Source organism: Pedobacter terrae, from assembly GCF_900100705.1.
Classification (GTDB): Bacteria; Bacteroidota; Bacteroidia; order Sphingobacteriales; family Sphingobacteriaceae; genus Pedobacter; species Pedobacter terrae.
The window spans coordinates 1-57,671 of the sequence record NZ_FNCH01000025.1 but is presented as its reverse complement, the minus strand read 5'-3'; the positions used below and the strand labels follow the sequence as shown (position 1 = coordinate 57,671).

The following is a 57,671-nucleotide window of genomic DNA, read 5'->3' as shown; positions in this document are numbered from 1 at the left end:
TGTCGTTCTTGATGTTTCCCACATACCATTCTGTGTTTTCATAAATGGGGGTGTAGGGCAGTTCATAACAGGGATAAATATTTCCGAAAGCATCAAATACCTCGGAATTTTTCTCCTGAACCATACAGGCTACATTGCTTCTCTCAGGTATAAAACTATTCATATTAAATCCAAGCTCGATGAGCTTTAGCATCCAGCCAATCTCTGTGTCGGCAAATTCTTGAATAGTTAAGCTTTCTTTGGAGGCTCCATTCTGTCCCCAATCTACGATTTCAGCAAATTGAACGATAACTTTGTTCAGGATTCCGCGGCTATGGAGGTATTCAAGGAATTCATCTACATCAGCATGATTGCTTTTGTCAATATTGATTCGTACTCCGATGGTTACATTATATTGCTGAACAAGGGGGCTATTTACGCATTTAACGATATTATCCATAATAATATCAAATGTTGGCTCCTCACTTTTGGTAATCCGTCTGCGATCATGGTGCTCTCGCGTGCCGTCGACAGTAATTTGAAATGACCGTATTCCCAACTCAGAAACTAATTCTTCAAAAATTTTTTCTTTCAAACTTAGTCCGTTGGTTATAATATCGGCGTAGTATTTCATGCCGTGACGATGAGCGACCTCTTTCAGCAAATAGGTGAGATCACGCATCTGCCTTAAAGCCATCAATGGTTCACCTCCATACCAAGTAAAGGCGAGTGTGTTGTACTCGAATTCCCCACTTAGTATTTTACCTTCAATTCTGTTTATCACTTTTTCATAAAGTGACGGATCTAGAAAGTTTTTGGTATGTTGTTGGCCGCAGTAATGACAGCCTAACTGACAGTTCGCTCCTGGTTGTAGGACATGATACAAAACTTTTCGATCCGATAAAAAAGCCTCGTTTTCCATTTGAATGGCTGCAAATTCGTCTTCATTTTCTGGAACAAGTATGCTCTGCTCAGTAAGTGAAAAGAGTTCTGTTGAGGTGAGATCTTTCAAACGACCTTCCATAATTTTTTGATAACTTGAGTCCAGTAAGGTCATTGCTTTTGCTGTCCTAGTTGAAAAGATTATTCGTTTCTCGCTTGTGTCACCAGGATTGATGATGTCTGTGGTCACATTATAATAGGATAGTTTAAAATTGGTCATATATTTTTCAATGAGGGGCCCAAATTTGCCCGGTGAGCAATTGTCTTGGTTTGCATATCGAACCGAAATTTGGCTCTTAGCTACATATACCATATGGCCCGCTGGCCATATGGTATGATACTGGATGTTTAGCTTTCTTCCTTGATGGTAAAGTTTTGCTGACATTTGATTTTGAAACGCCCTTCGCAGTCAATTTCAGTTGTTCCACCCTTGATCGCTCCGATCTCATCTTGGTTAAGGATTTCTAAATTGCCAGATTTATTTAGCTGTAAGCTATTGAATCTGTCTAGGATCTGTTTTAATTCTTGATTTTTCATTTAAAATTCTAATTAATGTTGAGGTAAACTTTTAGTTGAAAAACATTAGTTTGTTTCTTCAATAGTAAAAGATTGCTGGCACTTGATCTTAAACCTGTCCTTACAATCAATGTCTGCCGTTCCGCCTTTTATTGCACTGTAATTGCTAGGATTTATTATCTCCAGTGAGTCATTCTTGTTAATCTGAAGTTCATTGAACTTAATAAGGAGTTTTTTTAATTCCTGATTTTTCATAAAATTTGATTTTGAATTTTGCTACTTCTTTTATAGAGGTTTCACATGCCCTCTTATATACTGGCCATATATATCTAGTTTGCTCTTGAGCGCTCTTCATTGGCGCCCAAGTTTTTTACTTTAAAGTCCTTGTCCGTGAACTTATATTTCAAGGAGAATCTTATTCTGCTGAAGTCATAGTAGTTATTAAATTGCTGTCGGACATTATTGTTGAGCATGACCATCCTTGGGCTATTACTTTTAAAGACATCGTTTGCAGTTAAAGTAAATTGAAATCGCTTTGATTTCGTCAAGTATTTTAAACCTAGATCAAACTGAGAGTACGCACCTGAACTGGTTAAATCTAGCTTTTCGGGTAGTTGTAGCCAATAATTGGCATCCATGGAGAGACGATTTGATTTTGATAATTTAATTGTGTTAAAAGTGGATACATATGCGCCATATCCTTTTAGTTTTGGAAGTGCACTTCGGATAATTCCTGTTGAATTATTATAGTATACGTTAGCTGTATTATAGGATTCCCACACGCCCAGGCTAAATGTGTATGATTCCTGTATGCCGATCTGAGAACTATTATAGTAATTCTGTACAGAAGTGATCTGGAGTGGGTTGTCGGGGGTCAGAATGGATATTTGACCATATCCTCCGGTCGTTCTTGAAAAATAGACTGAAGAGCTTAAATTTTGGTTCAAGGTGTGTACGAATTCTAAATTGTCAATAAAAGAGGGTTGTAAAAATGGATTTCCCTCTGAGTATGAATATTGGTTGTTATACCACTTGAATGGGTTAAGGTACGAGTAAGCAGGTCGACTAATACGTCTGCCGAAACTAGCGGAAAATGTATGAATATCATTCATTTCATACATCGCATATATTGTTGGGAAAAGCTTTCCGTAATTATTTGTTGTAATTTGTTGACTAACTATTGATTCCCCTTGGGTTGAGGTAAACTCAGATCGCAAACCAGCTTTAAGTTCTAATTTGCCTATTTTTTTCTTGAGACTTAAGTATAGTCCGAGTGTTTTTTCTGAATAGAGGAAACTATCACGCTGGATGGTTGTCAATGCATTGTTCGCATTATTAATATCTGATCCTTTTGCTCCAAAGATTAACTCAAATGGTTTCAAGGGGAGTTCAAAGCCCAGTTCGGAAACAAACACACGATAATTCTGATCAGAGAGATTGTTTCCAGAAATTTTAGTATTGTTACCATTGCTACGAATAGTTTCGGTTATGAAGTTTCTATCCTTATCGGAGTTTACTGAAAAATAATCAGCATTAATAAACCATCTTTTACCAAGGGAATCTATCTTTCGCTCGTATCGAAAGTTAACAGTGTTGTACAGATTCTTTGAGCGGCTATTTGCCTGAGTTGAAAGCGTTGAATCTATAACACGATTATTATTTTTTATATTGGTATTCCCAGTTTCACTAATACCTGGCCGCGAGACACTTAATGAGTATTGAGCAGCGAAGGTTGACTTACCTTCCTTGTATTCCAGGCCCATATTAAAGTTTATGCTTCGTAACTTATCTGTTCTTGAGTTTTCGAGTTCCCAGGAATTCTGAGGATAAAAGGTAGTGTTTTTTTCAGTGGGAGCGGTGGAACCAAGGGAGCTAAATCCTGATAGTTGAATTGAAATTTTCTCTTTATTAAACCCAAGGTTAATTGCACTACTACCTAAAGATCGACCTGAACTAGTCAATGCATAAGAATTGGTTAGGTTACCTAACAAACGCTTCCCAGGATTTTTTTTTAGTACGATATTTAATATGCCGCTATTGCCCTCTGCATCAAAATTTGCAGGCGGATTAGTAATAACTTCTATTTTTTGGATATTGCCAGCGTCTATCGTTTTTAGATAATCATTTAAATCACTTCCTGACATGTAAGACAAGCGGTCATTGATCATCACTTTCACTGTTGATTTGCCAACCATTGAAATTCCTTTATCATCCACCCGAACTCCAGGAGCAAGTTTTATTGCGTCAACTGCATCACCTCCAGCAGTTAGGATCGAGTTTTCGATATTAAAAACCATTCTATCTACCTTTCTTTCAAATACTGGTTTTTTAGATGATACAGTTACCTCCTGTAGATCTTCTGAGAACTCAATAAGTTCAATAACGCCAAGATCCAGGCTTTCATTTTTTACTTCTAAATTCTTTTTTACGGTCTGAAATCCTACCGAAAAGATTTCGATCCGATATCGGCCAGTAGACCGGGGAAAAAGAGTAAATTTTCCATGCTCGTCAGTTTTAATTCCTGTAATGTATTTGCCAGAAGAATCCGCGAGCATAACAGAGGCATTAGACATCAGGCTTCCTTTTGCACGAATAGATCCACTAATCGAGATTTGGGCATAAAGAAAAGATGTCGAAAAGCCCAAGAGGATGCTGAATAAAAATTTGATCATCAAAAATGTTTTATTAAGTTGTCAGTCTATTTCAAGGTAACCATTAGTAATGCATAGAGGCTGGATACCATGGTTTTAAGGTTTACACATTATCTAGGGCAGTGCTAGATCTTATTGACTAAAGTATTCTAAAGACCTAGACCAATTAAATAATTTATGTATTAATGATTTGGTATTATATTAAAATAATATATCTGAGGAAATACTTTAATGCCCTCGGAATAACCATGTCAACCCAAAATATTAGATTCAGTTTATAATATCAGAAAGGATGAGATTGGTGCCCGCGCTTAATAGAACAAAGCGGGAAAAGAAATTGATAAATGGAATACCATGTTAGGATCCAATTTGCTGTTAATTGATGCATTGGATCCATAAGTAAATTGAAGCCGCTTTTCAATGTTTTTCAATCCACTGCTTAACGTATTGCTTACTAAACGGCCTTTAGCTAGATTTTTCGATTCAATTTCAATCCTTTTTCCCTTAACCCTTGCACTAATAGAGGCAGGATATACAGGATTTCCAAGATCGCCATGCTTAAAAATATTTTCAGTTAATGTGAGCAATACTAATGGCAAAAATTTTGCTTTTTCGAGGTCTTTTGAAAATGAGCTTTTTATATTGAGCTTATGATTTGCCCTTAACTGATAGATACTAATCAGTTTTTCGGACTGAAGTATTTCATTCCAAAACGGTATAAATTCAGATACTTCATCCAGATCTACGGCAAATCGCATCATATCAGATAATGCTAGTATAGCGTTTGCTGCATTTGACTCTTCCTCTAAGTTATGGTAAACATAATCAAGGGTGTTAAACAGGAAGTGAGGTTTAATTTGTGCCTTTAAGAAAGCATTCTGAGCACGAGATAGTGCTTTTTCCATCTTTTCTACTTTGATAATCTCTTCATAACGTCTTTTCTCCTGTAGCTCAGTATTTTTTCTCGCTTTAATAAACTGTTTTAGAAAATAATATCCTGTAGAAAATCCCAAGAAGTAGAAGCACCTGTACAGCACCCTAAGTATATATTCCTTATTAAAGTTGAGGCTGACATTATTTGCTAGTAAACCGTTTTTAGTCAACCAAATATCTGCTAAATAACCTGTAAGAATAAAGTATATAATTCCCGGTATGATTAGTACTGGAACTTTCCAAATTGACTTATTAAGATCAGTAAATGCGTTAGGGAGTGCAATACCACCACAGAAATAAAAAAAAGAAATGTTAATAAGGTAATGCAAGATATACACTAATGGATTTGCGAATGAACCGAGCACAAGTCCAGTAAGCACTGTTTCATAAAATATAAATATGATCCAAATTAATATATGAATCGACATCTCAGCTGTCCATTTCACAAGAATGTTTTTCATCAATTCTAGGTATTCTATATAAGTGGATTTTGTTTCAGTATAACTTTTTTTCTTAAGCGTACGGTTAGCAATAGTTTCAGGAAAAAAAAGATATGACCAGTCCTAAAAAAAAGCTAACAGCACAAACCATTTTTATTTTCAGTTCCAAAAAAAAAGAATATTTCTACGATACGGTACTTACTGAACCAACAAATGTCACCTTGACCATTTCCTATATTTCGATTTTGAAGATTAAAAAATTGTTTCGCATGATTAACCTCTCTTATTTGACTTTATCAGGTTCTTTGAAATAAAATCATCAAAACTTTTTTTGTAATAATTACCCACCGAGATCTTAAGTCCATTATCCATTCGAATTATATTTCCTTCAATGTTATCTATTCTAGATTTATTCACAATGAAGCTTCGCTGGAAACGGACAAGATCCGGTACCTGGTTGAGTTGTAAGTCTAGTTCTGTTAATGACATGTAGGTTTCTACGCTACCCTGGCACGTATGAATTTGGACATAGTTTAAATTGCTTTCAATGGCAATGATTTCGTTGAAAAAAACTTTGACTATTTTCATGTTATTTGCTTTACTCGTTCGCACAAAAAAAAAGCGCCTATTTTCGCTTGATTTTTCAAGTTGCTTGGGTTCGATGAAAAGCCTGTTAATCACCTGCATAAATTTAGCAAAATTATATGGTTTTAGAATATAGCCGTCTGCTTCTACTTCAAAAGCGTCGAACCCATATTTGGTATGTGATGTCGTAAAAACGAGTTTCGAAGTTTTCTTGCGAATAGCCTTTGATAATTCAATTCCGGAAATTTCAGGCATATCAACATCCATAAGTATGAGGTCCACAGATGGCCCCTCAAGTATATCTGTTAGTGCTTTCAACGGATCAGTATATGAACCGGTAATTTCAAAGTTTGGTAATCTTGAAATATAGTTTTCTAAATATTCAACAGCATGAAGTTCATCATCAATTATTACACACTTATACATAGCTAGACTTAAGTTTTTATTGTAACATAATGGCACTAAAGATATTTTACCTGAGAGCGTTTTTTGTATTCTGAAAGAATGGTTTTTTCAATATGTCTTTCTCCTAAAAAGTACTACATCAATTCAACTGCCAATTTTTTTTCACAATATTCATTAAATAATTCAATTATGAAACTATTTTTAAAATTTTTATTTATGCAGATATTAGTATCAACTTTTGCCAGTGGTCAAAGCCTTATATGTGATAATAAAAATACAGCAGACTTTGATTTTAAGCTGGACACTTCTTCCAAATACTTAACACACAAATTTATTGGAAGTCCTTCCCGAAACAGTATCAATGATAGTCAAAAAGACATTGAATTTCGCCTTTATCTTTTTCACGGTAGGCAGAACCGGAATGTCTATATATATCAGATTCAATCCGATCAGGATACGACACGTGTGTCAAAAGAATTCTTTAAAAATATTCACCTAAATTCTTCAACACCAAATTATTCCATCAGCGGTAGGTCTGCGAAATATAAAAAAACAGAAAATTCAATATTAATAAACCCTTGCAATGTGATTGAGAAGTTACGTCTAAATAAGGTATTTACGTATGATGGAATAAAACAAGCACATTCAACAAAGCACAAAATGATTGAACAGCAAGGTAATTGTTTAATTGAGGTCAAGTTGGGTAAAAAATATAGAGCTTTTAACTTTAATTATCACCATCTACAAGGATTTTTAAACGATTTCGAGGACAACGTAAATGATTTGATCTCTTTTATGGATGACTTACTGATGAGATGATGAGACTAATTCCAAATAAATCAGAGGCTTTAAATACGATCTAAATAGTAAATGGTCAAGAATAATAAATGAGGAGCATAGAATCGTATATATAGCTACAGAAGATATTATTTATATAGAATCCCTAAAAGGCCATTATTGATTATTGTAAATTATTTTTATTACTTAACTAATGTGATTTTTAGAGGTTTTTGTTTGAATATCAATACATTAATTATTTTGTGTTATAAATATTCGTCATTTTGACAGAAGACGAGAACCGAAGGCGCGAAGCAAAATCTTTAACTTTATTCTAAAGTACAGTCAAAGATTTCTCTCCCAAAGCTTCTGGACTAGGCTCTAGTCGAAAAAAACGAACTAATTATGCAAGTTACAGATCGGTTAAGCTCCATACGCAGGTTAGTTATAAACGAAAGTGCCTTTTTCGCTCTCAATAGTTACCTGTTTCTGATCGCCTTTTTCTACGCGGCCGATGATTTTGGCATCGATATTAAAACTTTTAGAAATTTCGATTAGGCTATCTGCAATTTCCTTTGGTACATAAAGCTCCATTCTGTGTCCCATGTTAAATACTTTGTACATTTCCTTCCAATCGGTACCCGATTGTTCCTGGATCAGCTTAAATAATGGTGGAACAGGGAATAAATCATCTTTTATGACATGGATATCATCGTTGATGAAGTGAAGTACTTTGGTTTGCGCACCACCGCTGCAATGTACGATACCATTAATCTGACTGCGGTGTTTCTCCAAAATCTGTTTAATTACCGGCGCATAGGTACGGGTAGGAGAAAGTACCAGTTTGCCCACGGTTATTTTACCGTGACCTTCAATTTCAATTTCATCTGTCAGTTTTTTGCCACCAGAGAAAACCAGGTCGAATGGCACGGCCGGATCAAAACTTTCAGGATAAGTATTGGCTATAGATTTTTCGAAAACATCATGACGGGCAGAAGTTAAGCCGTTTGAACCCATACCGCCGTTATATTCGGTTTCGTAAGTAGCTTGCCCCGAAGAGGCTAACGCCACAATGACGTCGCCCGGTTTAATGTTATCGTTACTAATGATTTCCTCACGCTTTAAGCGACAGGTGACTGTAGAATCGACGATGATTGTACGAACCAAATCGCCCACATCGGCTGTCTCACCACCTGTGGAGTAAATGGTAATGCCTTGCTCTCGTAAATCGGCCAGGATTTCTTCTGTGCCATTAATTACAGCAGCAATTACTTCACCAGGAATAAGATTTTTATTGCGGCCAATGGTTGATGACAAGAGGATGTTATCGGTAGCACCAACGCAGATCAGGTCGTCAATATTCATGATAATGGCATCTTGCGCAATACCTTTCCAAACCGAAATATCGCCGGTTTCTTTCCAATAAACATAAGCTAAAGATGATTTGGTGCCGGCACCGTCAGCATGCATAATATTACAGCAGGCCTCATCACCGCCTAAAATATCGGGAATGATTTTGCAGAATGCTTTTGGGAAAATTCCTTTATCGATGTTTTTGATGGCATTGTGCACATCTTCTTTTGAGGCAGAAACGCCACGTTGATTGTACCTGTTATCACTCATGTTGCCGCAAAGATAGTTTTTTAAGGTGGAAGGTAAAAGGGGAGAAGATAGAAAGTCTGAAGTCCGGAGTCAGAAGTCCAAAGTCTGTTGCAAAATAAATAATCAGAAGAGGTTTTGTAAGTGAACGTTCGTTTTCTACGGCGGCTAGCAGCCCCGAATTTCCTCCCGTCGATTTAATTTATCGGATAGGAAAATACTTAATGGATAAAACGGCATCCGTACATCCGATACCTATCGGATCGGGCTTAGGTTACCAAGTTTGTTTCTTTGTGGCGGGTTTTTTCCTTGCACTGTCTATTGTTAAATAAACCTGATCCGAAGGCTATCGGATGAATGGATGCTGTGAGAGATGGATTTTGAGACGAGGAAAGCTCTACAGCAGGAAGGAAAGCAGGACTAGCTTTGCCGATGCGCAGGGGTATTGCTTTCCAGAAAACCTTTTGCCATTTATAATTATGCGTTTTAGATCCTGAAACACCCGTCCGAATGGCCTGGCTGAAGTTCAGGATGACGATATGCAGGGGGATGCTATGAGAGATGAATTTTAAGAGGAAGAAAACTTTATAGCAGAAAGGAAAGCAGGACTATCTTAACTGAGAAGCAGTGGTTAATGCAAACCAGAAAAAAAGATAGCTGAGCACATATCAAACTTTTCGACCATTCGTTATCAGGACATGAGGACTATTAATTTTTATCATTTCCTAAATCTTTAACCACATTAAGGATTTAACGACATATAAGTTGATGGGTATATGTATAGCGATCTTTGTAAGATTGCTTCATCGTTCCTCTTCGCAATGACGAATTTTATGAAACGAAAAAGGGCGTAAAGTTAAACCTTACGCCCTATACCTTAAACCCTACGGCTTAAAATCTATTTCATGAATAATAATTCTCTGAATTTTGGTAAAGGCCAAACGCTATCGTCTACAATTTGTTCTAATTTATCGGCATGGTAGCGGATGGTATCGAAGTAAGATTTAACTTTCTCATCGTAAGCAATCGCTTTTTCGCGGGTGTCTTCGATTTTGTTGGTTACTTTACGTTCTTCTAACATCGCATCGATATTGGTTTTAACGATATCTAAGTGTTCAGATAATTTTTTAACGATATCGATAGAAACTTTACTGTTTACACCAATTTCTTTTAATCCTTTTACGTTTTCGATCAAAGAGTTTTGGTAAGCAATTGCAGCAGGAATGATCGCCGTGTTGGCTACTTCGCCCATTACACGTGCTTCGATCTGTAATTTTTTGTAGAAGTTTTCTAACATGATTTCATGACGGGCATGAATTTCACGTGAGCTGTAAATACCTGTTGTAGCAAATAAATCAGCCGATTTTTCAGTTAAGTAAGCATCTAAAGCTTTTGGTGTAGTTTTAATGTTTGATAAACCGCGTGTTGCAGCCTCATCTTCCCACTCCTGGCTATAACCATTACCTTCGAAACGGATTGATTTAGATTCTTTGATGTATTTTTTGATCACCGTTAATAAAGCGATGTCTTTTTTATCACCTTTCTTAATTAATTTATCAACCTCAGCTTTGAATTTAATTAATTGCTCGGCCATAATCGCATTTAAGATGGTCATTGGCGCAGAAGAGTTTGCAGAAGAACCTACAGCTCTTAACTCAAATTTGTTACCGGTAAAAGCGAAAGGAGAAGTACGGTTACGATCGGTATTATCTAATAAAATCTGAGGGATTTTAGGGATACCTAACCAAAGTGCATTATCTTCTTTGATTTTTTTGCTGATACGTGAGTGCTCAATTTCATCTAATACGTCGTTCAATTGAGAACCCAAAAAGATAGAGATAATTGCAGGTGGCGCCTCGTTAGCACCTAAACGGTGATCGTTACTTACTGATGCAATACTCGCACGTAATAAATCTGCATGCTCGCTAACTGCTTTAATGGTGTTCACAAAGAAAGCAAGGAACATTAAGTTATTTTTTGGCGTTTTACCCGGAGCCAATAGGTTTTTACCGGTATCGGTAATTAACGACCAGTTGTTGTGTTTACCTGATCCATTGATACCTGCGTATGGTTTTTCGTGTAATAAAACGCGGAAATGGTGACGACGGGCAACTTTTTCCATCAAATCCATCAACAATTGATTGTGATCGATTGCTAAGTTGATTTCTTCATAAATTGGAGCACATTCGAATTGAGAAGGTGCAACCTCATTATGACGGGTTTTTAAAGGAATACCTAATTTTAGGGCCTCGTTTTCGAAATCTACCATGTAGCTGAATACGCGCTCAGGAATAGAACCGAAATAGTGATCTTCTAATTGCTGACCTTTAGCAGACATGTGTCCGAATAAAGCACGGCCGGTTAACAATAAATCCGGGCGCGCGTTAAATAACGACTCATCAACCAGGAAATATTCTTGCTCAATACCTAAAGAAGCATTTACTTTAGTAATGCTTTTATCAAAGTACTGGCAAACATCAACAGCCGCTTTATCTAATGCCGCTAATGCTTTTAATAATGGTGCTTTATAATCTAATGCTTCTCCTGTATAAGATACAAAAACGGTTGGGATGCAAAGGGTTTTACCTGCTTTGCTTTCCATAATGAATGCTGGAGATGAAGGATCCCAGGCAGTATAACCACGCGCTTCGAAAGTATTACGGATACCACCGTTAGGGAAACTCGATGCATCTGGTTCTTGCTGAACTAAAGCGCTACCAGAAAATTTCTCAATTGCACCTTCACCGCTCGGCTCAAAAAACGAATCGTGTTTCTCAGCTGTAGTACCGGTTAAAGGCTGGAACCAGTGTGTATAATGGGTTGCTCCAGCAGCCATTGCCCATGATTTCATGGCCGTAGCAATCTGGTTAGCGTCATCAGCGTTAATTAACTCACCTTGGTTGATCGATGAAATTAATTTCTCATATACGTCTTTAGATAAGAAATCTCTCATTTTTTTCTTATCAAATACATTAGCGCCAAAAAAGTCAGAAATTTTAGCAGAAGGAGATTTAACTTCAGGCGAAATTCTGTTTTGAGCCTCTTTTAATGCGATGGTTCTTAAGCTTTTCATTAATTCGTTATGTTTTTTGTCAAAAATAGTATATTTTATTAATTCTGGTGAAGTAATCGTAAAATTTAAATCAATTTTATTGAAAATGAAATAAAAAAATGGTTTTCGGCTGAGAAATTTCATTTTTTGCAACAAAAATGGATTTTTTGAATATTTTATGGAATTGAGGATTTAGCTGCATCATGGTATAAAAATAAAAGCTATGTTCAACTCTTCAATTAACGTATACAAGACCGAGTGGCTCGATCTTGTATTTGCAGACCGCAACAAAAACTATGGCGCTTATGATCTAAGGTCTAAATCTTCGTCAATTATGACAAGGGTACTCCTTGTATCGGGTAGTTTGTTTGTAATCGCCTGTTTTTCCCCTTTAATTTATAACAAATTAGTGCCTAAGGAAAACGTGGTTGTCGAAAAAGCGAAGGTTATTGATTTAACTAATGTGATTCACCAAATGAAACCAAAAACGCCAGAGCCGGAGAAAAAGGTTGAACCTGCAAAAGCTGAACCGGTTAAAGTAAAAACAATTGCGTTACCATCGCAGGTAGTTGTGGTCAATAAAGTAGATCTTCCAGATCCGCCAACTATTAAAGAAATTGAAAATTCGGTGATCAGCGATAAAACGCAAGATGGTATTGTTGCGCCTAATGCAACGATTTCGGATATTAAAGGTAATGGCGATGGAACCGGAACAGCTAAAGAAGGTACTGGAACAGCGGAAGATAAAGAGATCTATTTAGGTGCTGATGAATATCCTGAGTTTAATGGTGGTGCCAAGGCATGGTCTAAATATATGGAGCGTAACTTAAGGTATCCTTCCAGAGCACAGGATGAAGGTGCATCAGGTAAGGTGTACGTGAGTTTTGTAGTAGAAAAAGATGGGTCGATTACCGATGTCTCTGTAATAAAAGGGATCGGTTTTGGCTGCGATGAAGAAGCCATGAAAGTAATTAAAAAATCGCCACTATGGAAACCTGGAAAAAATAAAGGTGTTCCTGTACGGGTGAGGTATAATATGGCTATTAATTTTCAGATTTCTAATTAAATTTACAATCTAACCCCATGAAAAAGAGCACTATAATTTGGTTGATTCTGTGTTTGCTGTCGGTACACCTAAATGCCAAACCTTTATTAATCACTGATCATATTAAAGCGGAAAGCATTAAACAAGCCAATGCCGATATTAAAAATGGTAAACTCAAACTCCTGATTCAGGGAGGGATTGTGGCTACCCGTGTTAAAGGACAGGAACGATTTGAGCGAAAATATGGTGTGGTGTATTTTGATTTGGGCTGTGTAGGACCTTCAGACATCAGGATTGAAGATTATAATAAAGTAGTCGCCTCTTTTATGGACAAGAAATATGGGAAAGCCTGGAGAAAAGAAGTGAGAAAGGATGTGCGGGGGATTTAGAGGATGGATGATGTAGGATGGGAAAGGGATGATGGTTATCTTTCCATCTTATCTATATCATCTTACATCTTTAACTATTAACACTCTTGTTTTGAGGTAGATGTAGATGAACGGTTTGGGCGGTGCTCAGGCCGTTTTTTTGTTTCGTTTCCCTGCCTAGATAATTGTGGAATAGAAGTGTGTTAGCATGATAGATTTTGGAAAGCAAATACAGTGCTTTTCAGTTCCGATTGTCCCGCCCTTTGTTTCAAATCCTCGCCCTCGTACCGCTGGCTCCGGGTTTTCCACTTCGGTCGGGTTTAGGTGGCAGGGCCGGTAATGCTGTTAAAGGTTTAAGGCGGGTGCAGAAAGAGGCAGTATGTAGATGAACAGGCTTTGGTTTAATAAACCCGACAGAGCGGTTAGCCCGCAGTGAAGTGTAACAGAACGAGGACTATAAGCGATGGCGGGTGTACAGCAGCTATGAAAAACAGAACGCTCATTTCCTGATAAAGAAATCAATTAGCATAATAAAAAAAAACGTCATTTCCACTCAAGCTTACCGGTTTAAGTAGCTGTTATTATTTATCATGGTATGCTTGCTTGTTTCAGGTTTCATCGGTTGTGAAATGCCCGCCTGTGCGGACAGGCCTGCCCGTACAGGCGGGGAGAAATCTATCTCGACTCCGTTGCACTCCGCTCGAGATGATGAAGGTGTTTAAACAAAAAATGGATGATGGTTTTAATTCCATCATCCATCTAAATTAGTTATAGAGAGTTGTCAACTTGCTTGCTATTATGCTATTAAAATTGACAACGCTGTAAGTTCTGTAAATATTATCCTTGGTTTTCAATCCACTTGCGGGCGTTTACAAAGGCTTCCATCCATGGCGAAACTTCATCTTTTCTGCCTGCCGGATAATTTGCCCAGTGCCATTGGAACAATGAACGTTCAATGTGCGGCATCATTACCAGGTGGCGTCCGGTTTCATCGCATAACATGGCGGTGTTGTAATCAGAACCGTTTGGACTGGCCGGATAGGTTTCATAAGCGTATTTGGCAACAATTTTATATTGATCTTCTGCGTACGGTAAAGAGAATCTACCTTCGCCATGCGATACCCATACCCCTAAAGTGCTGCCGGCAAGGCTTGATAACATGACCGAATTATTTTCCTGTAAAGTTAACGAAGTGAAAATACTTTCGTGTTTGCCACTTTTGTTATGCAACATTTTCGGTTTATCTGTATGGTCTTTATTAATTAAGCCCAATTCAACAAATAACTGACAGCCGTTACAAATCCCTACAGATAAAGTATCAGGGCGGGCAAAGAATTTTTCCAAAGCAATTCTTGCCTTCTCATTATATAAAAATGCACCTGCCCAGCCTTTTGCCGATCCTAAAACATCAGAGTTGGAGAAACCACCCACTGCACCAATAAACTGGATATCTTCTAAAGTTTCTCTGCCGGTAATTAAATCGGTCATGTGTACATCTTTCACATCAAAACCGGCCAGATACATCGCATTTGCCAGTTCGCGCTCAGAATTACTTCCTTTTTCGCGAATGATGGCTGCTTTTGGCCTTTGTTTGGTTTCGTCTATTACTGGTTTTTTACCATCAAAAGTTAGCGGGAAACTATAATTTAAAACGTGGTTTTTATAATTGTCGTAACGCGCTTTGGCTAAACCATTTCCGGTTTGTCTGCTATCTAATAAGTATGAGGTTTTAAACCAAACATCGCGCAAGCGATCGATATCAAAACTAAAGCTGTCAGCCGCATTTTTAACTTCAAGTGTTGGTGATGTATTTACACTACCAATTTTATGGTAAGTAACACCATTTTCAGTCAATGTGGCTTCAACAGCAGCATCGGCCTGGAAAACAACAGCAATATTCTCAGCAAAAAGCAATTTAATGCTATCCTGCTCTGCTAACGCCGATAAATCTATTTGTGCGCCTAAATCGCGGTCGGCAAAACACATTTCCAGTAGCGTTGTAATTAAACCGCCGCTACCTATATCGTGTCCGGCCTGGATTTGGCCTCCTTTGATTAATTGTTGTAAAGTGTTAAATGCATTTTTAAACTGATCTGCATGTTTAATATCAGGTGTTTCGGTACCTACCTTGTTTAAAATCTGTGCGAAAGATGAACCACCTAATTTATAGCTATCGTTAGACAGGTTGATGTAGTAAATCGCACCGCCTTCTTTTTGCAATACGGGTTCAACCACTTTGGTGATGTCGTCGCAGTTGGCACCTGCAGAAATAATTACTGTTCCGGGCGCAATCACATCGCCGTTGGCATATTTCTGTTTCATGGATAAGGAATCTTTCCCGGTTGGGATGTTGATACCTAAATCTATTGCAAAATCAGAACAAGCTTTTACTGCTGAATATAATCTGGCATCTTCACCTTCGTTTTTACAGGCCCACATCCAGTTGGCAGAAAGCGAAACGCTTTTTAAGCCATCTTTTAAAGGTGCCCAAACGATGTTCGAAAGTGATTCGGCGATGGCATTGCGGCTACCTGCAGCCGGATCAATCAGCGCTGAGATCGGAGCGTGTCCAACTGAAGTGGCAATCCCTTCTTTACCCTGAAAATCTAAAGCCATTACACCACAGTTGTTTAACGGCAATTGTAACGGACCAGCGCATTGTTGTTTCGCTACACGGCCACCCACACAACGGTCAACCTTGTTGGTTAACCAATCTTTGGAAGCTACCGCTTCTAACTGAAGTACTTGTTCTAAATAAGTGTTTAATTGGGCAGCATCATAATTAAGTGCGCTATATTTACGATCTATCGTGCTATCTTCCATTACAACTTTGGGCGAGCTGCCAAACATGTCGGCCAGCTCAAAATCCATTGGTTTTAAGCCGGTAGTGGCTGATTTAAAGGTGAAACGGTGATCGCCGGTAACTTTACCAACGGTATACATTGGTGAACGCTCGCGGTCAGCAATTTTTTGTAAGGTTTCGATATGCTCGTTGCCGATTACCAATCCCATTCTTTCCTGCGATTCGTTACCAATAATTTCTTTTGCCGAAAGGGTAGGATCGCCAACTGGCAGTTTATCCAGGTCGATTAAACCACCGGTTTCCTCAACCAGTTCTGATAAACAGTTTAAGTGACCACCTGCACCGTGATCGTGGATAGAGATGATCGGATTGTGATCGCTTTCTACCATACCACGAACGGCGTTTGCGGCGCGTTTTTGCATTTCCGGGTTCGATCTTTGGATGGCGTTTAATTCAATGCCGCTTCCGTGCTGACCGGTATCAGCAGACGAAACTGCTGCGCCACCCATGCCAATTCTATAATTTTCACCACCTAAAATTACGATATTATCGCCTTCCTGTGGTTTAAGTTTTTGCGCCTGGCTGGCTTTGCCGTAACCAATACCACCCGCAAGCATAATTACTTTATCAAAACCCAGTGTACGGTTATCTTCTTCGTGTTCGAAAGTTAAAACCGAACCGGTAATGAGTGGCTGGCCAAATTTATTTCCAAAATCGGTAGCGCCGTTTGATGCTTTGATCAGGATATCCATTGGGGTTTGGTACAACCACTGTCTTTCTTCAACACCTTGTTCCCATGGGCGGTTATCTTCCAAACGCGAAAGTGCGGTCATGTAAACTGCCGTTCCGGCTAGAGGTAAAGAACCCTGCCCACCAGCCAAACGATCTCTGATTTCGCCACCTGAACCTGTTGCAGCACCATTAAAAGGCTCAACGGTAGTTGGGAAGTTGTGTGTTTCCGCTTTTAAAGAGATTACGGAGTCGAAATCGCTCAAAGCATAAAAATCAGGCTGGTCGGCACGTTTAGGTGCAAATTGCTGCACTTTAGGTCCTTTAATAAAAGCAACGTTATCTTTATATGCCGAAACAATATCGTTAGGGTGTTCTTCTGAAGTTTTGCGGATCAGTTTAAATAAAGAGGTAGGCTGCTCTACACCATCAATTACAAATTTTCCGTTAAAGATTTTGTGGCGGCAATGTTCTGAATTCACCTGCGAGAAGCCGAAAACTTCTGAATCCGTTAATGGCCTTTCTAATTTTTGCGCTAAAGTGTTTAAATAATTAACTTCTTCATCGCTTAAAGACAGTCCTTCTTGTTTATTGTAAGCAGCAATATCATTAATTTCTAAAATTGGCTCAGGTTTGATGTTGATGGTGTAAATGTTCTGATCAATCTTATCGTATTTTTGAGAAAGCATCGGATCGTAATCAGCGAAGGTTTCGTTAACCTGCTTAAATTCTTCAATCCTGATAATGCCCTGCATGTCCATATTCTGCGTAATTTCTACTGCATTGGTACTCCATGGGGTAATCATAGCTGCGCGCGGACCTACAAAGAAGCCTTTTAAAGCTGTTTCTTGTGAGATTTTGGCGCCGCCAAATAACCATTCGAGTTTGGTAATATCAGTTGTAGAAAGCGCTTTGTCTGTTTGTAGAACAAAAACTGTTTGCGATTGCCCTTCGGCAGGCTCAGGATGACTAGAGAAGAAATGAATCATGCTTTTTTTTTGAAGTCGCAAATTTAGCGTTAAAAATTTAAAAAGCTTATCGTAGGGAGCAATATAATTATGCTTTTATTACTTTTGACATAAATGTAACCCATAGATCGTCAATTCGAGCGGAGTGCAGCGAAGTCGAGAAATCTATAAAGGCAGATCTCTCCCCGCCTGTACGGGCAGGCATTCCACTGCGTTCCAGTCGAGATGACGGTTTTTTATTAAAGACTGTCAATCGTAGTGTAATTGCAATACAAAATTTATAAAATCAAATCTATGTTCAATAAAATCCACCACATTGCCATTATCTGCTCGGATTACCAAAAATCCAAAGATTTTTACGTGAATAGATTGGGCTTTACCGTACTTGCTGAAGTATACCGTGCAGAACGGAAATCGTACAAACTGGATCTGGCGGTGAATGGTGTATATCAGATCGAACTTTTTTCTTTTGAAAATCCGCCAGCAAGGCCATCGCGACCAGAGGCACAGGGTTTGCGCCATTTGGCCTTTGAGGTAACGGATATTGAGCAGGAAATTAAGCGATTAAATGAACAGGGAATTGTGACCGAACCGATCCGCATTGATAAATTTACCGATAAGCGTTTTACTTTTTTTGCAGACCCGGATGGTTTACCTTTAGAATTGTACGAGGTTTAGCATGAGTATTTTTAAATTCAAGCAGTTTGAGGTCGATCAGACAGGTTGCGCCATGAAGATTAATACCGATGGGGTTTTAATTGGGGCTATGGCAAATCAACATGCGCCTAAAAATATATTGGATATCGGAACGGGTACCGGAGTAATTGCATTGATGTTGGCGCAACGTTTTCCTGAATCACATATATATGCGGTGGAGATAGACGGGCAGGCAGCAGAAACAGCAGGAAGAAATTTCCAGTTGTCAGTTTTTAGTGAGCGGTTAAGTATTAACCATATCGCAATTGAACAATACAACCCAGCTACGCAATTTGATCTGATTGTTTCCAATCCACCTTTTTTTGTGAATGATCTTAAAAATGAAGAAGTACGAAAAGGCATTGCCCGGCATGCAGGTGAAGATTTTTTTGGGTTGTTAATTGAAAAATCAAACTCACTTTTGGCTGATGAGGGGCAAATCTGGCTTGTTTTACCGGTTAAACAGGCTGATGAAGTAATTGCAATCGCATCTCAATATCATTTATCTATAGCGGAACGGATCAATTTGCATTCCGATGAAAATAAGCCAACTTTTAGGCAGATCATCTGTTTAGGGAAAAATAAAACGATATTAAAAGAAAGTGACTTCTACCTATATGAAGATTTGAAGGTGCATACGCCTGAATATAAAATATTGCTTAAAGATTTCTTTTTGGCGTACTAATAAAATAGAATTTACACGTTTTCTGATATAATCTCATTATCATTTGTAATTTAGGAGGTGTAATCTCATCTAATTTAAATGAAAAGTATCCTAAATGCGTTCTTGCTCTGCCTCCTGGCAATATCTTCACTTGCTCAATCAAAAAAACAAAAAACCGGAGATCCTTTAGCGGGAATCGATACTTTGCTAAACAGGATCCTGAAAGATCAGCAGGTGGCTGGTTTTGCGGTAGCCGTGGTAAAAGGCGATCAGATAATTTATAGTAAAGGCTTTGGTTACCGAGATGTCGAAAGCAAAAAACCGGTTACACCGAATACGCTTTTTGCTATTGGTTCGAGCACTAAATCATTTACTTCTGCACTTATTGGTTTACAGCAAAAAGAAGGGAATCTGTCATTTGATGGTATTGCTACTTCCTATTTGCCACAGTTAAAGTTTTATAATGATAACATGAACAACCAGATTACCGTTCGCGATATGATGTGTCACCGCACCGGTTTATCACGTTACGATTTATCCTGGTTCGTGTTTAATACTTCCAACCGCGATAGTATTATACAAAGGGTGCGTTATATGGAGCCAACTGCTCCTGTACGCGCGAAATGGCAATACAATAATTTTATGTTTTTGGCACAGGGCATGATAGTTGAAAAACTGACCGGTAAAACCTGGGAGCAAAACATTAAAGAAAAGTTTTTTAATCCCTTGGAGATGAGCCGTTCCAATACCAGTATTTTGGAATTCGAAAAGGATAATGATGCTTCGTTACCCTATACTATAAATGATAAAGGTGCTATTGAAAAGATTGATTATTACAATATAGACGGAATGGGACCGGCTGGTAGCATCAATAGCAGTGCGAACGATATGACGCACTGGTTAAAAGTGTGGATTAACGGGGGGACTTATAAAGGAAAAGAGATTTTACCTGCGTCTTATATAAGAGAGGCTGCGAGCTCGCAGATGGTAATAAGCGGTGGTTTACCCGAAGCGGATAAGGATATTTACCTGTCTAACTATGGTTTTGGCTGGATGATCAGTTCTTACCGTGGGCACTATATGGTAGAACATGGTGGCAATATCAATGGCTTTTCGGCAAGTGTATCCTTTTTTCCTACAGATAAAATAGGTATTGTGGTTTTAACCAATCAAAATACTTCCAATGTTCCTAAAATTGTTTACAGCAGCATTGCCGATAGGCTATTGGAACTGAAAAATATTGACTGGAACGGCCGGGCTACCAAAGCTAAAGCGGAAGCGAAAGAGCGGGAGAAGGCAGCAAAAAAGACAACTGAAAGCACCCAAGCTTTACATACGAAACCTTCACATCCTTTAAAAGATTACGATGGGCTGTTTGATCATCCTGCCTATGGTTTGATCAATGTGTCATTTAAAAATGATTCGCTATTTGCCATGATGGGAAAAGAGAAACTTTTGCTCAGGCATTATCATTATGATGTATTCAGCATCAGTAGCATAGATAAAAAGGGAAAGATTGATACGGCAGAAAGCGATCTGCGTTTTAATTTTATCAGCGGACAGGACGGTAAAATTGAAGGAATTAGCCTTCTGCTCGAGCAGGGCATAAAACCGGCCATTTTTACATACAAACCAAAAACGGTTGAATTGAGTGCTGAAACGTTAGAAAGTTATATCGGTAGTTACGGCGATAAGGGAATGACCAAGGTGTATTTAAAAGGCAAAACATTATTTGTTTCAGTCCCCGGTCAGCCAGAATACGAAACCATTTCAGTAGGAAACGATGTTTTTAATTTTAAAAATTTAAAAGGCTTTAGTTTAAAATTCGAGAAGAAAGAAGGTGTACCAAAAGCTTTGTCTGTTTCATTTATACAGCCTAACGGAACATTTAGGCAGGTTAGGCAAAACTAAAACCAGAGGTGATCAGCCTGGTCATCCGGCATCATTAGAATTTCTACACATTGGTATATCCTTAAAGTAAAACATCTTTTAACAGCTGTTTTAAATGGACAGAAAATAATTAACCCGTAATTAATTTGTAAGGCGTAATGCATATTAACTTTACATCGTGAAAAAAATAGGATTAATTTCAGATACGCATGGGTTTTTAGATGATGCGGTTTTTAAGCATTTTGAAAGTGTGGACGAAATCTGGCATGCCGGTGATTTTGGTCAGGATGTAGCTGCGCCGCTGGCGGCTTTTAAACCTTTGCGTGGGGTATTCGGAAATATTGATGATGCAGCGATCAGAAATGAATTTCCGGAGAAAAATCGATTTAGCTGCGAAAGCGTAGATGTATGGATGACGCATATCGGCGGATATCCGGATAAATACTCATCTTATGTAAAACCTGAAATATACACTAACCCTCCAAAGTTATTCATCACCGGGCATTCGCACATTTTAAAGGTAATGTTTGATGAAAAGATAAAATGTTTGCATATAAACCCTGGTGCGGCGGGAAAACACGGTTGGCATAAAGTGCGAACCTTGATTAGATTTTGTATTACTGACGAAAATATTCATACCTTAGAGGTCATAGAGTTATCGGGTAGATAATGTAAAATATACACTAAGTATGGTTTGTGGCGTTAAAACACTAGGACAATTTATTATAGAAAAACAGGCAGATTTTCCTTATGCCAAAGGCGAGCTTTCGAGGCTGCTGCGCGATATTGGGATTGCTGCCAAAATTGTTAACCGCGAAATTAACAAAGCCGGTCTGGTTGATATCCTTGGTGATATGGGAACCACTAATATTCAGGGCGAAGAACAGAAAAAACTGGATGTTTATGCTGATAAACAATTTATTGCAGCCTTAACCAGCGGAGGTGAATGTTGCATCGTAGCTACGGAAGAAGAAGATGAAATTATCCATATTGATTCGCCAGTTTCGCAAAATGCAAGATATATCGTGTGTATCGATCCTTTGGATGGATCGTCGAATACCGATGTAAATGTTGCCGTGGGTACTATTTTTTCTATTTACAGAAGGAAATCGCTCGAGGGTAGGGCCAGTTTAACTGATGTGCTGCAAAAAGGTACTGAACAGGTGGCTGCTGGCTATGTTATTTATGGTTCTTCTACCATGCTGGTTTATACCACCGGAAAAGGGGTTAATGGTTTCACGCTCGATCCATCTATTGGTGAGTTTTGCCTTTCGCACCCACAGATGAAAATACCGGAAAACGGGTATATGTACTCTGTAAACGAGGGTAACTATGTGCATTTCCCGGATGGGGTAAAAAAATACATTAAATATTGCCAGGTAGAAGATGAAGCCACAAAACGTCCGTATACTTCACGTTATATCGGCTCTATGGTGGGCGATATCCATCGCAATTTAATTAAAGGTGGGATTTATATTTACCCCACCACTTCACGTTCGCCAAATGGAAAACTGAGGTTGTTGTATGAATGTAACCCAATGGCTTTTATTATTGAGCAGGCTGGGGGTAAGGCCAGTACCGGTTTCGAACGTATATTGGATATTAATCCAACAGAATTACATCAAAGGGTTCCAGTTTTTATCGGATCAAAAAATATGGTCGAAAAAGCTGAAGAAATGATGTTGTTATATACGGAAAAATCAATCGCTATTGAAAATGATATAGAAGCTAAACTCGAAGATTTAAATGTAATCGGCGGTTTGGATTAAAGCAAGCTTGCCTTATTTCTTTCTGCTTCAAAAAAACTATCTATAGCTAAGTTTGCCTTGTCTTGAGAAGCAAATACGGCTAACCGGTCGCAACGTTCATTTTCTGGATGAGCGTTGTGGCCTTTAATCCAAACGAATTTTACTTTATGCAGCTTATATAGCTCAAGGAATCTCAACCACAAGTCTTTGTTTTTCTTATCCTTAAAACCTTTGCTTACCCAGCCGAAAACCCATTTCTTCTCCACGGCATCTACCACGTATTTCGAATCTGAATAAACGGTTACCTCTTGGTTTAAGCTTTTTAATGCTTCTAATCCTTTTATTACAGCCAATAGTTCCATGCGGTTATTGGTAGTCATCCTAAAGCCGCCACTTAACTCCTTATAGTGTTGCCCTGCTCTTAATATGGTACCCCAACCACCTGGTCCGGGGTTTCCGCTAGCTGCTCCGTCTGTATAAATTTCGATCATAAACGTGGTAAAGTTATGTTTTTAGGTTTAAAACTGTCTATTTTATCTGTTGCTGAAATTTTTTTTCAAATTCAAATAATTGAATGTTAAGGAATTAAAAATTTGTTGTAAAAACATTGAAAAAAATATTTGCAGGGAATGTTAAAAGTCGTACTTTTGTGACATCAAAAAAACACGGTGGCTGTAGCTCAGTTGGTTAGAGTATTGGTTTGTGGTGCCGAGGGTCGTGGGTTCGAGCCCCATCAGCCACCCGTAAGCCCTTTAAGATATCTTAAAGGGCTTTTTTATTTTTAGGCGATTTTCAAATCGTCGAATAGAGCCAATAAAGAATGTTTTTTGGTTCGAGCCCCATATGGGTACCTTTACAGGGCAAAGGATTTTTAAAGATCTTTTGCCCTTTTTTATTTACTTCTAATTTATTTTTTATCAGGTAGATAAGTTGAAATTTTTGGATCACCAAAGCGGTTCGATGTTGTAGGCTCTCAAAATCGAATTTTTCGGGGAACATCGAACCAATCAGCCTTCTCTTATCATTAATGGCCGATTTGGTGAAAATTGGGGTAGTTAGGCCAAGTTCCTGCAGATAAATCAGGCTTTTGTTGGCCTGGTTCAACCGATAAAGCGGCAAGGTATCTTCATCGCCCACGAGTATATTTGTATAGGATCCTTCAAAACCCAGAAGCCCGGTTAGCCTTCCGTTTTTAAGATCTGAAACATTTTCCCGGGTCACCAGCTCTGAAAACCACGCGCCGTCAACCTCTATACGGGAGTTGTCCGCCAGAAAAATATGCTGGTCCAGCATTTCCCTGACCTTCGCCCGGTGTGCTTCGCCTTCAGCCGGGCATGAATCGCGTCCAACTGAAGCGCTGTCGAATTGCTGAAGTTCATCAGCAAATTGAGGCCATCCTTAGGTAGAAAAGCAGTAGATGTGCCACCGTCATCAATAATGCGCAAAATGCCGTGCCTGAACAGATAAAGGGTATTGGTAATCCCAAGCAGCTCGATCACTGGTTCCAGGATATCCAGACGTATCACCAGTTCATCATTGGTCAGCAAAGCGGTCAGCAGGCGGGAAAGCTCGTGCTGCTTTTCAAAAGCCTCCAGTTCAGGTGCCTGTTGTCCAAAAAAACCTATGCTGAGCTGGTGAGCTCATTTTTGGCGCAGGAGCGTTTGCGTAATGAAATCCTGGCGCTGTTACATGCGCTTTCGGGAAGGGGGGCCTTGTCTTCAACAGTGGTTGACCCTCTGGGCGGTTTGCAGCGAGAGTTCAAATGGACGGGGGAGGATATTCACCTGATTGAGCTGGTAAATGGTATCCATTTAACGGGACAGGTCAATAGTGGCAGTATCGGTATTGTGGAATTGTTCAAGGTGGTGGGTACGTTTTTCGGAGTGAACCATCGAGTGTCCAAACGCGGCTTTGATGATCTGAAGGCGAGGAAAACGATCAGTAGGACGGCTTTTTTGGACATTATGAGGTTAGCGGTGCTGAAGAAAATGGATGATGATGATGCTTTTGATCCGGGGAAGGCAGCGCGCAGAAATGGGTTTTGAATTTTTCCGACTGTCCAAGCTACTGACTGGAATTGGCCACCGTACAGAATGCGGGGCTGGATCGTAAAATCCATTGAGCAATAAATGAAAAACGGGAGCACATCCCAAGATTGCTTCCCGTTTAATCTAAATTAACACGTAGATCGATTAAATAGGGCTGATCAAAATGTCGGTCGGCAATTAATCGAATAGGACCCAATCAATCAAAGCAATATATAAAGAGGCTAATAAAACAAAGTGTGAAGTGTTTGCACTACTACCTTCGGTTCAAACCCGACATAAGCTTGTCTGCTAACATGAAGTTTATCTGTAACCTCTTTCGACTCACTTGACGAGGTATTCTTAGATTCCTTATAACCTGACCGACTTGAAATATCAAATTTGCTTTGGTAATATTTAAGTGAGATAAGCTTAGCTAAAAGTATATATGTGAAAAAAATCTCATCGATAGTCGTATTTAAGGGATGATTTAATTTTTTGAAAGGTTCAACTGTATTCTGTTAAATTTTTAACAAACAATAACTTCTTGATTACTAATTTAGATGAGAACAGTTGAAGATATCTTAAAACTCAGCCAGCTCTTTCTTGGTCGATAATAATTCTGAATCTATTTTATCTAAAATCACGGATGGTTGTTCTCCATCAAATTTCCTTGCAAATAGGTATCGGCTTCTTTTTATAAGCTTCATAGCATTTTTTTCAAGAACTCTAGGATGCATGTAAGGGGAATCCCACTTAATTAAATGAAGATTTCTATTCACTAAATTTTCCTTCACAAACTCATCGTCACAATTTAAAAGCAATGTTTGAAAAAAGCTTTCATCAGGAACGTCGACTGCCTTGTAATATGTTATGAAATCGGGATTGAATTCTAAAAATTCGAAGATTATTCCAAGTACTTGAAATGGAAGCGAAAACCACTGGGAACCACAGTAAATTTCTATTTGTTCAGTGATTATTTCAAAACATGGAAATCTCAGTTTGCCTCCATAAACCCATTTATCATAGGGTATTTTATTATAATTTAGGAAGATACTGTTATTATTGAACTCTAGATAAGAACGTATATATTTATTATTTTTAATCGGATAATCCTGACCGCTTAGCAATATGATCCTCGTAGTCATGGTCAACCCTGTATGTACGTAATGGAAGCAGGTCAATGTTGCCTCTACAATTGCAAAACTACCCCAACTTGTCATCGAACGTTTGGGTATGAAATGTACCCTAAGTAGATCTCTTTCGGTAAAGATTTCAATGAAGTTCTTAATGTCTGAGTAAAAATCAATGTGAATCACAAAAAACGTCTTTTCACACGATAAAGCTCTCACAAGTCTTAATAACTGTTTCGGGTTTTTATGCGCTAAAATGATATATGTTATATGCATTCTCGTTTAGTTAATTATTTTTGACCTATAGTTCAATCTCAATATTGGTTATGAATATACATGTATCAAATTAATATAATTTTGTGTATATTTTGTAATTCAGAGATTCATAAATATTTTCCTCTTTGGTTATCACCATGAGAAGGTTAAGATAATTAATATTTCGTATCCCGTTGCTGTGTCTTTTAATAAAGAAAACCCAGATAACCTCGCGAATTTTAGTAAAAGAATTACAGATATTTTACTAATTAAAAATGTGTTTAACCCAGTTGCATTTTTTTTCTTTCGTGATGCCCATTATATTATTATATTGCTGTGGATATTAACCGTAAAAATAATCACATTTATAGCGATTTAACATTGGGGTATTCAAATCTAATAGGTTGTTCCTATTTTTTCAAGAATTGACTAAACTTCATGAACAAATTCCATCTGTGACCAACTCTATTGTTGTTCAAGAGGATGCGATTGTTATTTTCAATTCTAATTCTTTGGGCCAAAGACGAATGTATCAACGTGGTTTTATACACGCGTTTTCTTATTTACGTTTTGAGAAACAACATAAGGAATTTTTGCCAGCTATTTACCCCCCCCCCCGAAAAACCTGTAATCATCGGTGACTATATCCGAAAAAAAAAGATAGATATGAGGCTGTTAAAGAAAGAGGTAGCAAGGGTTATCGATGTAACGGAAGATTTTGTATTACTCGTTGGGAGAAGAAGGATTCTGTTCAGCAGATTAAATAGTTTCCACAAATCCCCAAATTTTTAGGCTATTGTCCGGTTGAATTTGGCGAGATAACATTTGCTGGACAATTGAAGGCTTACAGATGCTGCAACGGTCTTGATAACAAAAACTGGCTAATCTGCTTACTATGCTGACAGGCCAAAGTACCCAGCAGGACATACATGATAAACTAATCGAAAAAGCAAAGCTAACGACTACGGACCTATCGGCCAGTGAGATCTCCTACAGCTTAGGCTTTGAGCACCCGCAATCCTTTAGCAAGTTATTCAAGACTAAATTAGGATGCTCTCCATTACAATTCAAAGTTTCGTTTAATTAAATAGTGACTTATATTCTTATAGAAAAATACCGTTTTTCAAAAAAAATATTTGGCTGATTAATTAAATTGAAATTGGATATTTTTACCTCAAATTACAATACTGTATGGAGTCCGAATAATCAACGATTATCAAAGAGGCTTACAAAGCATTTAATGCAAGAGACATCGATAGTGTTTTTAAACTTATGGATATCAACATACATTGGCCAAAGGCTTTTGAGACTGGATATGTAATTGGTAATGATGCTGTCAGAGAATGGTAGACGCAGCAATGGGGTGAAATTGATCCACTTGTACAACTGATTACCATCAAGGGACGTCCAGGCTGAAAAGTAGATGTCATGGTTCATCAACTGGTGAAAGATCTGAATAATAAGATCTTAATTGACGGTAGCGTCAAGTATACTTTTGAAATCAAGGATCAAAAATTGCTTAAGATGGGTATAGCGGACGAATAGCTCCTGATCGTTAATCATGAAAAAACACTCTTGCAATATTGGAGTAAGAGTTATAACTAGCAATTAGTGGTTGTTTAACAAATAACAACTACTAACTTTTCCCTAGTTTTTCAATGTCCATCAGTTAATCGTTTGTATTACTAGCAGGAAAGGATACAACACCTGCTGTTGCATTCTTTTATTTAAATTAATACTCTCAATCGATGATTGATGCGAGGCTCTCCCCATTATACATGCTTTTATCTTAATGTGATATAGTATTAGGATAATTACATACTCATTTGACGGATTTTTGTCATAAAATACTTATACTTGTCTGTAGTATTTATATGTAAATCCAGATGAATTGAAAATATCGAACAAATAACCTAACCCCACACTACTCTTCCTATAAGTTGCACTCTTACTTTTTGTTAATGATAAATTACTTATTGCTAAATCTTAAAAAGACATTACTCTTTATTTTTTTATTTTTGAACGCCGTTGCCTACAGCCAAAATAGCAATCGCACTATACAAGGAAAAGTTCAAGATATGTCATCAGAAGTAGCGTTAGTTAATACTTCAGTTGTTCTTCTAAACTCTAATTCTTTTATAATTTCTGATACTCGTACATCCATTGATGGTACGTTTAAATTTAAAAAGGTTGACACGGGTAACTATGTTCTTTTGTTTACAAGGCATGGGTATGTTGACTTTTCAAAGAAAATTAATATAGGTAATTATTCAAAAAACATCTTGGATCAGGATATTATTAAGCTTTACAAAAAAGAAATATTGCTAAATGAGATCGTTATTCGAGCGAAAGTCAGTGCGATTAAAATTATTGGGGATACTATACAATATCAGGCCGATAGTATAAAGCTAGCCCCAAATGCATCGGTTGAGGATTTGCTGCGTCAGCTTCCAAACATCCAAATCGACGAAAAGGGGAAAATTATGGCCCATGGTAAAGAGGTAAGGAAAGTTTTGGTAGATGGTGAGGAATTCTTTGGGAATGACCCGTTACTTACTACCAGAAATCTCAGAGCTGATATGATTGATAAAGTGCAATTATATGATAAGAAGTCTGACGCGGCAGTATTTACTGGAATTGATGATGGAGTAAAAGATAAGACTATAAATTTAAAGTTGAAGGAATCAAAAAAGCATGGGTACTTCGGTCGGGCTACGGCTGGTGCTGGAAACAAAGACTTCTACAATTTACAAGGAATGGTTAATCTTTTTCAGACAAAAAGAAGAATATCAGCCTACATAACTAGTGGTAATATTGGACAGTCAGGATTGGCGAAGGAAGATAATGAAAGAATTGGCAATGATGATGAAGGCTCGGGGAATTATGATGGTAAGGGAATCCCCCGCATCACTTCAGCAGGGGTTCATTATGATGATAAATGGAATAATGATAAAACTTCCATAAATGCAAACGGGAAGATTACAATTAGTGATGTTAATAAAGTAAGTTCAACGATAACGAATTATATTTTACCTGGCCAGGAGCAACAGATTAATACCTTTTCTACAAATGACAATAATGAAATAAATAATAAGTACAATTTCAATTATAAAACTAATTTTTCTAATAATTCAATAATTAGGGTTTTTGCGGACATTAATTATTTAAAAAGAAAGTCCACTGATAATTTATTTTCAAGCACCGAAAATGCAAATGAATTGGTACTAAATAGTCTGGAAACAAAATCTAGTGAAAATCAATTTAAAAACTTGAATTTTAACCTTGAATGGCAAAAAAGATTTAAAAAAGTGGGAAGAACCCTTTCAGCATATTTGAACACAAATTTTCAAAAAATAAATACAAACGGATCTGCCCGGTTTGAGAATAGTTTTTTCAACTTATCTGGGGGTATAGATAGCGTAAGTAACTTACAATTAATAAAATCCTTTATAACAAACAATAGAACAACTAGCCTTAACACGATCTACACTGAAGCGATCTCTAAAAATATAAATGTGTCTTTTAGCCATAATTTAGTTAGTAATGAATCTGATGATGATAGACGATCATTCGATGATATTCAGCTACAAGCCCAAAATAGTAGATTTTCTGCCCACCTTTTAAATAGTTACCTTATAAATAAAGGTGGTTTGAATCTGAGCTATGGAGGGCAAAAGTTATCTGTAAATATTTCAGGTAGCTATGGTCATCAAAACTTGCAAATTGAGGATGATAATCTATTTAGCAAGTTAAAAAAAGATTACATTTTATTCGAACCCCGTCTAAAAATCAATTTTAAATTCACCGATTATCGTTTCTTGGAGCTTAGTTATTTTGGTAATCGTAATTCGCCTACATATAACCAATTGCTGCCTTCACGGTCCAATAATAGCCTAACTAGTGTTTTTTTGCCAAACTCATTTTTAAGAAGCAGTCATTCTGACGGTTTCAATTTAAATTTGGTAAGGTTTGATGTTTCTACCGAAAGCAGCTGGAACATTGCTGCCAGTTTTGAACAAGTCTCAGACCCCATCACCTTAACTTCTGTGACAAGTCCTAGCGGCATTTTTACCTATCAATACAAAAACCTTTTTGACAAGCGCAATCAAACAATCTCAATTAGTGTTTTGCAGAGTTTAAAAATAAGAGCTCTTGATGGTAGATTTTCAAGCGGCTTCGCTTATTTCAGAAATAATATTTTTAATGAAACAAATTCAACTGTAAATAAATTAGCATTAAATAATTATAATTTTAGTTTTAGTTTCAATAAGGCGAAAGAAAAAAAGTACCAATTTGACCTTAATACATTGTTAGCTTACAACACGAATAATTTTTCTTTAAATCAGGTTGATAATAACGATTATTTTAGTATTTCGACCAAATTTGATATTGATGTCTACATCAGATCTATTAAAGTCCATAGTGATTTTAATTATCAATGGTTGCAGAAGACTTCTTTAACCAATAGAAGTTTCAATCGTGTAATTTGGAATTCTTGGATTGGTAAATATTTTTTCAAAGGACAACCTTTGTTGTTTAAGGTAGCCTGTAATGATATTTTAAATCAAAATGTGGGACTTAGCCGAGTTGCAACCAGTAATTACTTTACCCAAAATACCTTTAACACCCTCCAGCGGTTTTTCCTGTTTTCTGCTGTGTGGAATTTTAATAAATTCAATTAAATTGTATGTATAATGAGATTTTTTTTAATGTTTCTATTTCTATTTCTTCTATCTGGAACTTTACAATGTCAGATTCTAGATTTTGTAGCTCATGGGCAGTTTGAATTTGAAAGAAAAATCAATACTTATCCTATTTACGAGGGATTGCTTTTAGATAATAAAAATGTAAAGGAGGAAGATAAAGCTAAATCCTTTATTGACTTTAAATCCAAAAACGCCCAGTTTTTGTCAACTACTTTTAAGTTTTCCTTTAACCATAACACATGGTGCTATGAATTTTATGAGGGAGATAACAAAAATTTTTTGAGTGGGGCAGCTTTTGACAATATCATTTATGGCAATATAGATACTGACAATTACATTTCACAAATGAATGTTTTCGGGAACAAATTTATTGTATCTGATAGCTTAAGGAAAATTAAATGGAGATTGACGGATGAGCTTAGGGAAATAGCTGGATTTCAGTGTCGACGGGCCAATGCCTCTCTAAATGACTCAGTGTATGTTGTTGCATATTACACAGATCAAATACCACTTAAGTCTGGTCCAGAAATGTTTAATGGTCTGCCAGGAATGATCCTCGGTGTATTTCTGCCTAATGAACACATATCCTGGTTTGCAACCAAATTTAACGGAAATGTTTTAGATGTTAAGCAATATAACGAGGTCAATGCGAAAATACAAAGAAAGACTTATGAGGATACCTATAAGAAGTTTTTAAATCAATATGGACTGACATCAAAATGGTTTAAAAGTTTTTTAAATTATTGACATTTAACTATTATCCAGACACTTTTTGTCTTCAGGGTTAACATCCCTTAATAATCTAATTATTAATACCATTCAGATTATTTGGTCAAAGATTGTCTTTCAGATTGCTTTATTGACTTTGGTACAGGTTGTCATGAAATATTTGCAGGCCTTCTCTTATGGTTGTACTAGGAAGGTAGCCCAATAATTTCTTTGCCTTGCTTATATCGGCATGGGTAGTTGGTACGTCCCCAGCTTGTTCAGGCATCCTTTTAAAATGCGCTGTTCTTTTGCAGACGTTCTCAATTTCGGTGATTAAGCTGTTGAGCATAATAGGTGAATTACTTCCTATGTTTATCACTTCATAACTTGATTTCTCATAGTCAATGGCGGCTACAATGCCAGAAAGGACGTCATCAATGTAGGTATAATCCCGAATAGAATTGCCCTGCCCATAAACGGTTATAGGTTCATTATTGATAATGGAGTGAAAAAATTTATTTATAGCAAGATCCGGACGTTGGCCGGGTCCATAAACTGTAAATAACCTCAATGCAATAAATTGTATATTGGATGATTCCGAAAAAAGTTTTCCAAGTTTTTCACCATACACTTTAGAGACAGCATAAGGACTTATAGGGCACAGCTCAGACTCCTCATTCCAAGGCAAATATTGGTTAATACCGTAGACACTACTGGACGAGGCAAATATAAATTTTTTAACCCGTTTATTTAAAGCAAATGTTAACATTGATTTGGTCCCTTCTACATTTACATGATTATATAAAATTGGGTTAGAAATACTCTCTCTTACGCCAGCCTTTGCCGCTAGGTGTATAATAATGTCAACCTCATCTAAATTAGATATTTCATTTATGTTCAATATGTCTCCGCAAATAAACTTAAAATCTACGTTTCCATTGAAAAAAGACAGATTTCGGTTTTTAACCTCAACAGAATAATTATCGTCTAAATTGTCAAGACAAATTATCTTAAATTTTTTAGTCAAAAGTAGTCTTTTGATTAAGTTGCTTCCTATAAAGCCAGCACCACCAGTAACTAAAATTTTTGTCATAGTTAGTTTTTTGACTGATTTTCATTTAAATTATCAGCGGATAAATTACAAAATATTGGCCTACTATTTTCTTTTCTGGATAAATAATTCAGCTAAATCCGATTTTTAGGACTAAGAAATTAGTAGGATTAATCTGAAGCTTTTTAGAATTCGGATTCATCAAAATATTTCCAATTTAAAAATCAGTTTTTGTTGCCACATAGATATTATATTAGTAAGTTTGGTTAAATCAGATTGAATGTACGGCTGAAGCTAGATCGAAATAAATATTACAGATAAGATCTGGAATGACGAATTTCTATTTATCACCGACAGACGCCAATTTTTTTGTTGCTTACCAAATTTGCATATGGTTTTTAGTAGCTGATTCAGTCGAGATATATACGTTGTGCTATTAGCAGGTTATACGTAAATTGGAATGGTTAGAAAATTCAATAATTAACTTACGAAATCATTTACTTAAATATAGATATGAGTTCTTCCCTTGTTTTAATTCGATTATTATGTATACACCTTATAATTCTTAGTTTTGGCTCCACTTTAAATGCTCAAAATAAGGTTGAATCATATACTAAAGAGCTTAATTTATTAATAAAGCCAATTGCTACAGATGGTGATGGTCAAATTACTCAAACAGGTGTCCCTAGTTCAATTTTGGATGATAAATACATCATCGGTTTAGGAGAATCTACACATGGTACAAAAGAATTTAATTTGTATAGGTTCGCATTGATAAAAGAATTAATCTTGAAACAAAATGTCAAGATGGTTGTAATGGAAACGGATTATTGCTATTCGAAAACGTTAAATAATTATTTAATAAGTGATTCTAATGACAGCCTAATTAAATATATTACGAAAACAGGATTGTATGGAATTTACCGTACCCAAGAGGTTTTCGAAATGCTGAACTGGATAAAGCAGTATAATCTAACAAAAGATAAGAAAGACAGAGTACAATTTTTAGGTTTAGATATGCAAGATCCCTTTATCCTTTCCGATCAAATTTTGGTGGAGTTTCCTGATCTAAAATCAATGAATAGTTTAATCTATGATCAATTGATTTCATTTAAAGACCTTTTTAAAGATGGAAATTCGTTTAAAATGTCGAGTACAAATAAACGAAAATATCAAGATATGGCCGATGAAATTCAAAAGTTGGTAATGTCTAGGAAGGCAATTAATTCTGTAGAGCTTAATACATTAAGCAGGTTATTAAGACAGACCATTGATCTGCAAGGAACGTTTGGGACCTTTAAAAATTACTTTTCTGCATACAATAATATTCGGGATAAATATATGGCCGATAATGTATTGGCTTTTCACCAGCAACTTTCCAAGGATGATAAATTAGTTGTTTGGGCACATAACACTCATATAGCGCATGCCACGCTTGACGGAGCTAAAAGAATGGGGGCGTATTTCAAAGATAAATTAAAGGATAAATATTTTGCTATTGGGGGTGCATTTGATGAAGGATCAGTTAGGATTTACGACTTTGGGGCTTCCAATATGTATAAAAATTTTGACTACCCGACTTCACAAAATAAATACTCCATAGAATATATTCTGAAAGAATGTAAGTACCCAAACTTTTATTTTACAACAAGCGATATTCTAAAGAATAAGGAACTCCAATCGTGGGTTGAGGATTATAAATATACTAGGGTAATTGGAGCTACATACCATAAGGATCCTGCGAAAGACTATTCAAAAGTTGCTTTTGCGGAATGTTTTGATGGAATGTATTTTTTTAAAATAGCCCATGGTGCTGAAAATGTAAGACAAACGCCTTAAAATGGAAAACCAAATTGAAAAAATTAGAATTGAGCATAACAGAATTCTATTTAGTATTTTAAACAATGATATCAAAAAAGAAAGAGGCATTGGAATTTATACTGGATTATCAGGTGACATAATTTTCCTAGCTCAAAATTATATTCAAGATTTTGATGATAAAATTCTTGATAAAATCAATGAATTACTAGATTGCTGCCTAGAATATCTCGAAATTGGCGAATATAACAATCCTACATTTTCCGCAGGTATTGCAGGGTATGCCTGGGTCGTTAATTATTTGGTTGAAAATGAAATAATTGATAAAGATTCAAACGAAGTTTTGGAAGTGCTAGATCCTTTTCTGAAAAGAGAAATAAAAAATATGTTAATACATCAGAATTATGATCTTTTAAATGGAGCTCTTGGAATTGGTATCTATTTTTTAAAACGCAAAGATTTTGGAGCTGTTGAAGAGCTAATCGAATATTTAGACGATAGGAAAATAAAAATTGGAAACGAATATCTATGGGAGGTAGATAAACGGCAGTATCAGATGGGATTTGTATTTGATTTTAGTTTAGCACATGGGGCTGCTGGAATTTTGTATTTTCTAAACAAATGCGAGCAACAGGGAATTAGATCGGCAACTTGTCAAAAATTAATAGATGGAATCCTATGTTTTTTTCAAAATAATCTTCAAGATCATGAAAAAATTGGCTCCTATTTTGGAAACCGAATAGATAGGTCCGAATATTATTCAAATTCTAAAACTGAAATGATGAGTAGGGTTGGTTGGTGTTATGGTGATTTAAGTATTTTGCATACGATCAACGGATTATTGTCATCATCTTATGGAATCGGGCATTTAAGGGATGAGGCAGCCTCAATGCTAAAAAACACGGCGAAAAGATTTAGCGTTGAAAGTTCCCTAGTCTGTGATGCTGGGTTTTGTCATGGTTCGTCGGGAAATGCTTTTATATTTCGTGATCTGTTTCTCAAAACAGATATAGAAGAATTTAGACTTGCTAGTGAATTTTGGATTGATAAAACAATATCATTTCTAAAGTCTTCAGGTGATGAGCAACCTAAATATGTTTTCATTGGTGGCGAAAATTCCATGGAAGTTGAGTGTGATAATTTACTTGAGGGAACATTGGGCATTGGCATAACATACAATTATTTTTTGTTTAATAACCTACCCGCTTTTAAAGATATTTTTATGCTATCATGACAGGGGGCTTCTGTCATGATCTCCCAAATTCTTATTAATCAACCTATAAAAAATATTCAAACTTAATTAATGCGTCGTCAACCAGATTTTATTTTTTTAAGAAGTCCGACTTTCAGTCTGAAAGATATTAACGAAAATACCCTTTCCAAATCATCTATTTTCGATGAAGCTCTTTTTGTGGCATCGAAGGATCTTTATGATGAAATCCATTATGAATTCCCCAGGGATATAAAAAAGCAGTCGAAGGTAAACTCTAGCCTGATAAAATATTGGATCCGGGCTTGTACACGCTGTACGCCATTCGGCCTATTTGCTGGCGGTCTGATGGTCAACCTAACTGAAAACCCCACTTCACTTATTTTAAAAGAGAATAATGCCCATATCAAGAAAGCACGTTTGGATATGATATGCTTGGAACAGATAACGCATAAGTTACTCAAAATACCGGAAGTCAGAGAAAAGGTAATCCATTTTCCGAACGATAGTCTCTATGAAATAAATCAGGAATATAGATATATCGAATACGAAATCAATAATGGAGAAAAAAAGTATAAACTAAGTTCAATACCTAAGACGGAATATCTTGAGAAGATCTTGGACAGGGCTAATAAGGGATGTAACATTGTAGAGCTAACGAAATATTTGGCTCAAATTGAAAGTGTTGAAGAAGAGGATGCTCTGGAGTACATTGTTCAATTATCAGACGCTCAGATTTTAATTTCAGATATTGAGCCGAATATAACAGGTGACGATCCCTTATCCCGACTGATCGGATCGTTGAAGATGACTAACTTACCAAAATCCATTTTGGATAGAATGCTAAAGGTTCAATCGATCTTAGAATCATCAAATCCAAATATTGAAGACTATCAAAATATTAGGCAAGAAATAGATTTTTTTGATATTGACACCAAGAATATTCTTCAAGTAGACCTGACATTGGCTCCCGAGACCGTCAATGTTAACAAGGATCTTATCACTGAAATAGTTGAACAGCTCAATAGACTTTTGGTCTTGAAAATTGAAGGCGAAACAATGGATTTAAGAAACTTCAAGGATAAGTTTTTTGAAAAGTATGGTTATCAAAATGTGCCACTGAGTTTGGTCATGGATTCTGAATTTGGTATTGGCTATTCTTACTTAGCTGATGGTCATCAAGATAAATCTTCCATGATCGATGATTTAACTTTAAGGAATAAAAAAAGTATTGATGATGAATATCATACATTTAACTATATTCAAAAACTCGCATTTACAAAGTTTAACGAATATCTAGAGTCTTCTGAAAAAATAATTGAGATTACTGAACAGGACCTAAAAAATATAGAACCCTTCACTAAGGATCTTGAGATTGCCACTAGCTTATATACAATGGGAAATCTACATTCGAAAAACGGAAGGATTGACAAAGATAATTTTTTATATGACCTTATTTTAATAGGAGGGCCATGTGCAGCTACTCTATTAGGCCGTTTTACCTGTGACGATCCTGAGTTGCTAAATGGTATTAGACGATATTTAAAAGAAGAAGAAGATGAATATCCAGATGCCATATTCGCTGAAATAGTTCACCTTCCACAGGCTCGGGTTGGCAATATACTCAGACGACCAATTTTGAGAGATTACGAGATTTCTTATTTAGGTCACTCGGGAATAGAAAGAGAAAATAACATCAATATTCAAGATCTAAGTGTAAGTATTGAGAATGATCAAGTCGTTCTTAGAAGTTATAAACATAATAAAAGAGTTATACCGAGATTGACGACTGCCCATAACTTTATGGTAGGAAATCTGCCGTTATACAAATTTCTTTGCGATCTACAAACCCAGGGCAATTCGTATGCTGCTTTTTGGGATTGGGGGTTATTGGATAATATTGCACATCTTCCTAGGGTCATGTATAAGAATGTAATCATAAAGAGAGCAAGATGGATTATTAAAGAAAAACAAGTTCGAGAAATTTCAAAGAATACATCTATAACCCGCGATGGAACTATGCTTTATTTACAAAAGTACGGTATTCCCTTAAAAGTTGGACTTGTTCAAGGGCAGAATGAATTTTTACTGGATCTTGATTCTGAAAGGGGCTTCGAAATATTTAAAGAGTTTCTGAACAAACATAGTGCAATAGAAGTTCGGGAATATTTGTTCGATGAGGAAAATTGCATCGTTCGCGATGTAAACGGTAAACCATATACAAATGAAATAGTTATTCCCATTACCCAAAATGTGGTAGCCAAAAGAGACTTGGGAAGTTTTCAGGCTCGCACTACGCCCGCCAAGAAATTTTATCTTGGGTCAGAATGGTTATATTTTAAGATTTATGCATCACATCAAGTGATTTTTGAAATATTAACTGATGTTGTACTGCCTTTTTTAGAAAAAAATAATCAAATATTATTTGAGAAGTTTTTTTATATACGCTATTTCGATACCAGCAATCATCTAAGGGTTAGATTTTACAACTCTGATGTTACAAAACTGAAAATTCTACAGGATGAGTTTATTGGTCTGCTTGAGGTTTTTTATGCCGCTGGTAAAATTAGCAATATTAATGTGGACATTTATGAAAGGGAGAATAGTAGATATGATGAGCGGTTGATTGATCAGGCAGAAAGTCTTTTTTTCAATGATAGTGTATTTGCGATCAAATCGATAATGATATTTTCGGATTATCCCGATGAGATAAGTATTTATCTCAGGGTTATTAAGTCTATTGATGTTTTAATGTCAGATTTCAAATTAGATATTCAAGAAAAATATGAATTATTAAAGATTTTGCAAAAATCATTTTTCGAGGAGTTCGGAGGGCATAAAATTCTTCAAAAACAATTGAATGAAAAATTCCGAAAATATAAAGATGCTATCGTCGACACGTTAAGTGACGAAGCAAACCACGAATTTCAGAATGATCTCTACTCTGAAATATTAAACGAAAGATCCTTAAGCAATATAAGGCCTATAAGTGAAATCCTAGAAAAAATATCAATTATGCAGGGTGATCTAAGTCTTTTTAAACTTCTCCCTAGCTATATACACATGTCAATTAACAGGATTTTTGAATCAAATCAGAGAAAGCATGAATTAATTATTTATCACCTTTTAGAAAGGCACTATAGATCAGTTGTCTCTCAAAAAAACAATATTGGATAAGTGTCATGAATTCCCGCTTTTATAAATTAAAATCTATCGATAAAAAATATGATTTATCTTTCTGCTCAACCTGATGATACCTATTTTATCTGGCAATTAGAGATTCAATTAAAGAACTTTAATTCTTTCAGTATTAATGGAGAAGATATTCACGTGTTAATAGGCTTTAATGAAGAGAAAGGATTGAATCATTTATACGTGGACTTGTCTAAAAGATTTGAAAAATATGCTAAATTTTTCTTTTATCCAGATAAGAGAATAAGAAAACAATATGTTTCTTCGATCAGGCCGCATATCATTGCCCAACACTTTCAGGTCTATACGGAATTAGGTCTTGAGGATATTTTCTATCATGATTCAGACATCATTTTTACCCATGCCCTGCCTGATTTTGAGAGGTTATGTAAAGATGATATATGGTATCTTTCTGATGCTCATACATACTTAGATTCAACTTACATAAATGATAAAGGTGACACCGTTCTGGAAGAGATGTGCGAGATTGTTGGAATTAGTGCCAAGCAGGTCATAGAGAATGATAACAATGCAGGAGGTGCTCAAGCTTTAATAAAAAAGGTTGATTATAAATTCTGGCTAAAGATAGAACTTGATAGCGAGAATTTGTATGAATTACTGTTCGAAAATACAAAGAAGTACAGAGCCCAATTCTTAAAAAAGAAGGTTAAAAGAAATTATGTTCCGATTTCAAGTTGGTGTGCAGATATGTGGGCATTACTCTGGAACGGAATTTTGGTAGCACAAGTTAAAATCGATAAAGATTTAGATTTCTGTTGGCCTCATAATGATCACAGTGCTTGGTATGATAATAAAATATTCCACAATGCGGGAGTAAACCATCTTCAAGACAAACAATACTTTTTTAAAGGTAATTTTATGGAGGAAGATCCATATGATTATGACTTCAGTTTTGTATCTCCACAATCTTGTAGTTATAAATATTTAGAAGCTGTATCCGAGTTCTCAAGTGATAGGGTTTATAGTTTTGAGGATGTTACTTTTTTAATGGCGGTACGTGTAGATTCAACAGATCGCTTAGAGAATATTTTTGCTTCACTTACTTATTTAACAAATAATTTCAAAACTAATATTATCCTATTTGAAGCAGATATCAACAGTAAAATTCCTGTTAAAGATCTACCAGAAGGAGTTACATACATTTTTAAGGAAGATCACAACCCAATATTTTTGCGGCAGTTTTATATTAATAGATTGTCATTGGCTGCTGAGACTAATATTGTAATAAAATATGATTGTGATGTTATCATTGCAGCCTCCCAGCTGAACAAAGCCGTATTATCGATTAGACACGGGGAAAGCCAATTATGTTATCCATATGATGGCACATTTGTAAATGTTGCTGGGGCGCTTCGAAAGTTTTTTGTAAAAAAGCCTGATATCAGATGCCTATTTAAGTATATTACAATACCTAATCAATCTTTTACATCATATGGTGGGTGTCAAGTGCTTGATCGGGAGGCATACATTAATGCTGGAATGGATAATGAGGCTTTTAACGGCTGGGGGCATGAGGATAAAGAGCTTTTTAAAAGGTTTAAAATTTTGGGGTTGGAAATTAAAAGGCAGATCGGTCCATTATTTCATCTTGATCATAAACGGCTTTCAAACTCACATTATTTTTCAGAAGCAGAGATGAAGAATAGTTTTAAAGAATACATCAAGATCTGCAGATTTAATAAACCGGAGTTAAAAACATACATATCGAATTGGCACAAAGAAAATGGGAAAGTATAATAACGATAATATAAGTAATTTGATTAAAGAAATTTGTAAAGCGATAGTTATTAATGGAGGATATTGCAATAATAATGGACTTTATAATGGTAAAAGTGGAGCAATAATTTTTTTATTCCAAATGGAATTACATAGTGGGAACGAAATTTTTTCTGATATCGCTAATGAGCTAGTTCTCGAGGTTGCTGCTAATTTGAACGGTCCCGGCCCGACAAATAGGTTTTCAGATGGTTATACAGGAATCGGGTGGGTCTTTCAGTATTTAAAACAGAACGAATTTATTGAAATCCCAGATGAGGAAGATCCTTTCAGCTTAATTTACCATAGTATCGTTAAAACCTTTCCTGCTTCTTACCTAGATGTGGAATCAATTGGATCCTTACTATTCTTATGTGAAAAAACATTAGAATCAAAAAGTTCATTTGATGAAAATAACCTTCAGGACTTACTCGTTGAAGAAAAATTCATCGAACATGTGGAGCTGATTCATAGTTCACCACTTATCCTTAAGGAAGTAACCCAACCAGATTTTTTAGATAGTTTGTTGCGGGATAGTGCGCTGGAAAATTTATTAGGGAAAATTGAAAGACTCTCGCTCTCTTTGCTGACTATTGATCAGGCCTCAAAATTTAATGTTTTCCAATCGGTAATTCCTGATTTGAAAGTACAACTAGGTAAAGCTGTTATTGCTTACATTGGGCACTTTCAGGCCATGATATCAAGAAAACATGATTTTGTATCCGAACATTTCTTCGAAGTATCAAACATGCTATGTAAATTATATTATTGTTATCTGAAGTACGTAGATTCCAGGTGTTCTTCATTAATAGCTTCTGTTGAATCAATTCTGAAAGAAATGGAAAACAATTGTGTTGCAATGTACAATAGTGAAATATTCGAGACTTCTATAGAACCCGAAATCAATTCTTTGATGCTAATCTTAAACATTAAGAGCCAATTCAAAAGAGATAATTTACAGGATATTATCGATTCCAAGATCAAAAGGCTTACAATGTTTTTGAATAGCCAAAAGATATTGCTCGATAGTTTTGTTGACCGAAATGGAAATCTAAATATCGGATTGAAAGGGCTCGCCGGTTTAGGATTATCTTTATTAGGAAAGGATAAAGACGAGGTTGCCCCTTGGACTTCATCATTATTTGTTCTATAATTTGTTCAAGCTATGCAAAAGACTATTTTAATATCAGACAATAATAATAACCTTCTATTTGAATATTTGCTAAATCAATCGGAAGAAACGCAACAGATAATCAATGTTGAAATCGGAAGTCCTGATGAAGAGCTTTTCTATGACATCAATCAAAACAATAACATCAACCACCTCAAAATCCCTTTCCCGCACTCCGTATCGGATGATAGTATTTTGTCGAATTCGGGTAAAAATGAGTTTGCAATGCGGATCATAGATGTGCTTAAATTAGACTCTGTCATCAGCAAAGATGATTCACTGACTTTTATTTTCCATAACTTCAATTTTTTTTATTTGGCAAATAATTTAAAATACAATTTAGAATGTAAGTTAGTGGTTTACGTTGATACGCTTCATTGGGAGAGTAGTAATTCCAATGAGAGGTATATGAAATTTAAAGAAATTATTGATAGTAAACAATTCGATAAATTTGATCTTCTTCGGGACGTTGAGGAAGAATCAATGCTTAAGTCTTTTGACACGATCGTGTGTTATGATAAGGAATACGCAGAAACACTTGAAATGCTCTATGATATTCCTAATGCGAAATGTCTACCAAATCTGTTGCTTTCTAATAGTAAGATCTCATCCTTCTATGAACAAAAAGGTGATTTAATAAACAAAATGGGGTTTGGCAACGAGAAAATTATTCTGATTAGATCCGACGATACACCAATTTCAGAAATAACGAATTTTCTCCGATGTATGGTTAACTTAAGAAAGATGTCAATGAACTTAAAAGTAATCTTTATCGGTGAATTCGATCTTAATATCTTAAATGATGACTTTTTTTTATTAACGAATAGTATTATTTTTACGGGGAAGATTTCTGCAGAGTACTTTTATAAACTTCTGACAATAACTGACATATTTATATCATTGAAGGAAAAGGTTTCAAAAGACAACGTACTTGAAAATGTTGTCAAGTTTAACCTATCTGTAATTGGGACGCAAACTTCAATACCGATTAGTATATCTAAAAATGACAATAGGGTTTCACTTGTTCCGATGATTTCAAAAGTTGAAACATCAGCCATAGACTCAAGGCTGTTAACTCAATCAATCCTAAACAGTTTTGATAGTGTAAAAGATTTTTCAAACCAAGATACATTTAGTTCTAAGTCGGAAAGGGTTTTTAACTTAAGTGAACTTATTCAAATCCAGTAATTAATAATTATGTCCTCGAAAGTCAAACTCTCGGTAGTGATGCCTAGTTTTAATGCATCTGAGTTCGTATCAGAATCCATTGGCAGTATCTTGAATCAGAGTTTTCAAGATTATGAGCTGATTATCGTTGATGATGGGTCTACTGATGATACGGTAGTGAAAATAGAGCAGTTCCGCGATGATAGGATAAAATTAATTAAAAAAAGCGTAAATAATGGTCATGCTGCCGCACGCAATTTAGGAGTCGATCTTAGTTTGGGGGACTATATAGCGGCAATGGATTCTGATGATCTATGTGCCTCCGACAGACTTGCCATCCAGTACGAATATTTAAAACGTCATCCCAAAATAGGCCTTGTAGGTAGTTGGGCTGAAGTTGTGAATTCAAAAGGCCAAACGTTAGGTGAGATGGCCGTTCCCCTTGATAGTAAAACAATAAATACATCTCTTATGATGGAGAATTGTTTTATCCACTCAACGCTGTTTTATCAAAAAAGTTACTTGAAAAAGTTTCAGTTCAAATATGATGAAAAATTTAAATTAGCTTGTGATTATGATTTTTTATTTAATTTTTCTGGTAAGGCTGAATTAGCCAATTTAGGAGACCCACTGGTTAAATATAGGGTTCATGATTTTCAGCTTTCATCCAAGAAGAAAGATCAGCAAATCTATTTTGCCGATCTAGTGAGATTGAAACAACTCGATAGACTAAAAGTCTTATACACGGAAAAGGATGCATTATTACATTTAAAATTGATGAAGGGACACCTGCTTTCGGGTGAAGAAATCGATTATTCAATCGTTTGGTTCAATAAATTGATCCAGGCAAATATTAAGTACAAAGTTCATGATTCCAACATTTTTCACAACTTCCTGCTAAAGATTTTAGTGTCTAACGTGAATAAAATAGCTGATCAAAATATCAAGATATTATAAGGAAAAATAAAATATATTTAAAGTTGAAGAAATTTCCTTTTTATAAACAGAGTGATCAGATGGACTGTGGTCCATCATGTCTTCGGATGGTAGCTAAGCACTACGGTCGTAACTTTAGTATGCAAAAGTTAAGAGAGCTTTCGGGTATTAATCGTTCAGGAGTGTCTTTACTCGGAATTAGTGAAGCAGCTGAAAAGATCGGTTTTCGTACAATGGCCGTAAGAGTCAATCTCGCTAAGCTTGAAGATCTCGAAATGCCCTGTATAATTCATTGGAAACAGGAACATTTTGTTGTTCTCTATAAAACAAAATCTGATACTTTTTTTGGTCAAAAAAAGTTCTTTGTTGCTGATCCAGCAAAAGGGCATGTTACCTATACGCAATCAGAATTTTTAAAAAACTGGCTTAGCACAAAAAATGATGGAGAGGCAGAAGGCATTGCATTGACACTTTCTCCAGGACCATTATTTTTTAATCATGATGGAAATGCTGTAGAGGGACTAAATTTTAGCTATATCTTCAGCTACCTTTTCCAGTTCAAAAAACTCATCTTCCAACTTTTTTTAGGGTTGGGGGTAGGAAGTCTTTTGCAATTGATTTTTCCATTCTTAACGCAGTCTGTGGTTGATATTGGTATTAATACGCGCAATTTGAATTTTGTTTATATTATCGTTATTGCGCAAACAATGCTTTTTTTAGGTCGATTAAGTGTAGATTTTATAAGGTCATGGATTTTGCTTCATATCACCTCTAGGGTAAATATCTACATTCTTACTGACTTTCTAATTAAGCTCATGAAGTTGCCAATGAATTTCTTTGATACAAAGATGACCGGCGACATAATGCAGCGTATGAGCGATCAGGGAAGGATACAGAGTTTTTTGACCGGTTCATCTCTAAATACAATTTTCTCTCTTTTCAATTTAGTTATTTTTGCCTTTGTTCTCGGTTACTACAACATAAATATTTTATTAATATTTGCGGGCAGTAGTTTTTTATATAGTATTTGGATCATTGTCTTTCTAAAGAAAAGAAGAGATCTTGATTTTAAAAGATTTGATATCTCTTCAGACAATCAAAGTAATGTTGTTCAACTGATAGCTGGTATGCAGGAAATTAAGTTGAACAATTGTGAACAACAAAAACGATGGGAATGGGAGCGCATACAAGCTAATCTTTTTAATTTTAATATAAAAAGCCTTGCTCTTGGTCAATATCAGCAAGTAGGAGCATTTTTTATCAACGAAGGCAAAAACATCATCATAACATTCATTGTTGCTAGATACGTTATTGAGGGGGATTTAACCTTGGGAGCAATGATGGCAATCCAATACATTGTAGGGCAGTTAAATAGTCCAATTGAACAATTACTTTCTTTCTTACAACAGTTTCAGGACGCGAAGATTAGCTTGGAGCGTCTAAATGAAATACATGTAATGGAAAACGAAGAACCATTGAATAAATCGTTCATAGAAATTCTTCCCATAAATAAAAGTATTTCTCTAAATAATTTGACATTTAAGTATCCAGGTGCGGGAAATGAACCTGTATTGCAAGATATAAATTTTACGATTCCTGAAGGTAAGACCACCGCAATAGTTGGAATGAGCGGAAGTGGAAAGACAACAATTTTAAAATTGCTTTTAAGATTTTATGAGTTGGACAAGGGCGAGATCAGAATTGGTAGCACTTCAATCGATCAGATTGGCTTTAAATTCTGGCGAAGTCAATGTGGCATAGTCATGCAAGATGGATTTATATTTTCAGACACCATTGCTAGAAATATAGCGGTTGGTGATGAATATCCTGATATGGCAAAATTACATCACGCTATAAAAATGGCAAATATAAGTGATTTTATCGCAGAGCTTCCTTTGGGCCTTAATACAAAAATCGGTGCCGCTGGAAATGGGATCAGTCAAGGACAGCGACAACGAATGTTAATTGCCAGAGCGGTTTATAAAGAACCTGAATACATTTTTTTTGACGAAGCTACAAATGCCCTCGATGCTAATAATGAAATGATTATCATGAATAATCTTGACGAATTTTTCAATGGCAGGACGGTTGTAGTTGTTGCCCATCGGTTAAGTACAGTTAAAAATGCCCATAATATAATTGTTTTAAATAAGGGTTTAATTATAGAACAAGGATCACATGCTGAACTAACCAGTAGAAAAGGAGAGTATTATCAATTGGTTAAAAATCAACTGGAATTAGGCAGTTAATATATTATTTAAAGAAGTTTCTTATGCCAGAAAATGAACTATTAAATGTAAATAGCGAGGAAATTCAGGAAATAATTACACAGGTACCATCATGGATATTGCGTGCTGGAATTACGGTTATTTTTTTAATTATTTTATCAATTGTGTTGATGTCTTCATTAATCCAATATCCCGATATAATAGAAGCTGACCTAAAAATAAATTCCTTAAACACTCCAAAGTCTATTTTGGCAAAACAGACAGGTAAAATAGTGTCATTATTGGTGCGTGACGGAGCTATTGTTAAACAAAATCAGCCCATTGCTTACATGGAAAGCGTTGGTGATCATTCAGATGTAATTAAATTACAAGAAAATTTGTCGAAAATCAACACAGCAATTAATAAAGGTGAAATTGGAAAATTAGAGTTACCTATAAACTTAAATTTAGGCGAATTGCAAGATGCCTACCGACTCTTCCATCAGGAATATTTGCAGTATATTGATGCTCAGAAAGGAGGGTATTATCTTTCCAATAAAGCATTTTTAGAAAAGGATTTATCGGAAATAGAGAGCTTAAAACAGTTAATTATCACCCAAAGGAAGATACAGGAATTGGAATATGCAAATGTTGAACAGGAATATCTTGCGTACAAGAAATTATACGAGAAAGGTGTTATCTCTACTAATGAGTTTAAAAATCAAGAAAACAAATATCTAGCGGGGAAATATCCCTTACAACAGACCCAGTCCTCAATTTTAAATAATAGCTCTGCAGTAGCTTCCAAGCGTAAAGAAATTTTGAGTATAGAGCACACCATCGCTGAACAAAAGTTGAGGTTTATGCAGGTACTGAGAAATATGATGAGCGAAACAGATGCTTGGCTCTATAAATATGTTTTGAAAGCTCCGGTACAGGGAACTGTCGCTTATGCCGGGATTATTCAAGAAAACCAAACAGTTAATGCCAACCAAGAACTGTTTGTGATTAACACTGAAGACACTAATTTTTTTGGAGAACTTTCAATTTCACAGTATAATATGGGTAAAATTATCACTGGACAACGTGCACTTATTAAAATGAAGAGTTATCCATTTGAACAATATGGGTTAATACGTGGTAAGATAAGCTACATTTCTGAAGTGGCGTTTAGGGATAGCGTTTTCATCGGAAAAGTTGTGTTCGATAGTTTCGAAAATAAAGACCGCAAACATAAAATCGTTCTTAAAAATGGGATGAGAGCAACAGCGGAAATAGTAACAGAGCAAAGCTCTGTACTTCAGAGGTTTACAAGGAGTTTTACTAAAATGATGAATAGCAACTAGTCGCTAATTTAAAGGAAAGATTTGGTAAGTATTTTAAAAATAATTGATCTCTCCAATAAAGTTATTCTGCTAAAGTCATAACCATTGTGAGTTAGAGCAGTAATCAAGTTGAGAATGGGGTATTAAAAAGATGGTAATAGTAATTTATGAAGGGCGGTTGATTTAGATTAATGGACTCTTAATGTAATGGAGAAGGGGAATTACTTGGACAACCATTAGGTAGATTGTCACTTGGACATAAACGCAATTGAGATGTTGTTGGTTGTGCTGAACAGCAAAGACCACCAGTGCAACTTCCGAATGAGGTCGTCCATGCTTCATTAGAGCCCCCAAGGACTTTAGATTGTTCTTTCTGCGATAATTCAGTTATTGTCTTTTTATTTAAAACGAGTTTTTTTTTCATAATGCTAAGATTAGATTGTAATTTATTAAAAATTGATACCGCCCTTACCCAAATATATGGTTTTTAACTTAATAACAAAATCAATTACAGTGATTTATTTAATACAGTAGATAAGTTCCGGTTTTTTTATGGAATAGGCCTGTTAAAGTCTGAATGGCAGATTTACCATACTTTCCTTATGCTATGATTCTTTGCGGGGGCTGGTTATACATCCCACCATCTATAGCCATGAATGTACCCAATAATGAATTAATGGTTGCGTAATTTCACCCGCAGGAGGGTTTCTGATCTCCCTGTAATCGTAGGCAAATATGTCCTTAACGTTCACCGATTCAATACTTGTTTCTGGATGTTTTAACAAACTATCCCGCATTCTATATGGGCCGCTATATTGTGGGGTACGGATTAGGTCTTTCTGTCCATCGTTGAATAGCTGAACAATATCTTCTACCAAATTTAACAGATAAGGGTCTTTTGGAGAAGAGCAAAAATATTCTGAAGCTATAGTGTCATTTAATGGGTCAACAAGCATATAGCCACATAAATACCTTTTTGATAAAAAAAAAAATTTTTCGGGACTTAATAACTTCACATCCCAATCTACGTAATAGCCGCCACAGGTATAAATAATTAAATATCGCGCTATGTCTGCCGCTTCAGCATGATTCTTTGCATGTACAAATGCGTAAAACGCAAAGGGATGGAATGTAGATATAAAATCCATTATGGTAAGGTCAGTCCAAATACGGATTTCAAAGCCATAATTTCCCAGGCATTTCCAAGAGTCCAAACAGTCTTCGATCAAAGGATTCTGACGTCGACCAATTATATGATGTATAATTTTTGGTATTAAAATTTCTTCACGGTCTTCCATGCCTTGATTCTTTTTAAGATTGGATGATTTTGTATTCGCAATTTATAAAAAGTATTATTACACTTAACAGATTATTAAAAAATATATTGGTTTCTCTTAATAAAGGCTTCGAAAAGGTTAACATTTCAGAAAAAAGAATGATCTTAGGCAATAAGAATTTATTGCATGTCAAAAAACAAAATAACTTTAGGCTTATTAGAGTTCGGTTTGTCGTCCTACACCGATAACCCAGTCTTAGTGCTGGAAAATGTAATAAGATACTGTGATATTGCAGACGAACTGGGATTTAATCGGTTTTGGCTAACTGAACATCATAATCTTTACCGAAATAGTCCATGGTCTAGTCCCGAATTTTTATTGCCAATATTGCTTAATAGGACAGAAAGAATTAAGATTGGGAGTGGTGGTGTTCTGATAAGTTATCAAAGTCCTTATAGATTGGCGTTAAACTTTAAGCTACTCGCCAACATATTTCCAAATAGGGTTGAACTTGGGTTTGCAAACAGCCATCCTAAAGAACATATTCGAAAATTATTAGTTCCAGATAGGGATTCTAATATCATAAAAGATCATTTTATAAACATAACTGAGGTTTCGAAATTTTATAATGACGAAGTAAATATTTTAGTCGACGATAGCATTTTTTTACCTCCATTTAAAGGGGTTACTCCAGATTTGTTTTTGCTAGGATCCTCATTTCAGAATTTAGAGAAGGCTGTGGAATTAAAATTAAATTTCTGCAGGTCTATTGCAAAAGATGAAGATATGGCAAATAAGCAATGGGATTTAATCAATCACTACATGGAGAATTTCAAATTGGCACACGGGATTACGCCAAATATTAGCATAATGGTAGGGTTTCTGTGCACCAAAAGTCACCAAAGAGCTGTTAAGATACATAGCAAAATAGATGTTGAATCTATTTACCTTGATATTATTGGTTCTCCCAGCTTTATATATGATGAAATACAAAAAATATCAGAGATGACAGGAGTAAGCAACTTCGTGTTAAAGGATCTTTCCAATGATTTTAAGATTAAATTTAAAGCGACTGAATTGATTGCTAAAGAATTTTCTCTATAAATTTGTCAGACATTGGTAAATTAGAAAATAAGTATCTTTTGAGCGTAACTGCCAGTTGTAAAGTTTTTTAATAGAAATTAACTGATGACTTTTATTATACGAATTTAAATAAATTTCGTAAAACTAATTTGAAGCTAGCAGAAGATTTTTGTCTTTTTTTGTAAACGCAAATTATTAATTTAAATGGAAAAAGATTTTTATTTTGAACAACTGAATACCAAAAATGGTATTTTCCAAGTAGACCCTAATGACCTTGTAATCGGGAAGGGTTTACGCGAACGTGGAGAATGGGGCTTCAAAGAATTAGAGCGTCTATTTAAAATTGTGGCCGAAGAATCTCGGGTACTTGTTGTGGGTGCACACATAGGAACCCTAGCAATTCCGTTATCCAAAAGGGTGAAAAAGGTCGTTGCAATAGAGGCGAATCCCAAAACATACAAATTGCTGAATATCAATGTAAGTCTAAATTCTCTGGAAAATTGTCAAACACACTGCATTGCAGCTAGTGACAAAGTTGAAAAATTAAAATTTCTACTCAATACCTCCAATTCCGGGGGTAGTAAAAGAAAACCGATTGTAATGGATCAAATGTATATTTATGATAATCCGGATGAAATAACGGTGGACGCAGTTCCTTTGGACGATTATTTGTCTGATCAAATCTTTGATTTAATTATCATGGATATTGAGGGGTCAGAATATCACGCTTTAACTGGAATGACTAGATTACTGGAAAATGTTCAGACGCTCGTAGTTGAGTTTGTACCTCATCATTTGAGAAATGTTAGTGCTGTATCCTTGGAAAAATTTGTAAACCTTTTTAATGTGTTCAATACATTATATTGGCCAGGTAGAGATCTGACCGTTTCCAAGTGTAACTTCTCTTCTATTATGGGCTTTTTATTTCATAACGATATCGTGGAAGATGGCTTAATTTTTAGTAAACAGAACCTTACTTGATCGACTAGTTGGGTTTTCAGTATACAAGATATAGCAGTTTGTTACGATTCTATACAAGATTAACACGCCTCTTTCCAACCGTCAATAGTACAACAATGTTACAAATTAATGCGTCGCTTACCTAACATCAAAGTTAAGTCCGGTGTGCTTATCGGACCGAACACCTATATCAATTTGATTCAAGATCTTTCTTAGCAAAACTTTATCGCGAAATCAATACTATATTTAACTATCCTTCTAAAGTTAGAAAATGGTAATACCGCATTTGAAGATATACGGCTACTATCCGGTGGCAATCATGTACTCACATTTTATACTTATCTTCATATCATGCAGATGGTGGATAGGATTGGAAATATGGGGTGGATCGCGGGTATCCGGATACCATATCTGGTCTAATATACAATCAGTGCTCTTTAGAGCAGTTTTCTACTAGGTGTCACGAGAAAATTGCATGCCATACGCTGAAAAGCAATCGATGAAGAATATAATCGGCTTTGGATCCACACTAATATAGGCAGGAAATCTTATGAAACGTTCCTCGGCGAGAATAGTGACTAAGAAAGACTTTTATTCTCGAGACATTGATCAGAAGAAAAGCAACTCAAATCTGATTACCGACTTTCTCTGATATAACTATGCAATAATTCTTCTTGGTAAAAGGGATGGCCCCTAAGTTCAGACAATGCTCTAAGGCATGCCTCTTCTAAATTTGGAATTAAGGTCGAATATTCAACTACATCCACATCGCCAACCAAGTCTATGTAGTTGGTTTTTTTATGCCTCCTAATGTTGCATGATAAATCTTTGGCATGTGGCTTAAAAGACTTATGTATCTGCCAAAGCCTTTCATTCCGATACGTTACATGCCATTTTATTAAATTCCTGTGTAAAAAGATTATATCACCATTCGGATCGTATTGGCTCATAGTGTTGCCATGAAATTGTTTCCCGTTAAACATATAACCAAATGATCCAGGTGGCGTTTGAATAAAGAAATAAGGAACCTCTAAATACATCCATGCAATACGATAACTATCCTTGTCACCGTACATAAATCGATATATATATTCGCTGTTTATGTTTAGATATACAGCAAGTTGCAATGCTTGCCAACATTTTTTTTTATTGATAAGCAGTTGTCCACTTTCTTGTTCCGGACAATTTTGTGGGGGAAGATTGAATATCTCCCATATTTGATTATTTGGAGAGTGCATCCAGTAATCTGGCCAGAATATACAACCATGTTCTAGGTATTGTGGTACTTGGAATAAATAAGTTGGATCCTTCACACAGTTATTATCTGCATCTAAGAATAAAACTTCTTCAAAGTCGCTGTAAAGAATTGCCAAAGATTTCATCAGGAAACCATGAGGCCGACCTTCCACGAAGCCCTCCATATCCCTACAAGTTACATTAAATTTCGATAGTGAAGATCGCATATCAAATGTTAATTCGTCCTGATAATACCAGACTTCGATAGGCAATTGGCAACCAAGGTTACGCAAAGTAGAGATTAGTACATAAGTACAAGTAAAGTATTTAAACCCACCGGCACTAATTACGATACCGCTGCCTGATCCAAAATCATCATCTGTTACTTCTAAACCCTCTTTTAGAAAATCACTTATTCCTTTTCTTAACCTGCAAACTTCGTCAACAGGCATTCTATAATTAGGATCTAGTAATGGGCTTTCAAGGTTTACCATGTTTTGTTTTTGATCGATTGTTAGCTAGATTTCCTGGAGTAAGGTATCAATAAATTAGTGCAAATAAAAGTTACGCTAGCAAATTATCTATAATTTGGCAAACTTTAATCAATAACTAAATGACGTATATTTCTATGAGGAATCCAAACGCACTATTCAGGAGATTTTTAATTAAATATTAATCCCTAATTATTCGGCGAATTTTTAAAGTTTGCTTAATAGGAGAATGAAACTAGCGTTATATTGATTTTGTTTAATAGTCCCTTATCGAGGCTGTAATGCATAGTTGGAAAATATGTATCGTATAATATCTTAAACATAAATTCATTCAGTAGTTCTGTTCAAATCTAACATTAGATATTTCTTGTAATGATCCAAGATTGGTCTCTTATCTTGGTGTTTTCATTTCCCCTTTTAGGGAAACGTTTTCGTTGTCTTAAGTACGTTCATAATAATCACTATTTATTGTTACCAAGTTGCCGTGAGATGGAATATGGGTCAGCTGACCCAAGAAATAACGGTTGCAAACGCGAGGGTAAAGTCCCAGAGGCTTCCTTTCCAGCAGGTGATCTGAGGGGAAATGCGTTCGAAGAAATTCTGTTTGTTCATTGATTGCTTATAGCTAGTACAAGTTTATGCGTTTAATGGTTATGGGTCTAGGTATTTGATATTCAGTAGTATTTTTTTGTTTTTTATTTTAAATTTTTCTTTGATGCATAGTCTTGAATGCTTTTGAAGGTTCTACAGCGGCGTTTTTCATCCAATCTATCCAATATGGGATATAAAGATTTTGGGTACTGCAACTTTGCCTTATCAAATCCCGATACAATGAGGTCTCGGGAAAAAGCTGAGTTTATGTTACTCGATTTTTCTACACTTCAGTTTTCGATGGTACTGCTTGTACTGGGGCTGTTATGGTATGGTGGTGTCCTGATATTTTTTCATCTTAAAAAAAATAGTAGGCCTTCTGAGGCAAATGATCATAGGGTTTTAATAGATGACCCGCTTGCCGTGAAGCACGGAAATACTGCTAAATTGGGAGTTAAGTCCGGTGTAACTGATGGACTGGTGGGAAAGGTCAGCCTGCCGGAGGGAATGAGCCTCGACAAAGATTAACTGAAAAGAAAATACCAGGTAAAGGTTGGGAATTTATGGTTTACAACAAGCTAAACCAGCTTGTTATGAGTCAGGATGCAAGCCAGAGAAATAAAACTCCACAACAATGGGCTTTTGTAAAATATGATGCCCTTGGTAGGTCTATAATGACAGGTAATTACATCTATAAGGAGACTAGCGCAGACGCGGCCATTGTGCCAGATAGAAGTAAAAGAGAATGGTTGCAGTCATATTCCGATACATTAAAAATAATATGGGAAAAACGTAATGTAAACGACATTTTAACAGGTTATACCAATAAATCTATACCAAGGTTGACTTTAATGTAGATGCACTTAGCTATTATGATAATTATAGTATTCCTGGTAATACTTTTACAGGTACAGCAGTTGATCAGGTGGGTGAAGATAGAATTAGTGGACTTCTTACAGGTTACAAGGTGAAAAATCTTGAGACAGGGGAAATGTTGCTTACCGTAAATTATTATGACAAAAAAGGGCAAATTATACAAGCTAAAAATAAAAATCATCTAGGTGGAACTGATGTTGTTGATAATGCATATAACTTTTCTGGAGAATTAACAAAAAGTACGCTTACCCATCAGCTCAACAATAATAAAACTACGATAGCCAACAGGTACGAATATGATCATGTAGGCCGGCGTATTGCGAACTTTCAAAGGATAAATGAACAGGTTGAAGTAGGGATTAATCATTTGGTGTATAATGAAATTGGTCAGGTTATAGAAAAGAGGCTTCATAATGACCTACAAACTACCCGATTGTCATACAATGAGCGTGGTTGGCTAAAGCGTAGTGTTAGCAATGAATTTAGTTTTAAACTAAAGTACGAAGATGGTACATCAAAAGGATATAATGGGAACATAAGCAGGCAATTATGGGATTGGGGGAATAATCAAAACCCATCAAACAATGTATTTAATTACGAATATGATAAGTTAAGCCGTCTTACCTTAGCTGAAACAGCAGCAGGTCTGATGACTGAGCGGATTGCTTACGATGAAATGGGAAACATCAAGAACTTAAGTCGAGATGGTTCGGTTATGAACGAATATCATTATGATGGCAATCAACTTAAGTCGATTGATAATGTAACATCACAGTCATACGTTTACGACAACAATGGAAATGCGAAAAAAGATGGGCGTAATGGAATGTCATACACCTATAACTATCTAGACTTACCTGAAAAGGCAAGCAAAAATAGCGATAGTGTGATATATATATATGATGCAATGGGTCAAAAGCTGAAAAAAACTTCTGTATTTAACGGTATAGCCAATACCAGAGATTATGATGGGGCGATTGAATATAACAACGGTGTTATAGAGTTGATTCATACGGAGGAAGGAATCGCACAAAGAAATGGAAGTAATAATTATACTTACAATTATAACCTTACTGATCACCTAGGCAATGTGAGGTTGACTTTTGATGTTTATAACAATAGCGTTCATCCATTACAAAAAGACGATTATTACGCCTTTGGTCTACGTAAATCTGCTGGCCTTGTAGGTTCAAATGATAATAAATATCTTTATAACGGTAAAGAAATTCAGGAAGAACTAGAGGCCAGTATGATTATGGTGCCAGGTTCTACGATCCTGTTACAGGTAGATGGAATGCGGTTGATGCCTGGGCTGAAGACTATACAGGGCATTCACCTTATAATTATGGATTTAACAATCCTGTAAGGTATATTGATCCCACTGGTAATGGCCCAATGGATTGGTACCTCCCGCTTAACATTACCGATGTAAACAAGGCAGTGTACTTTGCAGGTAATGCAGAGATAGCGGGTTATACGAGGTTAGGGAGCAGGGGATTGGGGAATGATGAGGCTGGTAATGCTATCAGATTCAATTATGACGGTTCTAAAGATATAGGTAAATTAACGCTCGATGAAGTAACTATTACTGGTCAAGTGCCGAGCTTGATGGATAAGGCCCTTGATATAGGAATTAGTGTCACACCAGTATTAGGGTCAGGGCGTGACTTGTATAGAGGCCTTAGGGATGGGAATTGGTGGCAAGCTGGTGCAGGTTTTGCAGGCTTTGCTTTGGACCTTGCCACTCTAGGTACTGGCTCCATTATTAAGGGCGGACTAAAAGCAGGGGCGATAGGGATAGCAGAGGCTGGCGCTAGAGAAGCTGCAGAACGTACAGTTGTTAAAGCTGTTGGTTCAGGGGCCCAATATTCTGTTGCATTTGAAATGAAATTGGCAAGCGAATCTTATCCCGGTGTCTATAGAGGTGCTCATTTTCTTGAAGCAAACAAAGCACTTACCAATACCATCGCCTCAGATGCAACATTTGCTGCCTCAATGTCAGAATTAGGGATAGTCATTCCGAAATCTGCGGCTGGAAGTATAGTGGGTAAATCCCCTGTAGGATGGGTATGGCATCATGCTACAGAAAAAGGAGTGATGCAATTAGTGCCAAAAAGTCAACACACTATTACAAGTGCTTTCTGGAATACTTTACATCCAGGTGGTTTTGGCGGGTTTGCTATTTGGGGCAAATTATAATTATATAAAAAAAAATATGAACTTAATTGATTTAATTAGAAATATTGAAAATATAGATGATGATGCTATAATCTTTCAAGAAGATAAAGAAAATTTCAACTCTGATATTATTTTATCACATGCGGAAGAAGGTGATGGGGGATTTAAAGAAGACAGAGGGAAAAAATACTTTTACCTTATAGAAGTATTTTTAGCTAAAGAATTTATTGAAGATTGGATTGAGAACTTAGAATATAAACCAACAGAAGAAGAAATAGCTAAACGTGTATACGAGTATGCAATAAATGATGCTTAAATAATGAACCTTGATACACAGCTTTGCTGTTAAGCATTTGTCAAATCTAAATATAGCTATCCATTGACGGTATTCCTTACACAGAAAATATTCGTGATTTCGGTGAGAAGAAAAATACTGAAATCCTATTTTTGATGAATAGGGATATATACTAGAATTTAATTAATTGAAATGACTAAGGCATTGTATCCAGAAGCATTTTTAAAAATAAATAAATGAGATCTTTAAAACTAGTACAACTTCTGAGAAAAACCGTCATTGAAAAAAAATTGGCAACTTACCAAAATTTGCTGTCAACAACAAAAGAAGCGCATGATCCTGTTTGGAAAGGTATCTTACCTATTTACAATAACCTTAATGAGGATCAAAAAGAAGCTTTTATTAAATTTTTACGTATTGTAGAAGTTAATACGATGTCTCATGTTTTAGGTATATTAGATGGTACATCATCCTATGAAGAAATTAATGAAAATTTGATGTTAATTTCAGATCAAAATGATGAGAAAATTAATGGAGATTTGCAAGATATTTTCTTAGAATTAGAGGGTTATTAGCACTTTTCTAGTATTAGTATCTCGCTAAGACTAAGTTCTAATTATTGACGCATTATATCAAAGGATTGGCCAATACCTTAATTTATCCTTGCAACGAACGGTTACAATGCTCATAAAATAATATGTAGTGTGATATTCAAACTCACCACTTAAGCTCATGAATAAATTTAACGTTCAATTTAATCAAGAGTTGGATGGACGTAGATTTTGTCAATTTAATTATAATGGATATCAACTTACATCTAAAAGATATACTCTTCTAGCTTAGATAAGCTAACGTTTTTAACTGCCCTATTCTTTTAAAATTTTCGAAAAATCTCCAATTCCAATCAATTCGCCCACAAAATGGTTCGAACTACGCACCGCCACTGACCCCGAGTTTTGAAAGCAGTTCTGAAAAGAGCTGCTTTTTTTGTTTAAATAATTTATTTTCAGTTATTTACAAATAAAAAAAATAGGGATCAAAAAAAATGGGATCAATACCAAAAGTTGTGGAGTAGGATTAAAACAGATAGCTTTGTTTTTTTTTACTATTTTCATTTTATATGCCTTCTACCGTAGCCTCCTTACTCAATTTATTCTTACCGGATTTTATATTATCGAATTTTACCATTACCGGTGTTGTAGAAGATCCTGACAC

At 36.0% G+C, this 57,671-nt stretch carries 44 protein-coding genes, 1 tRNA gene and 1 pseudogene (1 of these 46 running past the window's edge); 30 read left to right on the top strand and 16 right to left on the bottom strand.

What is annotated here, in order from left to right; genetic code table 11:
* The 6 genes from BLR60_RS21905 to BLR60_RS21880 form a co-directional block, all read right to left on the bottom strand.
* Positions 1–1,306: the 5' portion of a radical SAM/SPASM domain-containing protein gene (locus BLR60_RS21905; RefSeq protein ID WP_090503819.1), read on the bottom strand. Its footprint begins 227 nt before the window's first position; 1,306 of the gene's 1,533 nt are visible here — the first part of the coding sequence; its start codon is at positions 1,304–1,306; the stop codon falls past the left edge of the window.
* Positions 1,270–1,458: a hypothetical protein gene (locus BLR60_RS21900; protein ID WP_090503816.1), complete on the bottom strand. Its 189-nt coding sequence runs from the start codon at positions 1,456–1,458 to the stop codon at positions 1,270–1,272. The genes BLR60_RS21905 and BLR60_RS21900 overlap by 37 nt, the downstream gene beginning before the upstream one ends.
* 45 nt (positions 1,459–1,503) lie before the next feature.
* Positions 1,504–1,692 carry a hypothetical protein gene (locus tag BLR60_RS21895; RefSeq protein ID WP_090503814.1) on the bottom strand — a complete coding sequence of 63 codons (189 nt, stop codon included), beginning with the start codon at positions 1,690–1,692 and terminating at the stop codon, positions 1,504–1,506.
* A 74-nt stretch (positions 1,693–1,766) separates the two neighbouring features.
* The gene (locus BLR60_RS21890) at positions 1,767–4,109 is read right to left on the bottom strand and encodes an outer membrane beta-barrel family protein (protein WP_090503811.1); all 2,343 of its coding nucleotides are present in this window, start codon (positions 4,107–4,109) and stop codon (positions 1,767–1,769) included.
* Positions 4,110–4,399: 290 nt separating this feature from the next.
* Positions 4,400–5,482 carry a sensor histidine kinase gene (locus BLR60_RS21885; RefSeq protein ID WP_090503808.1) on the bottom strand — a complete coding sequence of 361 codons (1,083 nt, stop codon included), beginning with the start codon at positions 5,480–5,482 and terminating at the stop codon, positions 4,400–4,402.
* Positions 5,483–5,734: 252 nt separating this feature from the next.
* Positions 5,735–6,472 (bottom strand): LytR/AlgR family response regulator transcription factor, encoded by a 738-nt coding sequence (locus BLR60_RS21880; protein ID WP_090503806.1) that lies wholly within the window; start codon positions 6,470–6,472, stop codon positions 5,735–5,737.
* A gap of 168 nt (positions 6,473–6,640) precedes the next feature.
* On the opposite strand from BLR60_RS21880, the gene BLR60_RS21875 reads away from it, so the two are divergent.
* Positions 6,641–7,270 (top strand): hypothetical protein, encoded by a 630-nt coding sequence (locus BLR60_RS21875; RefSeq protein ID WP_090503803.1) that lies wholly within the window; start codon positions 6,641–6,643, stop codon positions 7,268–7,270.
* 19 nt (positions 7,271–7,289) lie between these two features.
* The gene (locus tag BLR60_RS25500; RefSeq protein ID WP_090503843.1) at positions 7,290–7,412 is read left to right on the top strand and encodes a type II toxin-antitoxin system YoeB family toxin; all 123 of its coding nucleotides are present in this window, start codon (positions 7,290–7,292) and stop codon (positions 7,410–7,412) included.
* Between the two features lie 257 nt (positions 7,413–7,669).
* Here the strand turns inward: BLR60_RS25500 and BLR60_RS21865 are convergent, their stop codons facing one another.
* Positions 7,670–8,851, bottom strand: a complete 1,182-nt coding sequence (locus BLR60_RS21865; protein WP_090503800.1) for an AIR synthase related protein — start codon at positions 8,849–8,851, stop codon at positions 7,670–7,672.
* A gap of 874 nt (positions 8,852–9,725) precedes the next feature.
* The gene (locus BLR60_RS21860) at positions 9,726–11,900 is read right to left on the bottom strand and encodes a glutamine synthetase III family protein (RefSeq protein WP_090503840.1); all 2,175 of its coding nucleotides are present in this window, start codon (positions 11,898–11,900) and stop codon (positions 9,726–9,728) included.
* A 202-nt stretch (positions 11,901–12,102) separates the two neighbouring features.
* Here BLR60_RS21860 and BLR60_RS21855 point away from each other — a divergent pair, with 202 nt between their 5' ends.
* Together BLR60_RS21855 and BLR60_RS21850 are read left to right on the top strand one after the other, a co-directional pair.
* A complete protein-coding gene (locus BLR60_RS21855; RefSeq protein ID WP_090503797.1) occupies positions 12,103–12,945 on the top strand; it encodes an energy transducer TonB in 843 nt (280 codons plus the stop codon).
* 17 nt (positions 12,946–12,962) lie between these two features.
* Positions 12,963–13,313 (top strand): FEKKY domain-containing protein, encoded by a 351-nt coding sequence (locus BLR60_RS21850; RefSeq protein WP_090503795.1) that lies wholly within the window; start codon positions 12,963–12,965, stop codon positions 13,311–13,313.
* An 816-nt stretch (positions 13,314–14,129) separates the two neighbouring features.
* Here the strand turns inward: BLR60_RS21850 and purL are convergent.
* Positions 14,130–17,813 carry a phosphoribosylformylglycinamidine synthase gene (gene purL, locus BLR60_RS21845; protein ID WP_090503793.1) on the bottom strand — a complete coding sequence of 1,228 codons (3,684 nt, stop codon included), beginning with the start codon at positions 17,811–17,813 and terminating at the stop codon, positions 14,130–14,132.
* Between the two features lie 273 nt (positions 17,814–18,086).
* Between purL and gloA2 the strand changes: the two genes are divergently transcribed.
* The 5 genes from gloA2 to fbp all read left to right on the top strand — a co-directional run bounded on the left by gloA2 (position 18,087) and on the right by fbp (position 22,811).
* Positions 18,087–18,470 carry an SMU1112c/YaeR family gloxylase I-like metalloprotein gene (gene gloA2 / locus BLR60_RS21840; RefSeq protein WP_090503791.1) on the top strand — a complete coding sequence of 128 codons (384 nt, stop codon included), beginning with the start codon at positions 18,087–18,089 and terminating at the stop codon, positions 18,468–18,470.
* Position 18,471: 1 nt separating this feature from the next.
* Positions 18,472–19,173 carry a tRNA1(Val) (adenine(37)-N6)-methyltransferase gene (locus BLR60_RS21835; RefSeq protein ID WP_090503788.1) on the top strand — a complete coding sequence of 234 codons (702 nt, stop codon included), beginning with the start codon at positions 18,472–18,474 and terminating at the stop codon, positions 19,171–19,173.
* 78 nt (positions 19,174–19,251) lie between these two features.
* The gene (locus BLR60_RS21830) at positions 19,252–21,063 is read left to right on the top strand and encodes a serine hydrolase (protein ID WP_090503785.1); all 1,812 of its coding nucleotides are present in this window, start codon (positions 19,252–19,254) and stop codon (positions 21,061–21,063) included.
* Positions 21,064–21,220: 157 nt separating this feature from the next.
* Entirely contained in the window at positions 21,221–21,712 is a 492-nt protein-coding gene (locus BLR60_RS21825; RefSeq protein WP_090503782.1) for a metallophosphoesterase family protein, read from the top strand.
* Positions 21,713–21,731: 19 nt separating this feature from the next.
* Positions 21,732–22,811: a class 1 fructose-bisphosphatase gene (fbp, locus tag BLR60_RS21820; protein WP_090503779.1), complete on the top strand. Its 1,080-nt coding sequence runs from the start codon at positions 21,732–21,734 to the stop codon at positions 22,809–22,811.
* On the opposite strand, the gene rnhA is transcribed toward fbp, so the two are convergent.
* Positions 22,808–23,281 (bottom strand): ribonuclease HI, encoded by a 474-nt coding sequence (gene rnhA / locus BLR60_RS21815; protein WP_090503777.1) that lies wholly within the window; start codon positions 23,279–23,281, stop codon positions 22,808–22,810. The two genes, fbp and rnhA, sit on opposite strands and share 4 nt — an antisense overlap.
* Before the next feature lie 177 nt (positions 23,282–23,458).
* On the opposite strand from rnhA, the gene BLR60_RS21810 reads away from it, so the two are divergent.
* Positions 23,459–23,532 (top strand) — tRNA-His (locus BLR60_RS21810).
* Positions 23,533–23,582: 50 nt separating this feature from the next.
* On the opposite strand, the gene BLR60_RS21805 is transcribed toward BLR60_RS21810, so the two are convergent.
* Entirely contained in the window at positions 23,583–24,083 is a 501-nt protein-coding gene (locus BLR60_RS21805) for a hypothetical protein (RefSeq protein WP_090503774.1), read from the bottom strand.
* Between the two features lie 158 nt (positions 24,084–24,241).
* Here BLR60_RS21805 and BLR60_RS21800 point away from each other — a divergent pair, with 158 nt between their 5' ends.
* The gene (locus BLR60_RS21800) at positions 24,242–24,835 is read left to right on the top strand and encodes an RteC domain-containing protein (RefSeq protein WP_167354801.1); all 594 of its coding nucleotides are present in this window, start codon (positions 24,242–24,244) and stop codon (positions 24,833–24,835) included.
* A 563-nt stretch (positions 24,836–25,398) separates the two neighbouring features.
* On the opposite strand, the gene BLR60_RS21795 is transcribed toward BLR60_RS21800, so the two are convergent.
* Positions 25,399–26,223, bottom strand: coding sequence for a beta-1,6-N-acetylglucosaminyltransferase (locus tag BLR60_RS21795; protein ID WP_090503769.1), 825 nt, complete (start codon positions 26,221–26,223; stop codon positions 25,399–25,401).
* A gap of 856 nt (positions 26,224–27,079) precedes the next feature.
* Here BLR60_RS21795 and BLR60_RS21790 point away from each other — a divergent pair.
* The 3 genes and pseudogenes from BLR60_RS21790 to BLR60_RS21780 form a co-directional block, all read left to right on the top strand.
* Positions 27,080–27,289 (top strand): annotated as a pseudogene (locus BLR60_RS21790) (helix-turn-helix domain-containing protein); the annotation flags it as partial.
* A gap of 874 nt (positions 27,290–28,163) precedes the next feature.
* Complete coding sequence (locus BLR60_RS21785) at positions 28,164–30,884, top strand: outer membrane beta-barrel protein (RefSeq protein WP_090503764.1); 2,721 nt, start codon at positions 28,164–28,166, stop codon at positions 30,882–30,884.
* A 12-nt stretch (positions 30,885–30,896) separates the two neighbouring features.
* Positions 30,897–31,655: a GLPGLI family protein gene (locus BLR60_RS21780; protein ID WP_090503763.1), complete on the top strand. Its 759-nt coding sequence runs from the start codon at positions 30,897–30,899 to the stop codon at positions 31,653–31,655.
* Positions 31,656–31,764: 109 nt separating this feature from the next.
* Here BLR60_RS21780 and BLR60_RS21775 read toward each other — a convergent pair whose 3' ends face one another.
* Positions 31,765–32,709, bottom strand: a complete 945-nt coding sequence (locus tag BLR60_RS21775) for an NAD-dependent epimerase/dehydratase family protein (protein ID WP_090503760.1) — start codon at positions 32,707–32,709, stop codon at positions 31,765–31,767.
* Between the two features lie 471 nt (positions 32,710–33,180).
* On the opposite strand from BLR60_RS21775, the gene BLR60_RS21770 reads away from it, so the two are divergent.
* The 9 genes from BLR60_RS21770 (at position 33,181) to BLR60_RS21730 (ending at position 47,490) form a co-directional block, all read left to right on the top strand.
* Positions 33,181–34,506: an erythromycin esterase family protein gene (locus BLR60_RS21770; RefSeq protein ID WP_090503757.1), complete on the top strand. Its 1,326-nt coding sequence runs from the start codon at positions 33,181–33,183 to the stop codon at positions 34,504–34,506.
* 1 nt (position 34,507) lies between these two features.
* Positions 34,508–35,719, top strand: coding sequence for a lanthionine synthetase LanC family protein (locus tag BLR60_RS21765; protein ID WP_090503756.1), 1,212 nt, complete (start codon positions 34,508–34,510; stop codon positions 35,717–35,719).
* Between the two features lie 69 nt (positions 35,720–35,788).
* The gene (locus BLR60_RS21760; RefSeq protein ID WP_090503753.1) at positions 35,789–38,872 is read left to right on the top strand and encodes a lantibiotic dehydratase; all 3,084 of its coding nucleotides are present in this window, start codon (positions 35,789–35,791) and stop codon (positions 38,870–38,872) included.
* A gap of 48 nt (positions 38,873–38,920) precedes the next feature.
* The gene (locus BLR60_RS21755; RefSeq protein WP_090503751.1) at positions 38,921–40,645 is read left to right on the top strand and encodes a galactosyltransferase-related protein; all 1,725 of its coding nucleotides are present in this window, start codon (positions 38,921–38,923) and stop codon (positions 40,643–40,645) included.
* Positions 40,632–41,816, top strand: a complete 1,185-nt coding sequence (locus BLR60_RS21750; RefSeq protein ID WP_090503748.1) for a hypothetical protein — start codon at positions 40,632–40,634, stop codon at positions 41,814–41,816. Before BLR60_RS21755 ends, BLR60_RS21750 begins: the two co-directional genes overlap by 14 nt.
* 12 nt (positions 41,817–41,828) lie before the next feature.
* A complete protein-coding gene (locus BLR60_RS21745) occupies positions 41,829–43,022 on the top strand; it encodes a hypothetical protein (RefSeq protein ID WP_090503745.1) in 1,194 nt (397 codons plus the stop codon).
* Positions 43,023–43,061: 39 nt separating this feature from the next.
* Complete coding sequence (locus BLR60_RS21740) at positions 43,062–43,958, top strand: glycosyltransferase (protein ID WP_167354800.1); 897 nt, start codon at positions 43,062–43,064, stop codon at positions 43,956–43,958.
* Positions 43,959–43,981: 23 nt separating this feature from the next.
* Positions 43,982–46,186 (top strand): peptidase domain-containing ABC transporter, encoded by a 2,205-nt coding sequence (locus tag BLR60_RS21735; RefSeq protein ID WP_090503741.1) that lies wholly within the window; start codon positions 43,982–43,984, stop codon positions 46,184–46,186.
* 23 nt (positions 46,187–46,209) lie between these two features.
* Positions 46,210–47,490 (top strand): HlyD family secretion protein, encoded by a 1,281-nt coding sequence (locus BLR60_RS21730; protein ID WP_090503739.1) that lies wholly within the window; start codon positions 46,210–46,212, stop codon positions 47,488–47,490.
* A 178-nt stretch (positions 47,491–47,668) separates the two neighbouring features.
* Here the strand turns inward: BLR60_RS21730 and BLR60_RS24720 are convergent, their stop codons facing one another.
* Positions 47,669–47,893, bottom strand: coding sequence for a class I lanthipeptide (locus tag BLR60_RS24720; RefSeq protein ID WP_143009124.1), 225 nt, complete (start codon positions 47,891–47,893; stop codon positions 47,669–47,671).
* Positions 47,894–48,113: 220 nt separating this feature from the next.
* Entirely contained in the window at positions 48,114–48,767 is a 654-nt protein-coding gene (locus tag BLR60_RS21725; RefSeq protein ID WP_090503736.1) for a glycosyltransferase, read from the bottom strand.
* Between the two features lie 165 nt (positions 48,768–48,932).
* Between BLR60_RS21725 and BLR60_RS21720 the strand changes: the two genes are divergently transcribed.
* Positions 48,933–49,850, top strand: coding sequence for an LLM class flavin-dependent oxidoreductase (locus BLR60_RS21720; RefSeq protein ID WP_090503734.1), 918 nt, complete (start codon positions 48,933–48,935; stop codon positions 49,848–49,850).
* A gap of 183 nt (positions 49,851–50,033) precedes the next feature.
* On the top strand, positions 50,034–50,810 hold the full coding sequence (locus tag BLR60_RS21715) for an FkbM family methyltransferase (RefSeq protein WP_090503732.1): 777 nt from the start codon (positions 50,034–50,036) through the stop codon (positions 50,808–50,810).
* A gap of 614 nt (positions 50,811–51,424) precedes the next feature.
* On the opposite strand, the gene BLR60_RS21710 is transcribed toward BLR60_RS21715, so the two are convergent.
* Entirely contained in the window at positions 51,425–52,519 is a 1,095-nt protein-coding gene (locus BLR60_RS21710; RefSeq protein WP_090503730.1) for an alpha-mannosyltransferase, read from the bottom strand.
* 774 nt (positions 52,520–53,293) lie between these two features.
* Here BLR60_RS21710 and BLR60_RS21705 point away from each other — a divergent pair.
* The 5 genes from BLR60_RS21705 (at position 53,294) to BLR60_RS21680 (ending at position 57,031) form a co-directional block, all read left to right on the top strand.
* Entirely contained in the window at positions 53,294–53,635 is a 342-nt protein-coding gene (locus BLR60_RS21705; protein ID WP_090503727.1) for a hypothetical protein, read from the top strand.
* A gap of 65 nt (positions 53,636–53,700) precedes the next feature.
* On the top strand, positions 53,701–53,964 hold the full coding sequence (locus tag BLR60_RS21700; RefSeq protein WP_090503725.1) for a hypothetical protein: 264 nt from the start codon (positions 53,701–53,703) through the stop codon (positions 53,962–53,964).
* A 1,414-nt stretch (positions 53,965–55,378) separates the two neighbouring features.
* Positions 55,379–56,182, top strand: a complete 804-nt coding sequence (locus BLR60_RS21690; protein ID WP_090503723.1) for an HNH endonuclease — start codon at positions 55,379–55,381, stop codon at positions 56,180–56,182.
* Positions 56,183–56,198: 16 nt separating this feature from the next.
* Positions 56,199–56,477, top strand: coding sequence for a hypothetical protein (locus BLR60_RS21685; RefSeq protein ID WP_090503721.1), 279 nt, complete (start codon positions 56,199–56,201; stop codon positions 56,475–56,477).
* 215 nt (positions 56,478–56,692) lie between these two features.
* A complete protein-coding gene (locus BLR60_RS21680) occupies positions 56,693–57,031 on the top strand; it encodes a hypothetical protein (RefSeq protein ID WP_090503717.1) in 339 nt (112 codons plus the stop codon).
* Positions 57,032–57,671 lie beyond the last annotated feature (640 nt).

What these genes read in the sequence shown, in the direction of transcription:
- BLR60_RS21900 (WP_090503816.1), bottom strand. Translation starts at nt 1,458, where the DNA reads ATGAAAAATCAAGAATTAAAACAGATCCTAGACAGATTCAATAGCTTA.
- BLR60_RS21895 (WP_090503814.1), bottom strand. Translation starts at nt 1,692, where the DNA reads ATGAAAAATCAGGAATTAAAAAAACTCCTTATTAAGTTCAATGAACTT.
- BLR60_RS21890 (WP_090503811.1), bottom strand. Translation starts at nt 4,109, where the DNA reads ATGATCAAATTTTTATTCAGCATCCTCTTGGGCTTTTCGACATCTTTT.
- BLR60_RS21885 (WP_090503808.1), bottom strand. Translation starts at nt 5,482, where the DNA reads ATGAAAAACATTCTTGTGAAATGGACAGCTGAGATGTCGATTCATATA.
- BLR60_RS21880 (WP_090503806.1), bottom strand. Translation starts at nt 6,472, where the DNA reads ATGTATAAGTGTGTAATAATTGATGATGAACTTCATGCTGTTGAATAT.
- BLR60_RS21875 (WP_090503803.1), top strand. Translation starts at nt 6,641, where the DNA reads ATGAAACTATTTTTAAAATTTTTATTTATGCAGATATTAGTATCAACT.
- BLR60_RS21865 (WP_090503800.1), bottom strand. Translation starts at nt 8,851, where the DNA reads ATGAGTGATAACAGGTACAATCAACGTGGCGTTTCTGCCTCAAAAGAA.
- BLR60_RS21860 (WP_090503840.1), bottom strand. Translation starts at nt 11,900, where the DNA reads ATGAAAAGCTTAAGAACCATCGCATTAAAAGAGGCTCAAAACAGAATT.
- BLR60_RS21855 (WP_090503797.1), top strand. Translation starts at nt 12,103, where the DNA reads ATGTTCAACTCTTCAATTAACGTATACAAGACCGAGTGGCTCGATCTT.
- BLR60_RS21850 (WP_090503795.1), top strand. Translation starts at nt 12,963, where the DNA reads ATGAAAAAGAGCACTATAATTTGGTTGATTCTGTGTTTGCTGTCGGTA.
- purL (WP_090503793.1), bottom strand. Translation starts at nt 17,813, where the DNA reads ATGATTCATTTCTTCTCTAGTCATCCTGAGCCTGCCGAAGGGCAATCG.
- gloA2 (WP_090503791.1), top strand. Translation starts at nt 18,087, where the DNA reads ATGTTCAATAAAATCCACCACATTGCCATTATCTGCTCGGATTACCAA.
- BLR60_RS21835 (WP_090503788.1), top strand. Translation starts at nt 18,472, where the DNA reads ATGAGTATTTTTAAATTCAAGCAGTTTGAGGTCGATCAGACAGGTTGC.
- BLR60_RS21830 (WP_090503785.1), top strand. Translation starts at nt 19,252, where the DNA reads ATGAAAAGTATCCTAAATGCGTTCTTGCTCTGCCTCCTGGCAATATCT.
- fbp (WP_090503779.1), top strand. Translation starts at nt 21,732, where the DNA reads ATGGTTTGTGGCGTTAAAACACTAGGACAATTTATTATAGAAAAACAG.
- rnhA (WP_090503777.1), bottom strand. Translation starts at nt 23,281, where the DNA reads ATGATCGAAATTTATACAGACGGAGCAGCTAGCGGAAACCCCGGACCA.
- BLR60_RS21805 (WP_090503774.1), bottom strand. Translation starts at nt 24,083, where the DNA reads ATGCTGGACCAGCATATTTTTCTGGCGGACAACTCCCGTATAGAGGTT.
- BLR60_RS21795 (WP_090503769.1), bottom strand. Translation starts at nt 26,223, where the DNA reads ATGCATATAACATATATCATTTTAGCGCATAAAAACCCGAAACAGTTA.
- BLR60_RS21785 (WP_090503764.1), top strand. Translation starts at nt 28,164, where the DNA reads ATGATAAATTACTTATTGCTAAATCTTAAAAAGACATTACTCTTTATT.
- BLR60_RS21780 (WP_090503763.1), top strand. Translation starts at nt 30,897, where the DNA reads ATGAGATTTTTTTTAATGTTTCTATTTCTATTTCTTCTATCTGGAACT.
- BLR60_RS21775 (WP_090503760.1), bottom strand. Translation starts at nt 32,709, where the DNA reads ATGACAAAAATTTTAGTTACTGGTGGTGCTGGCTTTATAGGAAGCAAC.
- BLR60_RS21770 (WP_090503757.1), top strand. Translation starts at nt 33,181, where the DNA reads ATGAGTTCTTCCCTTGTTTTAATTCGATTATTATGTATACACCTTATA.
- BLR60_RS21765 (WP_090503756.1), top strand. Translation starts at nt 34,508, where the DNA reads ATGGAAAACCAAATTGAAAAAATTAGAATTGAGCATAACAGAATTCTA.
- BLR60_RS21760 (WP_090503753.1), top strand. Translation starts at nt 35,789, where the DNA reads ATGCGTCGTCAACCAGATTTTATTTTTTTAAGAAGTCCGACTTTCAGT.
- BLR60_RS21755 (WP_090503751.1), top strand. Translation starts at nt 38,921, where the DNA reads ATGATTTATCTTTCTGCTCAACCTGATGATACCTATTTTATCTGGCAA.
- BLR60_RS21750 (WP_090503748.1), top strand. Translation starts at nt 40,632, where the DNA reads ATGGGAAAGTATAATAACGATAATATAAGTAATTTGATTAAAGAAATT.
- BLR60_RS21745 (WP_090503745.1), top strand. Translation starts at nt 41,829, where the DNA reads ATGCAAAAGACTATTTTAATATCAGACAATAATAATAACCTTCTATTT.
- BLR60_RS21740 (WP_167354800.1), top strand. Translation starts at nt 43,062, where the DNA reads ATGCCTAGTTTTAATGCATCTGAGTTCGTATCAGAATCCATTGGCAGT.
- BLR60_RS21730 (WP_090503739.1), top strand. Translation starts at nt 46,210, where the DNA reads ATGCCAGAAAATGAACTATTAAATGTAAATAGCGAGGAAATTCAGGAA.
- BLR60_RS24720 (WP_143009124.1), bottom strand. Translation starts at nt 47,893, where the DNA reads ATGAAAAAAAAACTCGTTTTAAATAAAAAGACAATAACTGAATTATCG.
- BLR60_RS21725 (WP_090503736.1), bottom strand. Translation starts at nt 48,767, where the DNA reads ATGGAAGACCGTGAAGAAATTTTAATACCAAAAATTATACATCATATA.
- BLR60_RS21720 (WP_090503734.1), top strand. Translation starts at nt 48,933, where the DNA reads ATGTCAAAAAACAAAATAACTTTAGGCTTATTAGAGTTCGGTTTGTCG.
- BLR60_RS21715 (WP_090503732.1), top strand. Translation starts at nt 50,034, where the DNA reads ATGGAAAAAGATTTTTATTTTGAACAACTGAATACCAAAAATGGTATT.
- BLR60_RS21710 (WP_090503730.1), bottom strand. Translation starts at nt 52,519, where the DNA reads ATGGTAAACCTTGAAAGCCCATTACTAGATCCTAATTATAGAATGCCT.
- BLR60_RS21705 (WP_090503727.1), top strand. Translation starts at nt 53,294, where the DNA reads ATGGGATATAAAGATTTTGGGTACTGCAACTTTGCCTTATCAAATCCC.
- BLR60_RS21700 (WP_090503725.1), top strand. Translation starts at nt 53,701, where the DNA reads ATGAGTCAGGATGCAAGCCAGAGAAATAAAACTCCACAACAATGGGCT.
- BLR60_RS21690 (WP_090503723.1), top strand. Translation starts at nt 55,379, where the DNA reads ATGGATTGGTACCTCCCGCTTAACATTACCGATGTAAACAAGGCAGTG.
- BLR60_RS21685 (WP_090503721.1), top strand. Translation starts at nt 56,199, where the DNA reads ATGAACTTAATTGATTTAATTAGAAATATTGAAAATATAGATGATGAT.
- BLR60_RS21680 (WP_090503717.1), top strand. Translation starts at nt 56,693, where the DNA reads ATGAGATCTTTAAAACTAGTACAACTTCTGAGAAAAACCGTCATTGAA.